Genomic DNA, 56533 nt, shown 5'->3' with positions numbered 1-56533 from the left:
CCTGGAACCGAAGTCGATCCAATGTGCTCGATGTCGACGTCCACTGCCGCCAACGCGTCAAGGATCCGACGCCGGTGATGCAGGTAGACCTCCGCCCACCGGGCGTCATAGGTGCCAAGGCCGACCTTGAGCGCTTCTGGACCACCGATGATCTCGACCGTCGTGACGTCAGGCCGACGAGGCTTGCTGCTGTTCATCACCAACACATCCTTTATGTCTTGCGCCGGTTCACCACCTCGCTCGACAGGTCTGCGGTTGGCGGCTTCGTTGAGCCTCGTTGTCGTCACGCGGGGCTCGGCGGATCGGGACCCGCGTCGCGCCGAGAGTGGCGACGCCTTCCTGCTCGACCTGGAAAGGGGTCGACTCTACCGTGCGGCGCGACACGATCGGCCCAGGCACAGTTGTCCTTGCTCAGCGGCATGGATTGCGGCGCGCGACCAACAGGATCCTGAGGCGGGCCCGCCGGGGCTAACGATGTCGGTGTCCCTGCTGTGAGTGCAGTACACAAGACCCGATCTGCGAGCGGACCCTGAGTCTGCCGCCACTATCCCGGGTCCTCACTCGGGCGGCTCTCGGCAGACAACGCTTGCAACGAAGTCCGGCCTGAGTTACGTTTTTGGGCTGACCATTTCAGCCCGGTCAGGCGGGCGAGGTACCCGGCAAAATGGGCAAGACCCGCCGCGTGTCAGCGGCGAAGCCCGCGCTGCGGGCTCTACGCAATCTGGGGCCAGGAATGACCGACACCGGCAGCGTCTCCGACGGGTTCCACACCTTCGACGAGCTGTACGAATTCAGGCTGCTCTACCACGCACACGCAGTCCGGGCGTGGCTGGCCGCCAGGTATCCCGTTGTCCGCTCATGGAAGCATCACGACGGTGCGCCATGCTTCGGGGGCGGCTGGTTCATAGTTGTGGCCCAGCTCCCCACGGGGCAGGTCAGCAATCACTACCGAGCCAGTAGCTGGTCGTTGTTCGGTGACGTGCCCGAGGTAGAGACGGCGCCCGTGTGGGACGGGCACAGCACCACCGACGTAGCTCGCCGGCTGCGCACCCTCCTCAAGGAGGATGGATCTACGAGCGTGGCGAGTCGCCCTCGACCGAGGGCGGCGCCGTCTTCGCCCACTTCGGGCACAGCGGAGCCCAGGAATCCGTCGGTGGCTGAGACGATCACGGCCCGGGGCTCGTCGGTCGCCCGGCCGGGCTCCGGGGTCTTGCGCAGCCGCGACACATAGGTGCGCAGCACGGGCACGATCGCCGTCGGAGAGTCCTCGCCCCATAAAGCAGTGCAGCCAGTACCACACGCTGCTGAGGCGAGCCGAGGGTCAGTTCCTCCTCGTCACGCCGTACCCGGAGCGGCCCCAGCTCGGCGAAGCGCAGGGAGACTTCGGTAGCTTTTCCACATCTTGAATATGGCGGCGCGAGCTCCGTTCCGGTTTGCCGTGTCTCCCTCAGGCGCTCGCGCCTCGTGCTTCCCCGCCGCCGCTGGGCCGAGCATCAGATGATGGTGGCCGGGGAGACTGAGGCCTCCGGGCTGCGGGTCCACGCGGATTTCCTTGCGCCGACCGCTGACCGCCGCGGCCAGGACGGCGGCTACGTCTCGTCCCGGTCGTGTCCGAGATGCTCGTCCAAGAAACGCTCCACGGCGCGGTACACGGCGATCAAGTTCTCCGGGTTCTCGATGGAGTGCCCTTCGTCCGCCATGAGTATGTACTCGACGGGGACCCCACGTGCCCGGAGAGCCTGGACCATGTTGTCGGATTCTGCCTGCGCTACCCGGGCGTCGTTGGCGCCCTGGGCGATGAGTAGCGGTGTACGGACCTGGTCGACCTGGCTGATCGGTGAGCGGGCCAGCATGTCGGCCTCCTGCTGCGGATCCGCGGGGTCGCCGACCCAGCGGAACCAGTTGGCGGCAAGGGCCGGACGGACGAATTCCGGCTGGTTGCGCAGGAAGTTGGCGAGGTCAGAGACCCCGAAGATGTCCACCGCGGCGGCGAAGACATCGGGCGTGAAGGTGACTCCGACCAGTGCCGCATAGCCACCGTAGGAGCCGCCCAAGATCGCCACCCGGTCCGGGTCCGCGTATCCCTGCTGGATGGCCCAGTTCACACCGTCGATCAGGTCGTCGTGCATTTTGCCGGCCAACTCCCCGATGCCGGCCTTCATGAACGACTTGCCGTACCCCGTGGAGCTGCGGAAGTTCACCTGAAGCACCGCGTAGCCCCGGTTGGCCAGCAGTTGGACGAGAGGGTTGAACCCCCAGCTGTCTCGGTCCCAGGGACCGCCGTGCACAAGCAGGACCAGCGGCAGCCGGTGCGGCTCTGTCCCGATTGGCAGTGTCAGGTGAGAGGGGAGCGCGAGACCGTCCCGAGCGGTGATCGTCACCGGTGTCATCGGTGCCAGCTGCTCGGGATCCAGGTGGCCAAGGGGCCGGAACAGTGCGCGACTCTCGCCCGAGGAGTGGTCGTAGAAGTATGTGGCCCCGGGATCGCGGTCATGGGTGAAGCTGACGACCCACCGCTGCTCGCTCTCGTCGGACGAGATGTGGGCCAGGTCGCCATCGGACAGATTCCTCAGGTTCTCCAAGACCTCGGCGAAGTGCGGGTCCAGTGCGTTGATCACCAGTCGTTCCCCGAGGTAGCGAACTCCGATGAGCTCGCCGGTACGTCGGCTGAAGATGAGCGGCGAGGGCAGTGCGGGAAAGACACGGGCTCGTGTGTCCAGGTCGTACTGCGGGTGGGAGTCGACCTCCGTCTCCTCGCCGGTTTCTGCATCCAACCGGGCCAGGCGGAGTCTGTCCGAGCCCCGGTTCGAACCGAAGAGAACGCCGGCGTCGGCGGTAACTTCCAGCGGATAGACGCCCAGCGGATAGTCCGCACCGTCGAACTGCGCGATGTGGCGCAACGTCTGCGTGGCCTCGTTCCAGCGCGAGAGGTTGAGGTCGCCCTGTTCGGTGACGTCGCTGGTGAAGGGGTCTCCGCTGCCGCCATAGAAAAAGGTGGTGGCAGCGCCTCCGGTGTTCTCCGCGAGGGTCCGCATGTCACCGGTGGCGATGTCCAGCTCGAAGAGGTCGAACGCGGCGGGGTTCCGGCTGTTCGAGGAGAACACCGCCTTCCCCGGCCGCGCGGCGGGCAGCTTCAGATCCACGATGCGTGCGCCGGGGAAAGGGGTCAGGTCAGTAGCCCCTGCGTCCGGGTCTTCGAGATCGACGCGGTACAGGTGCCGGTTCTCGTCGCCCCCCTGGTCCCGGGTATAGAGCAGCCACCTCGGATCGTCGGTCCAGTGATAGCTCAGCAGGTTGCGGTCCTCGGAGGTGACTCGCCGCGCGTCCCCGGGCGCGTCGACACTCTCGATCCACAGGTTCAGGTGGTTCCCCCAAGGAGCCAGGTACGCGATCTTGGTGCCGTCCGGCGAGAGGGAGGCCCTCGAACGGACAGGAGGGGCAAAGAACTCCTCGACGCTGATCGGCTTCGGCAGTGCCATGTGGGTCCTTCCTGTGGCTGTCCCCGGACAGCGAGTGATGAGGCCCTGATGATGGTCGGCAAGGGCTCTGGGTGGGTTCGCAGCCTGGAGCCGGTCACCATTCAGCGATCGAAGGCTGTCACTTAATGACGGTGTCACTAAGTGACAGTGATGGCAAGTGCGTCGCATGTCAGCCGCCGTGGACCGTCGATTACAGCCTCACCTCCCCTGGATGACCGCTCGACCAGCAGTGAACTCGTGGCGCAGGTCACATGCGCGAGGGGTGGGCAATGCTGTCACTAAGCGTCACTATTACAGTTAGTGACACAATGGTGGGTCACGCAAGATGGACTTCGGGAGAGTTGACAGCCATGAAGATCACGAGCTTCCTGCTGTGAGTCGGGGGACCGTGGTGCGGATTCATGGCGCCTTCGAGCGGCTGGAGTCCCGTCGAGTCAGGAAAAGCGCTACGCCGACAGGTCGACGGCCGGGGCCGGCGATCCCGATATGCCGTCAACGACCCTTGTAGATCGCGCCATGTAGTAGGAACTGGTCCTGTTGTCACGTATTCAAGGAGTTCACATGGATCTCACGCTTCCGCAGCAGATCTACCTGTGTGCCTACGCCTTCAAGAAGAACAAGTTTCCGGCTACTCTTCTGCAGTTCCGCGGGCAGCGGCTGCGCGCTGCCGCCCTGGTCGAGCTATTCCTTGCGGGACAGGCTGAGACCGACGGGCACCGGGTTCGCGTACTTGGGGACCATTCACCGGCGGATCCGTTTCTTGCCTCTGTGTGGGAAGAGCTGCACGCGAGGCCGAGAAAGTGGATGGCACTGGTGCACAACACCGCACACAAGGCGGAGAAACCGGTCGAAAACCAGCTGACGGCTGCTGGGATTATCGAAAAGAAGACCGGCCCCACCTTGAGCCTGCTTGGAGGGAGCAAAGTTGTCTTGCGGCGGGAAGAGGAGGCCCGAGCTGTGCAGCAAGCGTTGCGCACGCGCGTCACCACCACTCCCGACCCGTCCACTCTGCCCCTGGCGCAAGTGGCACTGCCGGTGATCGCCCTGGAGAGCGACGCGACCATGGGGGTCGTCCTGAATCGTTCCGAGCGCCGCAAACACAAGGATACGCTTGAGGAATTCGCCAGGAATTTTGATCGAAAAATACCGGGCCTGCGCAAAGCCCTGTCAAACTCGGTGCTTTCCAGTCGGTCTGTCGGCGGCGGATGGAGCTGAGCAGGACGAACCTAAGAATGCGCACGTCCGCAGGATGCGAGCCTAAGTAAAATCGAGCGACATCAAGGCCGGTGCTGGAGACTCTGGTTGCCGCGTTCGCCGCATGGTGGCTGATGGAGCCAAGTGCCGAGCTCACGTCCATCCCGTAGCTCCTGCTGATCACCGACGGCGTTACAGTCGTTGTGACGAGCGGCGACGGAGAAAAAACCGCGCCACGGCAAGGCAAACACCGCAAGGGAACGCCGCCGCACCTGGACAGCGTCCCGTACACCCCACAAATACCGTCCGCGACCGGTGAATTCGCCACCGGTGACCGGCAATCCATCACGCCGCAGCGAGCTTTCCTGGCCGTCTGGCCGACGTCACCGGAACCGCAACCGTCCATCTCGTACTCCCGGCGGGCCTTGCGCGCGGCGGTGGTGTGGCCCACTCGGCGTCGTCCAGCTCGGTCACGCGGAGGAACTCGGCGAACTTGCCCGGCGTATCGAGGGTGACGACTGCCGTGGCAGATGTGGCCTGGTGGTCGGCCGCGCTGTCGTCGGGCATGAGGTCGACCACAGCGGTGCGCACGGCGCCACGGCTGATGCCGTGCTCGCGGGCCTGGGTAGCCGTGGCCGGCCTTCGAGGTACGCGGCGCACGTCGGCGATGGTCCTGCCCGGACAGCCGATCGTGACCACCGCCGTTGCCCTTGGCCTCGGCGACCCGCAGCCCGTCGTAGGTCGCTTCCCACTGGAGACCGCCCTGCAGTTCGCAGGCGGCGGCGACGCCCTGCACCATGGACTTCACGTTTGGACAGACCCGCGCATCGAGCAGTCCTTGCTCACGGTGTTCAGCCGAGCGAGCGACCGGCTGGGGTGCCCCAGCCCCATCCGTTCAGGTGACGGCAGATCACCTACCAACCCCTACCGCCTTCTTGTGGCCCGTGGACTCTCTCGAGTGCGGTCGAGGTCTGCTGCCACGGCCTCAGCGTAGACACTCTGCTGTGACTCAGGTCACTCCATAGAGGATGGTCGTTGAAGTCACTAAATGCCAAACTGGCGCTCAGTGCCATTCCGCGCGGTGTGTCGATCAAGGCACGCTGCAAGCCGCAGAGGCACCGCGCACCGGATCTCGGGTGCTTTACCTAGGGACCGTGCAGCCAACAGAAGGAGAGTTCATGAAGTCGTGGCGTTCCCGCATCACCGTCGGCCTCGCCGTCGGCGCCGCAGCGATAGCAGTCCCGCTGACCGCCACCAGCGCAGTCGCCGTCCCCCCACCCGGCAGCGGCTGGCACGTGGCTGGCGGTATGACGTATGACTCGAAGGGGCAGTGCGAGGCTGAGGAGCTGCCGAACGCCCAGCACAACGGGTATGACGAGGTGTGGTGCGACGGTCCGGGTGGTCGCGCCGAGTACACCGTCTGGGTGCGCTGACCGCTTCGCATGGCGCAGAAGGGGCGGCCACCCTGGCGCGCTGCGCAGGGTGGCCGCTCCCCGTTGTCTCACCAACAGTCCGGTCCGTCTGCTGCCGTTCGGGCCGCAGGCTCTGGGCGGGGCCCGTTCGCCCGCCGGCCAGCACGGTCGCAACCGCGTCGGGCGCGGAGTCCCCGACATCCTGCTTCCGGCAGAGCTGCCCAACGGCAAGAAAGCGTCGGTCACTTCCAGAACCTCATGAGGGGCACCGACCTGTTCGACAAGGGCAGGGCTACGCCTTCGTAATGGTCTATACGCGCGGGTTCGGCCGTTCCACCGGCTGTCCCGACTTCGGCGAACCCGGCGAGCAGGCCGATGTGAAGGCCGCGATCAACTGGAGCGCGAAGCAGTCGTGGTCCCACAGGCGCAGTGGACATGAACGGCAAGCCGTTCGACGCGTACAAACATCCTCGTACCTCCAGCAGTAGCCGGATGGCGACAAGCGCTGCCGGGCCAGGCCGACCAGGAGAAGCGGCACACGGGGTGCCCGGCGCTCAACTCGTGGAACTGGACGAACAAGTCCGATGTGTTCAGTGATCGAATGCGACCAGCGACCGCGTGCTCGGGGCGCCGGTCTTGTGGTTGCGGCGGCCATGGCGCGGATGCGCTGGGCGACACGGACGGCGACGCCTTCGAAGGTCCGTCCGCCGTGCTGCTCCAGGTCCAACTGCCCCTTGAGGGTGGCGTTCACGGACTCGATCAGCTGCCGCACCGACTTGAGCAGGCCCTCGCCCCTGCGCTTCTTCTCCCGCTTGAACGAGGGCAGCAGCAGTCCGGCCCCACGCATGACCAGGTCATTCTCGAACTCCTTGGAAGCGAAGCCCTTGTCCGCGATGATCAGCAGTCCGGGCCAGTCGGCGACCAGGTCTTCATCGACGTCGAGCATGGCCTGGAGCACTTCGCGTTCGTTGAGTTTCGGGTTCCCCAGCGCCCACAGGATCGCTCCCGAGCCCACGCAAGCTGACGTCGAAGTCGTCGACGTCCTGGGGTCGTGCTGGACATCAAGCCCCGCAGCGGCCAGGCCGCATACGTGTCGGGCTGGACCAGAAGCTGTCAGACATCGTCAACGGCTTCCCGCCCGTACTCCCGGCTCGGGGTTAGCACCACCTCTTCCCAGGGACTTCCGCCCCCAAGCAATCACCCATGCTGGGCGGTCGGTAATTCCGGTCGCGCGGTGGCATCGATGGGATAACCTGTTCGGGATTTCGCGCGGCAGGTTCTCTGCCGCCCCGTTCGGCGCGCTCGGCGTCGACACGCACCGCGTGCCCTGCCCGGAAGGAGGCGAGAGACATGGACCGTGCTGAATGCGTTGCGGCCATAGTTGCCTCCGGCCGTGTGCCCTCCCTCCTCTGCGGCGCGCGGTAACTCTTCCCCCTTCTTGTTTCTTGTCTTCGGCATCTTCCTGAGATGCCGCGTCACGAGATGTCCTGGCCTGTGCGGTTCGTCGCCGCGCGGGCCGCGGGGGCGCGCGCCCGAAGACGGGCCCTTCTTCTGCTGGTCACCGTGATCTCGGCACTCTCGCCTCACGACCAGCAAGAGCGCCGGCGTAAGTGACACGCGGCTGGTGAGGCAGGCCCCGGGTGCTGTCCGCGGTTCCCGCTGCCCCACCGCCATGCCGTGTCCCCGTGCTGCGTACACCGGCCCGTCGTCACCACTGCGACCGTCCCTGGCCGGCTGTCTCGACAGCACTTCGACACGAAACGTGCGTGATCGCCATGAGCAAGAAACGTCCCGGAGGGGAATCCCTCCCGTCCGCCCCTTCCACGGCCGCCGACCGTTCCCCGGACCGCGAGGTTCCCGCCGCGACTCCGGCACTGGCACCTGATCCGAAGCGCTGGTGGGCGCTGGTCGTCATCTCCCTCGCCCAGCTGATGGTGATCCTTGACGGCACCATCGTGAACATCGCGCTGCCCTCCGCCCAGCATGCTCTCGGCATGTCGGACGCCGACCGGCAGTGGGTGATCACCGCCTACACGCTGGCCTTCGGAGGGCTGCTGCTGCTCGGCGGCCGGATCGCCGATCTGGTGGGCCGCAAGCGCACCTTCGTCATCGGCCTGGCCGGGTTCGCCGCAGCCTCCGCTCTGGGCGGCGCGGCGACCGGTCCCGGGATGCTGTTCGCGGCGCGGGCCCTGCAAGGAGCGTTCGCGGCGGTCCTGGCGCCCTCGGCCCTGTCACTGCTGACGACGACGTTCACCGACCCCAAGGAGCGGGCCAGGGCGTTCGGGGTCTACGGTGCGCTGGCCGGCGGCGGCAGCGCGGTCGGGCTGATCGTGGGCGGTCTGCTGACCGAGTACCTGAACTGGCGCTGGTCCCTGTATGTCAACGTGCCCATCGCGCTGGCAGCGCTGCTCGGCGCACCGGCCTTCCTGCGCGACCGCTCCGGCCGCCGGGGCGGACGCCTGGACGTGCCCGGCGCGCTGCTGGGCTGCGGCGGGCTCGTCGCCCTCGTGTACGGCTTCAGCGAGGCCGAACCCCGCGGCTGGACCAGCCCGTCGGTGCTCGCGCTACTCGTGGCCGGCGTGATCTTGCTCGCCGCCTTCGTGTGGTGGCAGAGCCGCGCGGCGAGCCCGCTGCTGCCGCTGCGCATCGTCAAGGACCGTGTCCGGGCCGGATCGCTCGCGACGATGGGCTTGGCCACCATCGGCATGTTCGGCGTCTTCCTGTTCCTGACGTACTACCTGCAGGTCGTCCTCGGCTACCCGCCGGTGCGGACAGGCCTGGCCTTCGTGCCGATTTCGGCCGGTATCGTCATCGGCGCGACCCAGATCGCGGCCCGCCTGCTGCCACGCACGGCGCCGCGCACCTTGATGTCGTCCGGCATGGTGCTGGCCGCCGCCGGCATGGTGCTGCTCAGCAGCCTGACCGTGCAAGCGCAATACGTCCCGCACGTGCTGCCCGCCCTGCTGCTGCTCGGTCTGGGCATGGGCCTGACCTTCATGCCGGTCTACGCGACGGCCACCGCCGGCGTGCCCGCGCAGGATGCCGGTGTGGCCTCGGCTGTCCTCAACACCGTTCAGCAGATGGGCGCTTCGCTGGGCACCGTAGTGCTCAACACCATCGCCACCGGCGCCACCAGCCGTTACGTCCACTCGCACTTGCATGATCCGGCCCACGGCGGCACGACCCTCAACGAAGGCATGGTGCACGGCTTCTCCGTCGCCTACTGGTGCTCGGCGGGCGTCCTGCTGCTCGCCGCCCTAGTAGCGGGCCTCACCGTACGGCACAAGACGCCGAAGCACGCCGGAAACGACGCACCCGCCTAGCGAGCCGGGGTCGTGTCCCGCCACCGTCCACTTCACCCCTCGAAGGACCCTGCATGAAACCCCTGACCGAGCACGACATCCGTACCTCGTTCGTCAACTGCTCGAAGGGCGAGGCCAAACGCCTCCCCCTGCCCAAGAACCTGACGGACCTCGACCACTGGGACGACCTGGACTTCCTGGGCTGGTTCGATCTGTCCGCGCCCGATCGCAGGTATCTCGTCGTCGAACGCGCCGATGAACTCGTCGGCCTGTCCCTGCGCTCCGCTTCCGGCAACCGTGGCTTCCTGCGCCGCAGCCTGTGCTCGCTGTGCCTGACCACCCATCCCGGCAGCGGCGTCTCCCTCATGACTTCCCCCAAGGCAGGCCCGGCCGGCCGCGCAGGCAACTCGGTGGGCCTCTACATCTGCGCCGACCTGGACTGCTCGTTGTACGTACGGGGCAGGAAGAAGGCGGCACCGGGCGGGCGCATGGAGGAGTCCCTCACTGTCGAGCAGCAGATCGAGCGCCTGCGCGGCAACCTCGATGCGTTCGTGGAGCGGGTCTTCGGCTGAGGCCGACAGGGGCTCGACGGCCATCGTCGCCGAGCCCCTGTCCACTCCTTGAACCGCCGTCTCCTCGCGGCTCCTCCGGTCTTGCCCGCCGGACGCACGCCGACCGGGATGCCGCTCCTGTGGGCGCTGGCGAACCCGAAACTCGACGAACGCGAAGTGCTCCGGGCCATGCTCGACATCGATGAAGACCTGGTCGCCGACCGGCCCGGACTGCTGATCATCGCGGACAAGGGCTTCGCCTCCAAGGAGTTCGAGCATGACCTGGTCATGCGTGGGGCCGAACTGCTGCGGCCCTCGTTCGAGCGGGAGAAGAAGCGCAGGGGCGAGGGCCTGCTCAAGTCGGTGCGGCAGCTGATCGAGTCCGTGAACGACACCCTCAAGGGGCAGTTGGACCTGGAGCAGCACGGCGGACGGACCTTCGAAGGCGTCGCCGTCCGTGTCGTCCAGCGCATCCTCGCCATGGCCGCCGGCATCTGGCGCAACCACAAGACCGGCCCACCCGAACACGCGGTCGCTGGTCGCATTCGATCGCTGAACACATCGGACTCATTCGTCTAGGGTGTGCCATCTCATGAGGCTGATGGCGTGGTGTCTGGTACCCCGGCGCACCCGACTCCGGCGCAGCGCAAAGCACTTGAGCTCGTCGGGGGTGCGCCCGAGGCACCGGAGGAAGAGCGCTTCGCGCAGGGGCCTCTCACCGTGGGAGGGTGGTGGTGACCATGAGCCCGCCATGTTCCCGGGGGGCCGCGGTCACGTCGCCGTCGTGGGAGCGCGCGATGGCTCGTACGATCGCCAGGCCGAGGCCCGAGCCCCGCTCGGAGTCGATGCGGTCCGCTCCCAGGCCGCGGAAAGGCTGGAACAACGCCTCGATGTCCTGGCGGGCGACCACGGGGCCGGTGTTCTCGACCGTGAGGGTTGCGGCGCCGTGCGGGGTGGTGCGGGTGGTGAGGCGGACCCAGCCCTTGGGTTCGTTGTAGCGGATGGCGTTCTCGAGCAGGTTGTGGATGATGCGCTCCAGCATCACGGCGTTGCCCGAGGTGGCGGCGGGCCTGGTGTCGAGCCGGAGGCCGATACCTGCTTCGGCTGCCTGTGACTGGTGCAACTCGGCGGTGTGACGGGCGAGTTCGGCGAGGTCGACGGGTGTCCGGTTGGCGGCCTCCGTCTCGCCCTTGGCCAGCGCGAGGAGGCCGTTGATCAGTCTTTCGTTGCGTTCGTTGACGGCGAGTAGTGAGGTGCCGAGGTGTTTGGTGTCTTCGGTTGCAGTCTTGCGGCGCAGGGCCACCTCGATGAGGGTCCGGTTGATGGCGAGGGGCGTGCGCAGTTCGTGGGAGGCGTCCGCGATGAAGCGCTGCTGGTCCTGGAAGGACTTCTCCAGGCGTCCCATCATCGAGTCGAAGGTGTCGGCGAGCTGGGTGACCTCGTCGCGGGGGCCGGTGAAGGCCAGCCGCTCACTGAGGTCGCCGCGGGAGGTGATGCGTCGCGCGGTCTGGGAGATGCGGTTGAGGGGACGCAGCACGCGGCCGGCCATCAGGTAGCCGAACAGCGTGGCGACGACGGTGAGCACGCCCAGGGCGAGGGCGCCTTGGCGGAGCAGGGACTGCAGGGTCGCGGCCCGGTAGCGGTCCTGGAGTTCGCGTAGCTCGGGACTGCCGGCCAGTCCGGCGGCGGGCTTTGACGGGAGGTTGTGGGTGGACGCTTCGGGTACCGGGGCGATCCCGCCCTCCTTGGTGATCTGCAGGGCCACGCCGTCGAACCGGTCGGTCAGTCCCGCGTCGAGCAGCAGATAGGTCACGCCGAGCAGGATCACGCCGCAGGCCATGAACAGGGCGCCGTACAGGAGCGTGAGCCGGACGCGGATGGGGAGACGCGGCAGCCGCAGGGTGAGCCTCATGGGATCTGGTACCCCGAGCCCGGGACGGTCTGGATGACCGGCGGCGGCCCGAGTTTCTTGCGCAGTTTCATCACGGTCACGCGGACGACGTTGGTGAACGGATCTATGTGCTCGTCCCAGGCCCGCTCCAGGAGTTCCTCGGCCGAGACGACCGCGCCGTCCGCCCGCAGTAGTTCCAGCAGGACGGCGAATTCCTTGCGCGCGAGGGATACGTAGTGGCCGTCGCGGTAGACCTCGCGGCGGGCCGTCTCCACCCGCAGGCCGGCCCGTTCGTAGGTGGGCGGGCCCGCGGGCTGGGCGCGGCGGGCCAGGGCGTGGACGCGGGCGACGAGCTCCTCGAAGGCGAAGGGTTTGGTGAGGTAGTCGTCGGCTCCGATGGCGAGGCCCTCGATGCGGGAGGGCACATCGGAGGCGGCGGTGACCATGAGGATGCGGGTGCGGCCGCCGGATTCGACGACGGCTCGGCACACCTCGTCGCCGTGTACGACGGGCAGATCGCGGTCCAGGAGGAGCACGTCGTAGTCGTTCACGGAAAGGCGTTCCAGAGCGGAATCCCCGTCGTGCACGACGTCGACGGCGAACGCCTCCTCACGCAGCCCCTCGGCGACGGCGTCGGCCAGCATCCGCTCGTCCTCGGCGATCAGCACTCTCATGATCCCCAGAGTGCCAGAGGCCGGGATAACCAGGACGTAACCGCCCGCGGTTACGGAGGGGATACCGGGCCCCGCCTCTACTGGTCCCCGACGCCGGGAGAGACCCGGCACAGAAGGGACTGCCGAGCGCATGCGTACCACTTCGCGCACCAACTGGGGGCTGCTGGCAGCCGTACCGCTGCTGAGTCTGAGCCTGGCCGCCTGCGGGGGCGGCAACGGCGGGAACGACGACGTCGCGTCGGCCGGCGGCGACAAGAAGGGGGTCGGGCAGCAGCTCACGCCCGCGGAGAAGACCAAGAAGTACAACGCCTGCCTGGCCGAGCGGGGCGTGGCGCCGGGGAGCGGGAAGGCCGGCGAGGACGCGCCCGAGCAGACCGCGTCGCCGGAGGAGGTGCAGGCCGCGCTCGCGGCGTGCAAGGAGTTCGCGCCCACCACGCAGGACATGCAGAAGGCACCGAAACCTGACGCAAAGCAGCTCGAGCAGGCGCGCGAATACGTCAAGTGCCTGCGGGCCAACGGCTATAACGCCCCAGATCCCGACCCGGAGACAGGCGGCCTGCCGCTCGACCAGGACGCGAACATGGACAAGCTGCAGGTGGCCGCCGAAAAGTGCCAGGCCGTCAACCCCGCCGCCCAGCGGTGACGGGCGAGACCGGCATGACGCACACACCCGAATCCACCGACGACGAGACGACCCGGATGCACCAGTTTCCCCCTCGGACAGACCCGGCAAAGGATCCGTCAGGGGCCTCGGCGGGCAGGTCACCAGACGGCCCGCAGTACGCCCCATCGCGTCGCCGCCGTGCCCGCACCACCGCCGCACTGATCGCCCTCGCGGTCGTCCTCGGCGGGGCCGGCGTGGCGGCGTACGGCTTCGGCGGCGGCAACGGCGAGAAGTCCGAAAAGGGCAGCGGTCTGCCTCCGGCGACCGCACTGGTGACCCGCTCCGACCTCGCCCAGCAGGACACCGTCACCGGCAGCCTCGGCTACGGCGACAAGCAGCCCCTGACCAGCGGCGCGTCGGGCACCGTGACCTGGCTGCCGAAGCCCGGTGCCACCATCAAGCAGAGCCAGAACGCGCTCAAGGCCGACGGGCGGCCCATCCCCCTCATCTACGGCGACACACCTCTCTACCGCGAACTGCGCGCCGGCACGAAAGGCCCCGACGTCGCCGAGGTGGAACGGGCCTTGGCCGCCCTCGGCTACACCGGCTTCACCGCCGACGAGGAGTACTCCGTCCTGACCGCGGCGGCCGTCAAGCGCTGGCAGAAGCACCTCGGAGTGCCACGGACGGGCACGGTCAAGCCCGCGGACCTGGTCGTTGCCGACGGTGAGATACGCGTCACCGGCCAGGAGGTGAAGAAGGGCCAGAAACTCCAGCCCGGCTCACCCGTGCTGACATACACCGGCACCAGCCAGCTTGTCGTCATCGACCTCGACGCGAAGAAGCAGAAACTCGTCCGTCGTGGCGACAAGGTCACCGTCGTCCTGCCCGACGGGGCAAACGCGGCCGGGACCATCACGTCCGTCGGCAAGGTCGCCAGCACTGAAGGCGGGGACGGCGCGCCGGGAGAGGGCGACGGCAAGACCGTCATCAAGGTCACGGTCCAGATCGACAAGAAGGACAGGGGCAAGCTCGGCAGCTACGACGGCGCGCCCGTCGATGTGGAGATCACCTCCGCGGAGAAGAAGAACGTGCTGACCGTGCCCATCTCCGCGCTCCTCGCGCTGTCGGAGGGCGGATACGGCGTCCAGGTCGTCAAGGGCTCCGTCAGCAGCACGGTCGCGGTGGAGACCGGCATGTTCGCGAACGGCCGGGTCGAGATCACCGGCGCCGGCCTGAAGGCGGGCGACAAGGTCGGGGTGCCGCGATGAACCACAACGTCGTACGCCTCGACCACATCACCCGCTCGTACGCCGGCGGCGTCACCGCCCTCGACGGCGTCTCGCTCGACATCCGCCGCGGCGAGCTGGTCGCCATCGTCGGCCCCTCCGGGTCGGGCAAGTCGACCCTGCTCAATATGATCGGCAGCCTGGACCGGCCCAGCAGCGGCATCGTCACCGTCGACGGCCACGACATCGCCGGCCTGGGCGACCGGGAGCTGTCCGCGCTGCGCGCGCTCAGCATCGGTTTCATCTTCCAGCATTTCCACCTCACCGCGGGCGTACGGGCCCTCGACAACGTCGCCGAGGGCCTGCTGTACGCGGGCATCCCGCTCGCGGAACGCCGCCGCGCGGCCCGCACCGCCCTGGAGCGGGTCGGCCTGGGCCACCGGGTGTACCACCGGCCGCACGAGCTGTCCGGCGGGGAGAAGCAGCGCGTCGCGATCGCCCGCGCCCTGGTCGGCGGGCCGAGCCTGCTCCTCGCGGACGAGCCGACCGGCGCCCTGGACTCCCACTCCGGCACCACCGTGATGAACCTGCTGCGCGCCCTGAACGCCGACGGCACCACCGTCGTGATCATCACCCACGACCGGGAGATCGCGGCCTCGCTGCCCCGCCAGGTCCACGTTCACGACGGGCGCATCGTGCACGACTCCGCCCAGAACGCCCAGGGCGACGTTCAGGCGGTGTCCGCGTGCTGAAGGTCTCCCGCATGAGCACCCGCGACGTCGTACGCGTCGGCGCCTCCGGGCTGCGCGCCCGCCCGCTGCGGGTCTTCCTCTCCGCGCTCGGCATCGCCATCGGCATCGCGGCGATGATCGGCGTGGTGGGCATCTCCACCTCCAGCCACGCCGAACTGCAGCGCACTCTCGACCGCCTGGGCACCAACCTCCTCACCGCGTCCCCCGGCCGGACCTTCACCGGCGGCGAGGCCAAACTCCCCGAGCGTTCCATCGACATGGCCGGCCGGATCGCCCCGGTCGAGGCCGCAACCGGCACCGGCAAGGTGACGGCGTACGTCTATCGCAACGACCACATCCCGGCCGCCGAGACCGGCAGCATCAACGTCAAGGCCGCCCGCCTCGACCTCCTGGACACCGTCGGCGGCTCTCTCGCCCGCGGCAATTGGCTCAACGCCGCTACCGCCAAGTACCCGGCCGTCGTACTCGGCAGCGGCGCCGCCGACCGCCTGGGTATCGGGGAAGTCGGCCCGGACATCCGGGTCTGGCTCGGCGGTCAGTGGTTCAGCGTGGTCGGCATCCTCGACGAGGCGCTCCTGGCACCCGAGCTGAACGACAGCGCGCTCGTAGGCTGGGACGCCGCCAAGCGGTACCTGGGATTCGACGGACACCCCACGACAATCTACGTCCGCACCGCAGACAGCGCGGTCACGTCCGTACGCGACGTCCTCGCCGCCACCGTCAACCCCGAGGCTCCCACCGAAGTGGCCATCAGCCGCCCCTCGGACGCCCTCGCCGCAAAGGGCGCCACCGACAAAGCCTTTACGGGCCTGATGCTCGGCCTCGGCGGTGTTGCGCTCCTTGTCGGCGGGGTCGGCGTGGCCAACACCATGGTCATCTCCGTCCTGGAACGGCGCGCCGAGATCGGCCTGCGCCGCGCCCTCGGCGCACGGCGAGGCGACATCCGCACCCAATTCCTCGCGGAATCCCAGCTGTTGGCAGGACTGGGCGGGATCGCCGGAGTCGTCATCGGGGTGGGCGTCACCACCGCGTACGCCGTCGCGCAGGGCTGGCCGGCAGTCGTCCCGGCCTGGGCGATGGCGGGCGGCCTGCTCGCCACCCTCGCCATCGGGGCCCTGGCCGGCCTGTACCCCGCCGTGCGGGCGTCCCGGCTGCCCCCGACAGAGGCGCTGTCCGGGGCCTGATCCCAAGCGGGCACGTCCAAGGTCTGGATGCCCGATCGCGTCGTGCCCGTCCCACTCCCGAGCTGGTCGATGATCCTGCTCGATACGACTGGAGGGCGTCTCCGGTTGTGGCTACGAGTCGACGCTGGACACCCCATCGCGCACATCGCGGCAGAAGCCGGGATCTCGCGTCGCTGCCTGGCGAAGTGGTATGCCTGATGGCGGACACACGGCGAGGAGTGGCCTGCTCGGCCACTCCTCCTGACCGTCTGCCAGCCCTATGCGCACCAGCGAGGGCATCGCCGACCTGGTGGAAGCGCTGCGGCGGCATATCAAGTACGGGCCTGCCCGGCTCGCCGCGGAACGTGAGTGGCTGCACGTCGTCACCGTGGCGCCGGCCACCGCATCCTCGTGTGTCGCAGCCTAAACGGGCTGCGCGACCTTGACCTGCGGGGCACACCCTTCTCGTCGAGGGCGTCGCGGGAGGGTGGGGATTGCGGCAGTCGAGATCGCTGTAGCGCAAGGTGCCACTGTGGTAGGGACAGTAAGTGAATGCAACCACTCCCCACCTCTCTCGGCGCCGTTCCCACCACCTACGGCCCCGGCCTCGCACAGCGCCTCACCGCTCTGGCTCCGCACTGCGTCGACCTGACACTCGACACTGAGGCTCCGGCTCGTGGTCGACCTCGTCGCGATCACGGGCGACCCGACGCGCGTCGCGACGGTCGCTGACCAAGCAGGCGGGTGGTGCCTAGGCACCCTCCACTGCCTTTGGTCGACGCCGCGGCGAGGTCGGCACGCGGTGTGTCGGTGGGGGTCGGGAGGGCGCGGCCGCCGGCGGCGAGGGCGCTCTCCTCGGCGAGTCGCTCCGTGCTGGTGGTCGTCTTGAGCGGCTTCTCCTTGATGAACAGGACGGCGATCAGCGCCAGCAGGGCGAACGGGGTGGCCCAGAGGAAGAGTTCTGCGGTGGCGATGCCATAGGCGTTCTCCACGAGCGCGCGCAAGGGGGCGGGCAGGGTCGTCGCGTCGGGGACACCGTGCCCGGCCCCACCTCCCGGCGTGGCACCTGCCGCCGCGCGGCCGGCGGCAAGTTCGGTGGCGACGCGGTGGGCGAGGACCGCCCCCAGGACGCTGGTGCCCACGGTCCCGCCCATGCTGCGCGAGAAGGACAGGACGGCGGTCGCGCTGCCCAGAGTGTCGGCGGGCACGTCGTTCTGCGCGGCGAGGACCAGGTTCTGCGTCAGCATGCCGACGCCGGTCCCCAGGACGGCCATGTAGACGCTCAGCAGAACGAAGGGCGTGTGGGATCCGATGGTGGACAGCAGGGCGAGGCCGGCGGTCATGAGGACGGTGCCTGCCACGAGGTACCGCTTCCACCTGCCGGTCGCACTGATCCGTTGTCCGGCGAACGTGGAGGCGGCGAGCGATCCCAGGATCAGCGGCAGACTCATCAGACCGGCGGTCGTGGGCGACTTGCCCATGGCCACCTGGAAGAACTGCGAGAGGAAGACGGTGCCGCCGAAGAGGCCGACACCGACCAGCAGGGAGGCCAGGCTGGTCAGCGCCACAGTGCGGTTACGGAAGATGCTCAGCGGGATGATCGGCTCGGCGGCCCGGAACTCGACCCGGACGGCCGTCGCCAGCAGCAGCGCGCCGCCACCGACCAAGGCGGCCGTCTGCCAGGAGAACCAGTCGAACGTTCCGCCCGCCATCGAGACCCAGATGAGCAGCGAGCTGACCCCGGCGACGATCAGGAAGGCACCGAGCCAGTCGATCTTCACCTCGCGGCGGACGTGCGGAAGGTGCAGTGTGCGCTGCAGCAGCGCGATGGCAAGGAGTGCGAAGGGCACGCCGATGAAGAAGCACCACCGCCAGCCAAGCCATGAGGTGTCCACCAGGAGGCCGCCGATCAGCGGGCCGGCCACGGTTGCGCCGGAGAAGACGGCACCGAAGACTCCGGAGTACCTGCCCAGCTCCCGCGGGGGGATGACGGCCGCCATCACGACCTGCGTCAGTGCCGTGAGTCCGCCGGCCCCCACGCCCTGCACCACCCTGCTGAAGATCAGCATGCCGACACCCTGGGAGAACCCGGCCACGAGCGAGCCGACCACGAACAGGCCCAGCGATGTCTGGAGGAGCAGCTTTTTGCTGTAGAGGTCGGACAGCTTGCCCCACAACGGAACGGTGGCCGTCATGGCCAGCAGCTCCGCGATGATCACCCAGGTGTACGAGGATTGGCTCGCCCTCAGCTCAGCGGTGATCCGGGGCAGCGCGTTGGCCACCACGGTTCCGGCGAGGATGGCGACGAACAAACCGGCCACCAGCCCGGAAACCGCCTGAAGCACCTGCCGGGGCGGCATCGTCACCGCTTCCGGCTTCGTCGTAGGGGAGTAGTCGGTAGTCACGGATTCTTCCAATCAAGGACAGCAGGTGGCGTACGCCCTGGGTATCGAGCGCCACCTGACAGGAATGCTTCGAGGGATCGGGAACGGGCGGCATCCGATCCGGTGCCGGTGGATCGACCTGCCACCCGGTCTGTGTCACACACGGCGAACAGCGCGGGCAGCCCGCTCAGGTGCATGCCGAACGGGACACTCAATGCCGGTGTTTGTGCGACCTGACGGGGTCGTCGCGTACGGATCTCAGGTCGTAGCCGCGTCCCCCACGGCGCCTCCCGTGGCACTGCGGATCGCCTGGGCCAGGAGCTGGTGCGCATGTGCGAACCGGCGCACGTCGGCACCGCCGAGCAGGGCATCGCCGATCTCCTCGTTGACGACCCGTAGGGCGCCCGAGGCGGCCGCCGCGTGCACCTGCACCCTGATGTCGTCGGCCGGCAGGCCAAGTCGGTCGGCGATGCTCCCGGCCAGCTCGCGCTCTACCTGGTCACAGGCCATGAGCCAGACCGTGCGGAGCGCGGGCTCCCTGCTGCTGAGCGCGATCATCTTCATCGCGAGCGTGTCGTCGGCGTGCTCCGCCCTGTCGGCGTCGCGGCCATGCCTGCTCATCTCATCGGCGAGATGGTCATCAAAGGAGAGTTCGGGTTTCCAGCGGCGCAGGGCGGCCATCTCCCACGCGACGCCATGCAAGATGATCGGTTCGGCGCAGCTCTCCTTGCTCAGGAAGTGCCGCCAGATGGTACGCGTCGACAGGCCCACTGCTTCGCCGATCTGGTCGCCACTGGTCGCGGCAACGCCCTGCTCCCAGAAGAGACGCGACGCCTCCCGAGAGATCTCCAACCGGATCCGGCAGCGCCGCTGCTCGCTCATCCCAGGTCCGACGCGATTGCTCACCTGCATGGGGTCACCTCGTCATTCAGCCGTGGGACAAGGACGTCGTTCAGCTGGGGCTTGCCGGCGAAGGGCCAGGAACAGCCCGGCGGCGGTGCGGAGGTCCGCAAACCCCATAAGAGACGACCCCCAAATCGGCCGTGGTCGCTCCGCGGTGCGGACGCGTGTGCCGGACGGGCTGTGGGGCCCGCCCGGCACGGACGGGGAGCGGGGAGGGCGTCGGTCAGCTGTGCTTGGCGGGCAGCAGCCCTACGGCCTTCAGTCGCTTGTCGGAAGCCCGGGCGGCCCAGGCGACGGCCAGGAAGCCGACGGCGAGGAGCGGGTAGCCCATGGCGATCTTGGCGAAGCCCAGCGAGCCGACCTCGTCGGCCTGGTAGAGGTACTGCTGGACTGCGAACCGAGCGCCGAAGATGGCGGCCAGCACCAGGGTGGCGATGTCGTAGTAGATCCGTGAGCGCTTGTCCGCCCGCCAGACGGTGCCCTTGCCGGTCGTCGAGTTCCAGATCAAGCCGGCCAGGGGCCAGCGCAGCACCACGGAGAGGATGAAGGCGACGGCGCCGGCCAGGCTCAGCCAGATGCCGATGAGGAAGAAGTCCTTGGCGGATCCCGTGTACCAGGAGATGCCGGCGGCGATGGCCACGCCGAACACGCCGCCGAGCGCGGGCTGGAGCGACTCCTTGCGCATCAGCCGCTCTACCGCGATGCCCAAGGCGACGAGCAGAGCGGCGAGGATGCCCACCTTGAGTCCACCGGCGTTGTTGGCGACGACGAACACCAGGGCGGGCAGCGCCGAGTAGATGACCCCCTTCGTGCCGCCCGCCTGTTCGAGCGCCGACTTCTTCTTCCGTTGATCTGCCGCCTGCATGTCGGTCGCCGCCTCCTGGGGACTGGTGGTCTGCATGGTGATCAGCTCTTCCGGGGTCGTCTTGGGGGCGAAATCGTTCGTCACTAAGTGACATCCTGGCATCAAGTGACGAATGAAGCCACCTCGCGCTATGTGACCTGAGTCACGCCTCGGCGAAACCTCCGCTCAGCGAGTCGCCCGTCATCACGTGGCGATCAGGGTCCGTACGACGGTGCGGCGATTGCTGTCGACCTGTCCCGCGCCGGCCGTCTCGCTCAGTTCGCCGCCGGCTTTCCGTAGAGGTCGCGGCCGTCGAGGTGGCGCGGGTGCGGGTCGTCGGACGCCGGTGTCCGAGCAACTGCGCGAGTACGTCGCAGACGACGTGAGGGCCAGACGCCAGGTCGGGGCCGGGAAGGCCAGACCGCGCGAAATGGCGCACGTCAGCCGCAGCCCACTGACGACGTCAACTTGCATAGCAAGGAGGCGGACGGGCCTACGCCGGCCCGGCAGCCGGACACCCCTTCTGCCTCCGGTCAGCCCGACCGTCACCGCGTGACCGCCTCCGGCGCTGCGCCCAGAACTCGGCGTGTGGGGTGATCCCGCTATCCATGAGCTTGAGTGTGCCGTCGCGGCACAGTGTTGACTCACGCCATGGCTGATCAACATCGCTACACAGCGTCTGACGCGGTCGTGACCGGCCGACCGGGACCTGCGCGAGGCCGTAGCCGGGACGCCGATGACCGGGGCGTTGATGGACATGCCTCGGACCGGGCCCCTTATCGCTCTGATGGGAGCACTCGTATGGGTATCACTTGGGATGAGTACCGGGAGCACGATGCCGTCGGGCTGGCCGAGCTGGTGAAGTCCGGGGCGGTGAGCCCGGTTGAACTGCTCGAGGCGGCGATTGCCCGTGCCGACGTCGTTGAGCCGACGATCAACGCGATCCGCCACCGACTCGACGACGATGCCCGTGCCCGCGCTCGCAGCCCGCTGTCCGGGCCATTCGCCGGCGTCCCGTTCCTGATCAAAGACTTGGGTCAGCACCTCGCCGGGCTTCCGACCGGCAGTGGGAATCGACCGCTGGCACGCTTCCCGCGCCCGGAGACGTCCACGGTGGTACAGCGTTGGCTCGACGCCGGTCTGGTCGTGTTCGGCCGGACCACGACCCCCGAATTCGGCGCCCGCGCGATAACCGAGCCGGTCGCGGGGGGCCCGACCCGCAACCCGTGGGATCCGTCGCGGACGCCCGGTGGCAGCTCCGGCGGGTCCGCGGCGGCCGTCGCGGCCGGAGTCGTGCCGGTCGCGGGCGGGAACGACGGCGGGGGCTCCATCCGGATTCCGGCTGCGGCCTGCGGGCTGTTCGGGCTCAAGCCGGGGCGGGGCGTCGTCCCGTCCGGGCCGGAGGTCGACGAGGTCTTCCATGGTGCCGCGGTGCAGGGTGTGCTGTCGCGCACGGTCCGTGACTCCGCCGCGATGCTCGACGTCCTGGCCGGCTCCGCACCGGAGGGCCCGTACCGGGTGGCTCCGGCGGAGCGTCCGTACGCCGACGCCGTCGTCGACGACCCACGCCCGCTGCGGATCGGGCTCACCACGGTGTCCCCGCTTGGCGGACCGGTTGATCCGCAGGCCGCCGCCGCGGCTCGGGACGCGGGGGAGTTGCTCACCGGGCTCGGACACGTCGTGGAGGAGTCCGCCCCGGACATCGACGGGCAGCGCCTGGCCACCGACTTCCTCACGGCCTGGTTCGCGATGGTCGCCGCCGAGGTCACGGCCGCACGGGAGTTCACCGGCTGCGCCGAGGGCGACTTCGAGATCGAGACCCGGATGATGGCTGCGATCGGCCGGAGCCTTTCGGCGCCCGAGTACCTGGCCACGCAGTCCCGCTGGCACCAGCACACCCGGGCGTTGGCCGCGTTCCACGAGCGCTACGACATGCTGCTCACCCCGACCATGGCCCGGCCGGCGTGGCCGATCGGCGAGTTCGATCTCGCCTTGCCGGTTCGGCTCGCCGCACGGGGGCTGCTGGCTGCCCGGATCGGCGGTGTGCTGGGGCGGATGAACCTTGTCGAGAAACTGGCTGTCGCGAACCTTGAGCCCGCGCCCTTCACCCAGCTGGCGAACGTGACCGGGCGCCCGGCGTCGTCGGTGCCGCTCTACCGGACGTCCAGTGGGCTGCCGCTCGGTATCCAGTTCGTCGGGCGCCCGGGTTCGGAGCCCGAGCTGCTGGCACTGGCCGCGCAGTTGGAGCGGGCGCAGCCGTGGGCGCATCTCTGGCCGTCGTTGCCCGATTCGCCGTCCGCGACCTGACGTCTCTGAGGACAATTTCACGTATGACTACTGTGTTCTCGCGCATTATCGCTGGCGAGCTGCCCGGACGCTTCGTCTGGCAGGATCCGGAAATCGTCGCTTTTCTGTCCATCGCTCCGTTGCGGCCCGGTCACACTCTTGTTGTGCCGCGGCGTGAGGTCGACCGGTGGACGGACGCTGACGGGACCCTTCTGACGCGTTGCTTCGAGGTAGCCCAGGCCGTGGGGCAAGGGGTGCAGCGGGCTTGGAACGCTCCGCGTGCCGGCCTCGTCATCGCAGGCTTTGAGGTACCGCATTTGCATATACATGTCGCGCCGGTCTGGGACATGTCCGACTTTGATTTCAGCAAGGCCAAGCAGGAGGAGAATCAGTCAGCTTTGGCTGAAGCAGCAGCAAAGCTCCGTGCCGCCCTGCTGGAGCTCGGGTTTGAACACGCACGGGACTTTGACCCCGGAGTGTGAACCGGAACTCGCGCGATCGCGCACTGCCCAGCTGCCGCGAGCCGGAAGCCGAACAGCACCAACCCGGTCCCGATCGCGATGCCGATCGTGAGAGCCAGAGCCAGAGCCCGGACTTGACTGTGCCGTAGCGGCACCGTGTTGGCTGAGAACCATGAGCTGGAGTACCCGGGAGATCGCCGAGCTTGCCGGCACCAGCCTGCGGGCGGTACGGCACTACCACGAGGTCGGGCTGCTGGCGGAGCCCGAGCGCCGCGCCAACGGCTACAAGCAGTACGGCGTGCCGCACCTGGTCCGCCTGCTGCGGGTCAAGCGTCTGGTCGATCTCGGGTTCTCGCTGAACCAGATCGCGGAGACGGTGGACGAGGGTGAGCACCCCGGGCAGGCACTGCGCACGCTCGACGCGGAGCTGGCCGCGACCATCGAACGGCTGCAGCGGGCCCGGCTCGAGCTCGCGACACTGATCGAGCAGCGCGCCCCGGCCGACCTGCCTGCGGAACTCACGCCCGGCGAAGCAACGGTCCTGTCCGAGACCGACCGCTCGCTCCTGCTGGTCATGACCCGGTTGATGAACGGGGAGCAGCTGCAAGCCTATGGTGCACTGGTGCGCAATCTGCCTGCTCACCCGATCAACCGGGAGTTCGACGAACTGCCCGCCGATGCAGGCGAGCCCATCCGTCAAGACCTCGTGGAGCGGATGGTGCCCTACCTGCGCCGGCTGCGGCAGGACCACCCGGACCTGCCCGACCTGTACACGGACGGCCCGAGGGGGGAGAAATTCGTTCGAGAGACCATGGAGACGGTCCTGCGTGAGCTGTACAACCCGGCGCAGCTCGACGTTTTGCACCGGACCCACGTGATCGTGGACGAGCCCACCCAGCTTCGACCGGGGCGGAACGCTACCGAACGTCGTTGACCGCGCTGGTCTCCGGCTCCATGCCGTCGCCGTCGACGGCCGCACCCGTGAGCGACACACAGGAGTGACAATGCAGTCCCATGTCCATGCAGATGCCCGCGACGCAGTCAGCACTGCCTTGCTGGCTGAGCTGCGGTCCAGAATCCCTGCGGGTCGTGTGCTCACCAACGAGCCGGAGTACGCAAAAGCAGTGGCGTTGTTCAACGCAGCGGTCGATGTCCGTCCTGCTGTCGTCGTGCGGTGCGCGACCACCGCTGACGTGCAGGCCGCGATACGTGCGTCTCGCAACCATGGGGTGCCGATCTCGGTACGCAGCGGGGGTCATGACTTCTGGGGACGGGCGTTCCGTCCCGGTGGACTGGTTCTCGATCTGACTGACATGCGGGGAGTTCAGGTCGACATCGGCCGCCGTTTCGCGACGGTAGGTGGCGGGGCGCTCTCGTCCGACGTCGTATCCGCTGCCGAGCGGGTCGGCCTGACGGCGGTCACCGGAACGGCGGGCGCCGTCGGCATGGTCGGCCTCACGCTCGGCGGCGGATACGGCCCCCTGATCGGGCAGTTCGGGCTCGCGGCCGACAACCTGCTCGGCGCCGAAGTCGTCCTGGCCGACGGTTCACGAGTGTGCACCGACGCCGACCATCATCCGGACCTCTTCTGGGCGTTGCGGGGCGGCGGCGGCAACTTCGGTGTCGTGACCTCGGCGCGGATCCGTCTGCACCCTGTGCCGACAGTCGTGTCGGGCACCATCTTGTACCCGATCGTCCAGAGCGCCGACATTCTCGCCGACCTCGGTGGGATCCTTCAGGACTGTCCGGATGAGCTGACGGTGGACGTGGGGTTCCTTCCCGGCCCGGACGGGAAGCCGACGGTGTACGTCGCGCCGACCTGGTCGGGGGACATCGAGGTGGGGAACGCCGAGAACGGGCCGGTGCGTGCCCTGGCCGGACTCGGTACACCCGTGCTGGCCGAGATTGGACCGGTCGCCCGTTCCGCGGCGTTGGCCGCGACGGACACCATGTTCCCACCCGGGCGGATGGGCGCGATTCGCACGCGCACCGTCCAGAGCATCTCCGGCTCCATCGCGACCGTCCTGGACCGGGCTGCCCAGGAGTTCACCTCACCGTTCTCCGCGATCGTGTGGCATCAGTTCCATGGTGCCGCCGCCCGTCTGCCCCTCGGCTCGACGGCTTTCGGCCGACGCGAACCGCACCTGATGGTCGAGCTGATCTCATTGTGGGAGGACGGCGAAAGCCAGGACGACGCAGGAGGCGGCGACGGTAGGTCCCCGCACCTGCGCTGGCTGGAACAGCTGCACGCGGCGCTTGAGCCGTTCTCGTTGCCGGGCGGCTACGTGAACTTCCTGGGGCCGGAGACTCCCGACCAGATCGCGGAGTCCTACGGGCCGAACACCGAGCGTTTGCTAGCCGTGAAGTCTGCGGTCGACCCGGACTCCGTCTTCGCCGCCACGCCGCTCCCCAGCGGGAATGCCGACGCCGGTTCCAGGCCCGTGTCAGGCGTGGAACCGGAGCATCGGGGGGTGCCGGCGGTCCCGCCGGAGAACGGCATCGGGTCGTCGGACATCGGCCACGTTGGCCTCGGGCTTTCACCAAAGGGGCCGTCCGACGGGTGACCATACAGCCGGGGAGCGCCTCTGAACTGGGACGGTAGGGCTTGTCGAAGGTCCTGTTCGTCGCCCGGGGAGAAGCGCTCCCCGGGGCCCAGGACGCCGGGCAGGGTCAGGCGCCTCCGGCCGCTGTATCCGGGATGGAGAGCCGTCGTCTTCGTCGGATGGCCGAAACAGCGCCCTGGGCCACAGAGTTCATACGGGCGCTACGGCGTTGTCGTGCCCTGGGAGATCGGCGGTTGAGCGGCGCACACAGTACTTGTAGCTGCGGCCGTGTCCCCTCCTGCCTCCGTGGATAAGCCGATCGGAGTGTGCCGCTCAGGGGGCACCGCTTACTCCTGTCGATCGGCGGCGCCCTCGTCCGGCGCGGCGGGCGCCTCGTCGAGCTGGACCGGGTCGCCCACGGCGCCCCCGGTGGCCGTGCGGACAGCGTCCGCAATGAAAGCGAAACTCTCGTCACCGAGCTCCCGCGGATCGGTGCCGTCCAGAAGGCCGGCTCCGACGTACTCGTTGATGACTCGCAGGGCGGCCGCGGCGGCCGCGGCGTGCAGACGTACCTGTAGGGCGTCGGGCTTGAGTCCGAGGCGAGTCGCGATGACCGCTGCCAGTTCGTGTTCCACCTGGTCGCAGGCCATCAGCCAGGCCGTGCGCAGGGCCGGTTCGGTCTCGGCCAATCGAATCATCTTGACGCCCAGCCCGGCATCGGCCTGCTCCGAAGGGCTGATCTCGCTGACCAACCGCTTCGCCTCCGTGGCGAAGTGCTCCTCCAAAGAGCGGTGCAGCGGCCAACTGCGCAGAGTGGCCAGTTCCCACTCCACGCTCTGCGCAACGATCGGCTCCGCGCAGCTCTCCTTGCTACGGAAATGACGCCAGATGGTGCGGGTCGACAGGCCCACCGCCTCGGCGATCTGGTCACCGCTCGTGCCGTCGACGCCCTGCGCCCAGAACAGGCGTGCCGCCTCCCGCGAGATCTCCAGACGTACACGACGGCGGCGCTGCTCACTCATCCCGCCACGGCTGCGTTCGGTCGATACCACGTGGTCGGCCATCTTTTCGCCACCCTTTCACCATCGCGCTCACTCAGTGCCATATTGACATTTAGTGACGCCGCACGCCAGCTAGTGCGCACACCTCGATCCGAACCCAAGGGCATCCACTTGCAATATCTGTCACTTAGTGACAGTGTCACTAAGTGACAGAGGGATCCCCTTCCGAGCCCACCCGTACCCCAGCTCCGGAGTACCGCATGAGGAAACGACCAGCCGCCACCGCCGCAGCCCTGCTCACGGCCTGCGCTCTGACCTGCGGCCTCATAGGGGCAGCCGTCGCCGCGCCGGACCAGGCAACCGGCCGCGGCCGAACCGGGAAGACGACCGTCGCCACTGCTACCGATTCGGTCACGCACGAGGAGAACGAGCGGGTGCCGGAGGGGGCGCGCTGGACTCAGCACTACTTCTCCTCCTCGGACGGCTCCAAGACCGAGCTGCACGCCGACGTTCTGCTTCCTGAGAAGCTCCCCGAGGGCGCGAAGGTGCCCGTCATCATGTCGGCCGGTGCGTACTTCGGTCACTCGGGGGAGATGGAGGTCGAGGAGGAGCACGCCGGCCCCTCGGAGCGCTTTCAGGACCTCCTGGAGGGGACCGACCTGTTCGACAAGGGGTACGCCTTCGTCCTGGTGGACACGCGCGGCTTCGGCGGCTCCACCGGATGTCTCGACCTCGGCGGGCCCGGAGACCAGGCCGATGTCAAGGCCGCGATCGACTGGAGCGCGAAACAGCCCTGGTCCACAGGCGCGGTGGGAATGTACGGAAAATCCTTCGACGCCTACACCGGTCTCCTCGGCAACAACGTCAAACACGACGCACTGAAAGCCGTCGTCGCCCAGGAGCCTATCTGGGATCTGTATCAGCAGCTCCACTCCAACGGGGTGCCCCGCCCGAACAGCGTCCAGTTGCCCACCAGCTACAACCGCATTGCCGGTCTGGCCCAGTTGCCGGACGAGGACAAGCGGTACCGGACCAATGCCGCGTACGAGAAGAAGCACCCCGAGTGCCTGGTGCTCAACTCCTTCGGCCCCTCCATCGGCGACCCGGACGACCCGTACTGGAAGGACCGCAGCCCCGCCAGGAACGCTAAGGACACCGCCACTCCGCTTCTCTTCACCCAAGGCACCGCCGAGACCAACACCCTGCCCGTGGGGATGGAGGAGTTCCTCGACAATCACCGCGGCCCCCAGCGGGCCTGGATCGGCCCCTGGGACCACGTACGCGGCAATGAGCGCACACAGGATGGGAAGCTCGCGATGGGCCGCGCGAACTGGTTCAAGGAGACCCTGTCCTTCTTCGACGAACACCTCAAGGGCATCGACCCGAAGATCCAGTACCCGAACTACGCCGTCCAGGACAACCTGGGCAACTGGCGCGCGGAGAAGTCCTGGCCCACCGCGAACCGCTCCGCGAACCTCCGTCTCGGCAACGGCTCGTACGTGGACAGCGGAGCGGGTTCGCAGTCGGCGGCCCAGGAAGAAGAGGCCGGTCGTGACACCGGGAGCTTCCTTGTCTGGTCCGGGCCTCTCGAGACGGCCACCCGGGTCACCGGCACGCCCCGAATCACCATGACGGCCAAGGGCGAGGGCAACGTCATGGTCAAGCTGTACGACGTGGACGAGGACGGCAACGCTGTCGCATTCGACGAGCGAGTCTCCCGGCTGGACCGGGACCGGCTGGACATCGGCCTGAAGTCGACCGACTGGACCCTGCGGGCCGGCCATCGCCTCGCCGTGGAGATCGGCTCGGTGCGGACCGGCGATTGGCTCGACACCCCCTCCAAGCAAAAGATCCGGATCAGTGACGCCCGTCTCCAGCTGCCCCTGGACAACCCGGCTGAAGACATCGCGACTGGTGGCGACCGGGCGCCGTGGCTCGACACCTTCACGCAGATCAACGCGGCGCAGCTGAAGCCCGGCCCGGCCACGTTCACGGTGCCCCCGGCCCGTGCGCGACGTTGAGGAACGCCACACCGCTGGACATCCTCGTCGCGTTGGCTCACGGGGCGCAGGATCGCCACCGACAACCCACCGACCAGCGCGAACGACAGGTCGGAAACTGTTCAGTTCATCGAATCGAGGGGATACCCGTGCCCATCGGCCTTCCGCCTCTCTTTCACGTCGGCATCATCGTGGAAGACTTCGACCGCGCCGTCGCCGATTACGAGATCGAACTGATCCAGTCGCTCGATGGCCGCTCGCCGTACACGGAGTTCCTCGACCTCCACGGTGAAGGCGTCCACCACCTCGCCTGCGTGGTGGAAGCACCGACCAGCGCCTCGAATCGCTGCGAGCGACGGGAGAGGCAGATCGTGTCACCTTCCAGGCAGCCATCGCAGGGCAGACACGCTTCGTGTACCTGGACGGTCTGGCCCATGGGTCGGCCATCGAGCTGATCGAAACCGCCAGCGAAGACGCCTGACCGCGACACGGTTCCGGACGGACGCGACACCGCAGCGGGCTCTCACACCTTGCGGTCGCGTTCGCCAAGGTTCACGAACAGTCGCCGTCTTCCCCGCTCGGGCGCGCCAACGGTCCGTGCGCCAAGCCGCGACCGGCGACCGGCGGGCATCCGATAAGCCCGCCGTGCTCCGAAGCGCCTTCGCGTCCACGTCAAGGAGGGCTGCAAGACGAGCGGCACGATGCAGCTTTCGGCCCTACGCCCGAGTTCGAGCCCAGCCCGTGCCCATAGCGCCGGTCGTCAGAGGGTGGCTGCGATGCCGGCCCGGAGGATGTCGAGGTAGTTGTCGATCGCGTCCCCCTGCCGCTCCGCCGGGTGCTCGCTGACGGCGTGGATCAGGCCGCACAGGAGCTTGAGCAGGTTTTCGCCGGTGAGGGCTGGGGCAGGGCGGATGCGTGCGAGCAGGTGGGAGGTGACTTCGACCAGCTCTCCCTTGGCCCGGTGCAGAGAGTCCGTCTCGTCGGACCCGGTGATCAGAACGTCGGTGAGGCCCGGTTGCGCCAGGGCTGTTAGGAGCGCAGTGCGGAGGAAGTCAACGAGCGCCTTGGCGGGATCGGGGTGTCCGCCTGCTGCGGCCGCCGCATCGATGAGCTCTCGGACCGCCTCTTCCATGACGGACTCCAGCATGGCCCGCTGCGTGGGGAAGACCCGGTAGACCGTCCCGACCCCCACGCCCGCCCTGCGCGCGAGCTCGTTGAGGGGGAGCGCGATCTCCCCGCCGATGACGGCGCCGCGGGCCTCATCGAAGATCCTCTGCCTGTTGCGTGCGGCATCCGACCTCATGATCCCTCCTTCGCATACCGATGTGGATAACCTATCAGGTTGGTGTTACGGTCAAGTCGATAACTAATCCACTTCGCATCGTCGGGAGCGGTCACCACCGTTGTGTTCATCCATGGAGTACCGGAGACGCCCTCCGTCTGGAACGACCTCCGGGGGCGGATCGACCGCCCCACCACGGCCCTGCGGCTGCCCGGATTCGGCAGCCCTCGCCCGGCTCACCTGGACGGCAAGGAGGCGTACGCCGTCTGGCTGGCGAACGAACTGCGCGCCTTTGGCGAGCCCGTCGACCTCGTGGGCCACGACTGGGGTGCACACCTGGTGATGCGGATCGTCTCTGCCTACGACGTTCCGGTACGCAGCTGGGTGTCCGACGTCGCACACGGCTGGCACCCGGACTATCAGTGGCACGAGGCGGCCACCCTCTTCCAGAAGACCCCGGAGGGCGAGGAGTTGCTTGCGTCGTTGCGCACCCAGACCCCCGGCAGCCCCAGCTTCGGGGACTTCCTCCGCCCCCGGGGGATGAGCGCCGAACTGGCGACGGAAGTCGACACCGTCCACGACGAGGAGATGAGCACGGCCATCCTGACGCTCTACCGCTCGGCCTGGCCCAACTTCTACACCGACTGGGGCAAGGACTTCGACCGCCCCGCTCAGGTGCCGGGTCTCGTCCTGATCCCGACCGGCGATCCGATGGCACAGCCCGCGATGGACCTGGATATGGCCACGCGAATCGGGGCACAGGCAGTGGAACTGGCCAACCTCACCCACTACTGGATGCTCCAGGATCCTGATCGGGGCGCGGAGGTACTCAACCGATTCTGGGACTCCCGGCCCGCATGACATCCGGTACCGGTGGGCGGACGTCCTCGCGGTGATGAGGTTCGCTTGCGCGTGAGAGCGTGGCCATGACGGCGCTGACTCGCAATCGCAGTGAGAGGAAGGCCGCCGCTTTTGCTTACACCGGCGCCATCACCGAAACCATCCGTGGACAACAGGACTGGTGGCACCGCAAGAACGAAAACCCAGAAGGCCCCGAACATCGAGCAGCACGGACTGACGTGCCTCCGGTTCCGTGGGCGGTCAGAAGGCGGTGTGGCGAACGCCTAACGGCACCCGATCGAGCAGGATTGAGCAGGGTGCAGCCGAACGGAAACGGATAGATATGTCCGTTCCCTCAGCAATATCGCAGGTGAGACGCGTCACCAACTTAGGTTCGAGTCCCACCCGCCCCAACAAGCTCGCCGCCGACGCCTCCTTCTCACTGACGGCTACGGATGTGTACGCGTTGGGTTGCGTGCGGTACGAACTACTCACCGGCCGCGCGCCGTTCACCGGCGCGCGCCCCTGGTTTGTGGTCCAGCAGCACGGCGGCGCCGTGCCCGTCCCGCCCGCCCGACTGTGCCCCGAGATTCTCGGGCCGCTCGACGACTTTGCGCGGGACCCGGCGCACGCCCCACCGCCGACCATACCGCCGCCTGACTGACGAACCCTCGGTCGCGCTGGAGGCACCTCTCGGAATCGGAATTGGTGCCACAGGGGTGCCGTTTGGTCCGTGGCTGGTCCGGGACCGCCTCAGTCGGAGCTTGAATGGTGACGCGAAGTGACTTGTCGATCGCTTACAGTGTCCAGGGTATTTGGTTGCCTGGGGCGCAACGACGCCTCCAGGCAACCGACTTCAGACTCTAGAAGAACCCAAGTTTCTTTGGGCTGTATGAAACCAAAACGTTCTTCGTCTGCTGGTAGTGCTCCAGCATCATCTTGTGCGTCTCACGCCCGATCCCCGACCCCTTGTAGCCGCCGAACGCCGCGTGTGCGGGGTAGGCGTGGTAGCAGTTCGTCCATACCCGGCCCGCCTGGATCGCGCGGCCCGCGCGGTACGCGGTGTTGATGTCCCGCGTCCACACGCCCGCCCCGAGGCCGTACAGCGTGTCGTTGGCGATCTTGATGGCGTCGTCGAAGTCGTCGAAGGACGTCACGGAGACGACCGGACCGAAGATCTCCTCCTGGAAGATCCGCATGCGGTTGTCGCCCTCGAAGACGGTCGGCTGGACGTAGTAGCCGCCCTTCAACTCGCCGTCGTGGTCGATGCGTTCGCCGCCGGTGAGGACGCGGGCACCTTCCTGCCGGCCGATGTCGAGGTAGGAGAGGATCTTCTCCAACTGGTCGTTGGAGGCCTGCGCGCCGATCATCGTGTCCGTGTCGAGCGGGTTGCCGGTCTTGATCTGCTCGGTGCGGGCTACGGCCGCCTCCATGAACTCGGCGTACCTGCCCCGCTGCACCAGCGCCCTCGACGGGCAGGTGCACACCTCGCCCTGATTGAGCGCGAACATCGTGAAGCCCTCGAGCGCCTTGTCCCGGAAGTCGTCGTTCGCCGCCCAGACATCGTCGAAGAAGATGTTCGGGGACTTGCCGCCGAGCTCGAGGGTGACCGGGGTGATGTTCTCGGAGGCGTACTGCATGATCAACCGGCCCGTCGTGGTCTCACCGGTGAACGCCACTTTGGCCACCCTGGGGCTGGACGCGAGCGGCTTGCCCGCCTCCACGCCGAAGCCGTTCACGATGTTGAGCACGCCGGGCGGGATGAGATCGGCGACCAGACTCAGCCAGTAGTGGATCGACGCCGGGGTCTGCTCGGCCGGCTTGAGCACGACGGCGTTGCCCGCGGCCAGCGCCGGCGCCAGCTTCCATGTCGCCATGAGAATCGGGAAGTTCCACGGGATGATCTGCGCGACCACCCCCAACGGCTCGTGGAAGTGGTACGCCACCGTGTCGTCGTCGACCTCGCCGAGCGAACCCTCCTGCGCCCTGATCGTCCCCGCGAAGTAGCGGAAGTGGTCGATGGCCAGCGGAATGTCGGCCGCCAGGGTCTCCCGTACCGGCTTGCCGTTCTCCCAGCTCTCGGCGACGGCCAGCTTCTCCAGGTTCGCCTCCATCCGGTCGGCGATCTTCAGCAGGATGCCGGCCCGTTCGGTCACTGATGTCCGGCCCCACGCCGGCGCGGCCGCGTGCGCCGCGTCCAGCGCCCGCTCCACGTCCTCGGCCGTGCCTCGCGCGATCTCGGTGAAGGGCTGCCCGTTCACCGGCGTCGGGTTCTCGAAGTACTGCCCCCGGACCGGCGGTACATACTCACCGCCGATGAAGTGGTCGTAGCGCGCCTGGTAGGAGACGATCGCACCCTCGGTGCCGGGCGCCGCGTAACGGGTCATACTGCTCTGCCTCCCGAAGAAGCGCTGCCCGCCGTTGGGCAGCTGTGGGCGCGAGGCTAGGGACGGCGAGGTTGCAAGTACGTTGCGCGGGTGGGGGCTTCCATGGGCGCCGGGCGCTCGATCAATGCTTTCGGGCAGGGGGTGCCGCGAGTTCGGACTCCAGCGCCGCCAGCCGCGACCGCACCGCCGCCGTGGGACGCACCGTGGCGAGCGCGCGCCATACGTCGAGGTCGTCCTCACCCCATGGCGCGTGCGCCCAGTCGGCCAGCAGATCGGGATCGCGACGGGCGATCAGCGCCGTGCGGAGCCCGTCGGCGAGGAGACGCCTGAGCCGTACGACCGCCGGGGCCTGGGAGCCCGGCAGCAGCGGGCCCGCATACGCCGTGGCCGCCGCAGTGACCGCACCCGTCTCCAGCCGGCGTTCGACCACCGCCACGTCCGACTCGACCGGCACGGTGAGCCGGTAGGGCCGCGAGCCGAGCAGACCGGGGCCGAGGAGCCTGCGCAGACGCGCCAGTTCGGCCCGCAGGGTCACCGGAGTCACCGACTCGTCCTCGTACAGCGCGCACAGCAACTCGTCGCCGGTCAGTCCCTCCGGGTGACGCGCCAGCAGCACCAGGATCTCGCTGTGCCGACGGCTGAGCCGGACCCGGCTGCCGCCGATGACCAGCTGTGCCTCGTCGCGGCCCAGTGCGGACAGCTCGGGCACGTCGGCGGCGGGCGTCTGCGGGGTGAGCAGCGCCAGATGGGACTCCGCGGCACGCGCCACCGCCTGCACGAACCCCAGGCTGTGCGGATGCGCAAGCCCGTCCCCACCGGTGATGTCCACCGCGCCGAGCACCCGCCCCGTCCGGGGATCGTGCACCGGCGCCGCCGCACACGTCCACGGCTGCACCCGGCGGATGAAGTGCTCGGCCGCGAACACCTGCACCGGCCGGTCCACCGCCACCGCCGTACCCGGCGCATTCGTCCCGACCGCGCTCTCCGCCCACCGCGCACCCGGCACGAAGTTCATCCCTCCCGCCCGGCGCCGCGTCGTCGGATGGCCCTCGACCCACAGCAGCCTGCCGTGCGCATCGCACACCGCGAGCAGATGCTCGCCGTCCGAGGCGAACGTGCCCAGCAACTCCCGGAACAGCGGCATCACCGGCGCCAGCGGATGCTCCGCGCGGTAGCTGCCCAGGTCACCGTCCGCCAGCTCCACGCACGCCGTCCCGTCCGGACCGACACCGGCCCGCGCGGAACGCCGCCACGAGTCCGCCACCACGGCACGCACCGGCGTCGGCACGGTGCCCCCTTCGGTGAACGTCTCGTGCGCACGACGCAGCACCCGTACGCGCTCGGCGGGGTCGGCCCCCGGTTCCAGAGCCACCCACGGATCGGTCAATTCGGGCCTCCCCGGAAAGCGATGCGGCTGGGGACATCGTCACTCCGGGTACGCGCGCGGACAACCTTTTCGACGGGGCGACCCGAACGACGGACACACCTGCACAGATGTACGAGCCCTCAGACGGCGTTCACCAACCGTATGTAACGCGTCCAGTCCCAGTGCGGACCGGGATCGGTGTGGTCGGTGCCCGGCACCTCGTAGTGCCCGATGATGTGCGCCCGGTCCTTCGGTATGCCGTACCTGGCGCAGATCGCCGCCGTGAGCCGGGCCGACGTCTCGTACATGACGTCGGTGAAGTAGAAGGGCTCATCCACCCAGCCCTCGTGCTCTATGCCGATACTGCGCAGGTTGTGGTCCCAGTCCCCGGCGTGCCAGGCGATGTCCGCCTCACGAACGCACTGGGAGGTGTGTCCGTCCGCCGACCGGACGACGTAGTGCGCGGACACCTGCTTCTTGGGGTTCTTGAAGACGAAGACGGAGTTGGGGTAGGTGGCCTGTGTCACGTGGATGATCACCTGGTCGACGGGATGGGACGTAGGGCGGTTCGCCACCGTGTAGTTGGCGGCGTTGGCGGGCTGCCACTCGGCGAGCGCGTAGTCCGGGCCCGGAACATGCGCTCCGGTCGGCCGCTCGGGGAGCAGGGCGTACGGGACGACGGCGAGAGCGGTGCCTTGGAGGATCCGCCGTCGGCTGAGACGGGGTCGTGCGTGTTCCAACGGGAGGCGTGCCTTTCGGTGTTGAGACGGCCGCGGCTTGAGACCGGCTTGTAGGTCGGCTCCGTGCCGGCGTCGTCCGCAGGCCGGTGTGGAGGTTCGGCGTGCGCTCAGTGCAGCGTCGCCGCCGTCTCCCGCAGTCGTGCGTGCACGCCACGGTGCGTTTCGCGCTCCGGCAGCCACTGTTTGCGGATCTTGGCGACGCATGTGTAGTTGGTGTCGCACACGTTGGCCAGCGGCGACTCGACGGCCTGGGTCGCGAACTGGTACGCGTCCAGCTCACTGAACCCGTAGTCGCGCACCAGCCACTGCACCAGATCGAGCTGGGATATCCGGAACGCGTCCTCCAGCGGCCGGGCCGAGCCCGTCGAGATGATGTGCGTGTCCGACTCGATACGGGGCCAGGGCGTGGCGATCCCCTTGAGCAGCTCGACGATCACCACGGTGTTCATCGCGCACTCGACCGCGACCCCGCAGGTCTCGCCCTCACCCTGCCGGGCGTGCCCGTCGCCGAGGCTGAGCAGCGCGCCTTGGACGTTGACGCCGAGGTAGCAGGTGACACCTGCCCGCATCTCCGGTGTGTCCATGTTGCCGCCGTGCGCGTCGGGCACCAGGGCCGAGCGCACCTCCAGATTGGCGGGGGCCACCCCGACGGTGCCGTGCATCGGGTCCATGGGCAGCTCGACCTCGATGTCACTGTCGTGGGCCCGGAACAACGCCGTCCGGCGGGTCCGGTCCAACTGCCAGATCCAGACGGTCTCCGGCAGGGGCGGTTGCAGCGTGGCCGTGGTGTGCGTCGAGGTGAGCGCGCCGAACAGCGGGACCGTGGTCGACGCGGCCCAGTCCCGGGCCGGTTCGATCGACACGAAGTGCACGGCGACCGTGTCACCCGGCTCAGCGCCCTCGATGTGGAAGGGACCCGTCTGAGGGTTGAGGTAAGGGAACTCGGACACTTCGGACACCAGGTCCTTCTCCGAGCGAACCCGTCCGGCGAAGCAGTCCTCCGTGTAGAGATCGAGGACCGTACCGGGCGCGATGCGCGCCACGGGCGGTGCGCCGCCGAACGTCCAGGCGTATTCGCCCGGCTCGGGTCGCACCGTGAGGATCCGGGGGTCGCTCATCGCTGTACAGCTCCGTTCGGCGTAGGGCTGGTGGGGGAGGGGTCGTCGAGGTGGACACGGGCGGTGTCGGCTATGCGCTCGGGGTGGCGCCGCATCAGCACGACCAGCACCACGACCCCGGTCGCCATCCACACCCCGACCACCGATCCCGCGTACGACACGGGCGCGCTCAGCTCGGAGACGAAGTCGAAGACGGGCAGTCCCGCTGCCGTCAGCAGGGCGGGCACGAACGCGATGATGCCCAGGAGGGGCAGGAGCAGATGGCGCACCGGCTTGAGCGCCTCGCGCCTGCGGCGCAGGAAGTAGCCGGCACAGGCCAGGTTCACGACGATGTACACGCCGATCACGACCGTGACGATCACCGTGGCCAGCAGCAGGAACGCCGTCACCGGGTCGTAGGCGAAGCCCAGCCCCAGCACGGCCCCGACCGCGATGACGGTCTGTACGGCGATACCGGCTACGGGCGAGCGGTACTTGGGGTGCAGCACCGCCAGGAAGCGGGGCAGGACGCGGATGCGGGCGAGGGCGAAGGCGGTCCGGGTGGAGACGGTGGCACACGCGTTGGCGTTGGCGATGGCCGAGTTGACCACGGCCAGGAACACCAGCACCCAGAACAGCCCGAACGACGCCCGGGCGACACCCTCCCAGGACGCGGCACCGGAGGCCCCGAACTCCCCGAAGCGGTCCGGCCCGTAGTACACGGCCATGGCGTAGGTGGTGAGCACGTAGAACAGACCAATGGCGAGAGCCGAACCCAGTACCGCGCGGTGCATGGTCCGGCGCGGGTTCCGTGTCTCCTCGGCCAGCGGCGCCGCAGCCTCGAATCCGGCGAAGGCGAGCACGGTGTAGACCGACCCGGCGAACACCCCGGAGAGCCCTTCATAGCCCTCGGCGGTGTGCGACGTCCCGAACACGGACAGCGTGTTGTCCCCGCCCGCCCTACCGATCAGCCAGATGGCGAACACCAGAAGGACAAGCACCTCGAATACACCGAGGACCGTGCCGAACCGGGCCGAGGCACGCACCCCCAGATACCCGGAGAGCGCTATGACCGCGGCGCCCGCCAGTGCCCACGGCCACCACAGGTCCGCCGGATATGACGCCCACTCCTGGTGCAGCGTGCCCGCGGTGGTGAAGCCCAACTGGAGCAGCAGCAGGGGCGGAACCAGCGATTCGACGAACACATAGCCCCAGCCGACGAGGAATCCGACGGCGGGATGCAGCCCCTGAGCCACATACGTCGACATCGACCCCGCGGCCGGCAACTCCCTCGCCAGCTCGGCGACGCACGACGCCGTGAACAGACACGCCACCAGCGCGATCAGTACCGACAGCGGCAGACTTCCGCCCGCGAACGCCGCGCCCGACGGAATGGACGCCGCGACCGCGGCGGCCGGAGCCATGGCCGTGATGCTCTGGAACAGGACCTCACGCAACCCGATCGCGTCGCGCCGCAGCCCCGTGGCCGCGGGCCCGGCCGATTCCCTCGCAGTTTCCCCCGACATGTGAATCCCCTCGTTCACGCCGATGCGTCCGCGCCGCCTTTCCCATGACGGCTGCGCCTCGCGTGAATCACGGTACGTCGCTGGCAGGTTGGGCAGAAGAACGCGCAGGGATTCCGTGGACAGCCGCGTGATTGTGGATAACTCGCTCACCCACACGACTGAACTCGGCCTGAGAACAGGTGGAAAGTCAGCCGATGGTCACGTGAACTCGGCCTGCGATCAGGCCCGTTCCGCGACCGCCACCGGATCGTCCAGCACAGCTCGCACGACGGAGTGCGCGGCCCCCAGCAACGGCCCCTCGGGGCCCAGCCGCGACACGGACACCGGGCAGGCGGGACCGGCGGTGCGCCGGTCCAGTTCGGCCTCCAACGACGGCAGCAGCCAGGGTGCGAGTCCGGCCAGCGCACCGCCCAGGACCACACTCTCGGGGTCCAGCAGATTGACCGCGCCCGTCAGCGCGATGCCGAAGGCCGTTCCCGCGTCCCGCAGAGCCCGCCGTACGGCCTCGTCACCGTCGGCGGCGCGTCCGGCGAGCAGCCCGACACGATCCTCCCCGGGCTCCAGCCCGGCCGCACGCAACACCGCCTCCTCACCGGCGTACTGCTCCAGACACCCACGTCCCCCGCAAGGGCACTCCGGCCCGTCCGGCTGGACGGGCACATGGCCCAACTCGCCCGCGAAACCGCGCGTTCCACGCAGCAGCCCCCCGTCCACCACCACCGCCGCACCGATGCCGATCTCCGCCGACACATGCAGGAAGTCACGTGGGGTGCCGTGGCCGAGCCAGAGTTCGGCGAGGGCGCCGAAGTCGGCCTCGTTTCCCACGGTCAGGGAGAAGTCCGTGGGGAGCAGATCGGCCAGGTCGGTGTCGCGCCAGTCGAGGTTGGGGGCGCGGACGACGGTGCGGGCGTCGCGCGCCACCAGACCCGGGACGGCGACCGCGAGTCCGGCGGGCCACAGCCCCTCGCTTTCGGCCTCGGCGACGACCCGGCGTACCAGCTGGTGGAGTTCCGCGACGACCGGCTCGGGCGCCCGGCCCCGGTTCGCGCCGTGCCGTATCGCCCGGGACCGCACCTCGCCGCGCAGATCGACGGCGCACACCGCGAGATGGTCGACGCCGATCTCCGCGCCTATCCCGGCCGGACCGCGCCCGCTGACGGCGAGTGCCGACCCGGGGCGGCCGACCCGGCCGGGCCGCTCAGGACCCAGCTCCTCCAGCAGCCCCGAGCGGATCAGCTCGTCGACCAGCGTGGACACCGCCGCACGCGTCAGCCCGATACGGGAGGCCACGGCGGCACGGGAGAGCGGCCCCTCGGCGCTGACGGTGTGCATCACCCGGGCGAGATTGCGGCGCCGCATGCCCTGCTGGGTGTTGGGCAGCGCCCGCCCGGCGCCGGTCGGGTGGGCCTCGTGCAGCGGTGCGGTCATTCCTCCGTCAGTCCTCAGTGCGCCTCGGGGGCCCGCTCCAGCAGCGGGGCCGCGTCGGAGAGTACCCCGCTGATCCTGGTCAGCGTCTCCTCGTCCCGTTCCACGGCGTCGAGCACCGGCCCGCGCGCGGTGTTCCAGCGCCGGGCGACCGCGGCCGGATCCTCGCCGGTCAGCAGGCCGGCGGCCTGGGCGGCGGCGCCGAGCGCGACCAGTTCCTTCGCCTCGGGAACCTGCACCGGGCGTCCTGACAACCGCCGTACGGTCTGCTGCCAGGCCGTGCCCCGGGCGCCGCCGCCGATCAGCAGCAGCGGGGCCGAGCGGTCCGCGTCGTCGTCCAGGACGAGATCCAGGGCGCCGAGCAGGGCGTGGACGGCGCCGTCGTAGGCGGCCTGAAGAAGCTGACCCGCGGTCGTGTCGTGGCGCAGGCCGTGCAGGAGCCCGGAGGCGTTCGGCAGGTTCGGCGTGCGTTCGCCGTCCAGGTAGGGCAGCAGGGTGAGGCCGGTCGTGGGTTCCACGGCCTCGCGGTCGAGGCCGAGGAGGGCCGCGAGACGGTCGACGGCGAGCGTGCAGTTCAGGGTGCAGGCCAGCGGTAGCCAGTCGCCGTGCGCGTCGGCGAAGCCCGCCACCGTGCCGGTCGGATCGGCCGGGCGCCGCTTCGACACGGCGTACACCGTGCCCGAGGTGCCGAGGCTCAGCACGGGCGCGCCGGGACGTACGCCGAGGCCCAGCGCGGCGGCGGCATTGTCGCCGGTGCCGGGCGCGACGAGGGTGCCCTTGGAGAACGGCAGGTCATGGCTGTCGCGCACGGTGCCCGCGATCTCGCCGGGCCGGACCACACGGGGCAGCAGCGCCGGGTCGAGCCCCACGTGCGCGAGGATCTCGTCGTCGTACGACTCCGTGCCGGACGCCCACCAGCCCGTACCGGAGGCGTCGCCGCGGTCGGTGGTGCCCTGCCCCGTGAGACGTTCGGTGAGGTAGTCGTGCGGGAGGCGTACGGCCTTGGTGGCCCGGACCGACTCCGGCTCGTTCTCGGCCAGCCAGGCCCACTTCGTGACCGTGAAGGAGGCGGCCGGTACGGAGCCGGTGCGCTCGGCCCAGAACTTCGCGCCGCCGAGTTCCTCGGTGAGACGGCGTGCCTGCGGCGCGGAGCGCACGTCGTTCCACAGCAGTGCCGGGCGTACCGGCTCGCCCCGGTCGTCCAGCGTGACCAGGCCGTGCTGCTGCCCGCCGATCGACACCGCGGCGGCCTCGTGGGCGGCGTCGCCGCACTGGCGCAGCGCCTCGCACAGGGCGTCCCACCACTGCCGGGGGTCGCTCTCGCGGCCGGCCCCGGCGGACACCGTGTGCGACGCCTGGCCGCTCGCGACGACCTGCCCGGTCGACGCGTCGACGACCAGCGCTTTTGTGGACTGGGTGGACGTGTCCACGCCGACGACGAGCGGACCCTCGGCTGCTGACATCGGGCTCTCCCTTTTTTCCGCGGCTCTGCGGGACGAAGACATCGGGGGACGGGTTCATCGGGTGACAAACACATCTTGTCTCTTCCCAGAGGTGCGAGCGCATACTAATTTGTAAACGGCCATGACGAAATAGTCGTACCGAGCAAGGAGCCGCGGCATGAGCTACCAGCCCACCCCCGATGACAGGTTCACCTTCGGCCTGTGGACCGTCGGCTGGCAGGGACGGGACCCCTTCGGCGACGCCACCCGCCGAGCCCTCGACCCGGTCGAGACGGTGCAGCGCCTGGCCGAGCTCGGCGCCCACGGCGTCACCTTCCACGACGACGACCTGATCCCCTTCGGGTCCTCCGACACCGAGCGAGAGGCGCACATCAAGCGCTTCCGCGAGGCTCTCGACGCGACCGGCATGGCCGTGCCGATGGCCACGACCAACCTCTTCACCCACCCCGTCTTCAAGGACGGCGCCTTCACGGCCAATGACCGCGACGTCCGCCGCTACGCCCTGCGCAAGACGATCCGCAACATCGACCTCGCGGCCGAGCTGGGCGCGAAGACGTACGTCGCCTGGGGCGGCCGCGAGGGCGCCGAGTCCGGCGCCGCCAAGGACGTGCGTGCCGCCCTGGACCGTATGAAGGAGGCCTTCGACCTCCTCGGCGAGTACGTCATCTCCCAGGGCTACGACCTGCGCTTCGCGATCGAGCCCAAGCCGAACGAGCCCCGCGGCGACATCCTGCTGCCCACCGTCGGCCACGCCCTGGCGTTCATCGAGCGCCTGGAGCGCCCCGAGCTGTACGGCGTCAACCCCGAGGTCGGCCACGAGCAGATGGCCGGACTCAACTTCCCGCACGGCATCGCGCAGGCGCTGTGGGCGGGCAAGCTCTTCCACATCGACCTCAACGGCCAGTCCGGCATCAAGTACGACCAGGACCTGCGCTTCGGCGCCGGCGACCTGCGTGCCGCCTTCTGGCTGGTCGACCTCCTGGAGAGCGCCGGTTACGCCGGCCCCCGCCACTTCGACTTCAAGCCGCCGCGGACCGAGGACCTCGATGGCGTGTGGGCGTCGGCTGCGGGCTGCATGCGCAACTACCTCATCCTGAAGGAGCGTTCGGCCGCCTTCCGCGCGGACCCGGAGGTCCAGGAGGCCCTGCGTGCCTCGCGTCTGGACGAGCTGGCACAGCCGACGGCCGCGGACGGCCTCAAGGCGCTGCTCGCGGACCGTGCCGCCTTCGAGGAGTTCGATGTCGAGGCGACCGCCGCGCGCGGGATGGCCTTCGAGCGCCTCGACCAGCTGGCGATGGACCACCTGCTCGGCGCGCGCGGCTGAGCCCACGCGCGTGTGCCGCACCGTGGGTGACCGCAGGCCGATGGCCGCGGTCACCCACGGTGTGCCTCGCCGATCGGCCTCCAATGACCGGTCTTTGCGCGGAATGTTCCGGAATCATGCGATCCCGGACATGGGTCAGTATCAACTCATGTGTGGGGGTCGCGCCCCGATCCCCGCACGGCGACTCTTGACGGTATGGCCATGCCGCCCGTACCCCCTCAGCCGCCAGGACCGCCGGGTGACACGCCGCCTCCGGGCGGCGGCTTCGGACCGCCTCCCGAGGGCTACGGCCCCCCTCCGGGGAACGGCGGTCCGCCCACGTACGGTGGCCCGCCCACCTACGGTGGCTGGTCGCCGCAGGAGCCGCCCGACGGAGGCGGTGGACCGAGGCGACGGCTGAATCCGCTGGTCGTCCTGCTCGCCGTGATCGTGGCCGCGGGAGCCGTGGTGGCGGTGGTCCTGATGGCCTCGGGCAGCGACGACTCGCCCAAGGAGAATCCAACGTCCCACAGCAGCACGAGCGGCTCGCGCAAGCCGTCGTTCAGCATCCCCACGGAGCTCCCCAGCAAGCTGCCGAGTGAACTGCCGACCTCGCTGCCGTCCGGGTTCCCGACCGAGCTGCCCAGCGACCTGGAGTCGCTGATCCCGTCCTTCGCGGACGAACTGCCGTAGAGCACGAGTGGGGGAGCGGCACGCACGCGTACCGCTCCCCGACGGCCACGCGAGCGTGGCCGGGCGCTGTGCGACAGGCGTCAGATGCCGTGCGGCAGCCGCACGTAGATCACGGACGTCTCGACGTCGCTGTCGACCAGCCGTCCCTCGGCGTCGAACGCCTCCGCGCCGTCCGTCATCCCGAAGTCGTTGTCGTTGATCAGGGCGAGCGCGTCGTGGTCCACGCGCGCGATGCCCTCGATCTTCCCCGGCACACCGGCGACCTTGCCGAGGTCGACGAGCAGCCGCTTGGACAGCACCGGAACGCCCGAGGCCGCCGGGTCGTCGAGCTGCTCCAGCGACGGAGCCGTGGTGTCGTCGTCCCACCGGCTGCCCAGGATGTTCGCCGAACGGTCCAGTCGCACCAGGTGCAGACGCGCCGCCTTGTCGGTGCGCTCCTCCACCAGCAGCCGGTTCCCGCCCACGGCCACGACGGACGAGATCTTCAGCTCGGAGGTGTCGTCCTCGCTCGGGTCCACGACGTTCACCGGGTCGAAGCGGTACGCGTACTCCGCGGTGACGGCCTTCTTCTTCGGCGAGAAGCGCAGCAGCCGCGTGGTGCGCGAAGCCTCCCCGGCATCCGTGTCGGGCAGCGACAGCGGGCTCTGCACGGCCAACACGAGATCGCCGCCCGGCAGCTGAGCCAGCCCTTCGAAACCACGGTTGATCTTCCGGTGCAGCAGGACCGAAGGCAGCGCCTCCACCACGCGGTAGTCCGTCCCGGTCAGACCGAGGCCCTCGGGCACGTAGCGGGTGAGGACCTTCCCGCGCGCGGAGACATGCACCAGGGAGGGCCCGTACTCGTCGACGAGCCAGAAACTCCCGTCGGCGGCCCGCACGATGCCCTCCGTGTCCAGCCCGTTCGGATTGAAGGCCAGAGGGGTCCGCGCGTCATAGGTGTACGGCGCCTCGTCGCGCCCCTCCTGGTTCGACAGCCCCGTGACGGGCTTCCCGGACGCCGTGGTGATCGGGATCGCGTCCAGCACCTTCACCGAGCTGCCCGTCACCCGGATCTTCACGATCGCCGGGTCGAAGCCCGGCACGGGGAACGTTCGGCGCTTCTTGCCGTCCACCTTGATCTGGCCGTTGGGCCCGCGGTCGGTGACCGTCCAGAACTCGCCCTTGCGGCCCGCCGGGTAGATGTCGCTCCCTATGCCGCCCAGGTCCACCCCCCGGTCGTCGGCGACGCTGCCCGGCAGCAGCGCGTTGCTGAAGGCGCCGAGCGGGATGTCACCAAGGGTGGCCGTACGCACAACGCGCGCGTCTGTGCCGTGCGTGCCGTCCTTGCCACCGACACCGGCACCGACACCGGCACCGGCACCGGCACCGGCACCGGTTGCGGGCCCGGCGGCCACGAGCGCCGCGATCACGGCGAGGGGCACGCCCCCGGCGACGAGACGGTGAGCGCGGCGCCGGCCTGTGGCGAGCGGTGACATTCGGGCCTCCTGAGGACCAAGTTCGCTGACAGTGGCCAGATTTGGAGCCCGCGCGGAACACCGGAATACCGTGGGATGAACACGGGACGACGGGCACTCATCGAGCCGAAGTCACGATGAGTGCCGAACTGGCCTAGCGGCCGGGCGGGTTCGCCCGCAGGAAGCTCCCGCCGGATCTGCTACGGCCGCTCCTCCTCGGCCGCCTGCAACGCGGCGGCCAGCGCTGTCGCCGGGTCCCGCGTGGGAGCGCCGGCCGGCACCCAGCGGCCCCGCTCCTCCCGATACGGCCACCAGCGTCCGTCCCGCCCCAGGCGCAGTTGGCCCGGCGCACCGACCACCGTCCACCGGTTGCCCTGCTCCCGCAGCGACGGCCGCTCCTCCTCGTCCCAGGCCGATTCCAGAGCGGCACACGCGCGTGCGTGTGTCTCGCCCTGGACGGTCCACTCCTCGTCGAGGACGACCAGTGCGGCGACGCCCCCGAGGTGCCAGGCGCGTACGGCCGTCGCCAGCCCTTCCCGGCCGCGCCCCGAGCCGTCGGCCAACCGCTCGGCCACGTCGTCAGCCGGGGAGCCCGCCGCGAGGCGCACCGCGTCCTGGCCCGGCGTCAACTCGGCTTCGGCGACGTGCTCTTCGGGACCGGTACGCAGAGCCTGCGCGAGCAGGCGGTGCGCCTCCGTCGCGGTTCGGGCGGCGAGGAACTCCAGGGCGGCAGGCTCGACGCCGGACGCCGCGGATGTCTCAGTGTCGAGGGACGGCGGCACCCCCGGCTCGGCGGGCAGCTCGGGCAGAGCGGGCAGCGGCGGCAGGATGTCGCCCGTCGCATACGCCTCAGCGGCGTCCACACCCTCGCGCCGGGCCGGCTCGGGCCCGCCGGCGGTGGGGGCGGCGCTACGGGCCTGGAGAGCGTTCAGGAGGTCGTCCTCGCCGCGTCCGCGCATCAGCAGCAGGACGAAGGGGTCCTGGTCCAGCAGCCTGGCCACCTGGTAGCACAGGGCCGCCGTGTGCCCGCAGTGGTCCCAGGCATCGCAGCCGCACTCCGGCTCCAGGTCGCCCATGCCCGGCAGCAGTTCGATGCCGGTGGCGGCCGCGTCCTCCACAAGGTGCGGCGGCATCTTCCGGTCCAGCAGCGCGGCGACGTGCCCGGCCCGTTCCACCGCCATGTCGAGGAAGCGGTCCCACTGCTCCGCGGTCAGCTCCTCCAACAGCACATCGGCCCGGTGCGCCGCACGGTCGGCGTCCTGCACCACGGCCGTGATGCGCCCCGGGCGCACCGACACCGCACCGACTGCCCCCGCGCGGGCGAGCCTGCGACCGGCCTTGAGCTGCCCCGAGTCCAGCGCCGTCTCCTCCAGCGCCTTCAGCCAGGCCTGGCCCCACCAGGTCTGCGCGAACCCCCGCCCGTGCGCCGGCGGCAGCGCCGCGAACGTGCGCTCCAGGTCACCTTCATGGCGAGTCATCGCGTGCCCCCTCGCAGCTCCACCAGATCGGCCAGCTCCGCGTCCGTCAGTTCCGTGAGTGCCGCCTCGCCCGCGCCGAGCACCGCGTCGGCGAGCTCCCGCTTGCGGCTCAGCATGTCGGCGATGCGGTCCTCGATGGTCCCCTCGGCGATCAGCCGGTGCACCTGCACCGGCCGGGTCTGGCCGATGCGGTACGCGCGGTCGGTCGCCTGCGCCTCGACGGCAGGGTTCCACCAGCGGTCGTAGTGCACGACATGCTCCGCGCGGGTGAGGTTCAGTCCGGTGCCCGCGGCCTTCAACGACAGCAGGAACACAGGCACTTCACCGTCCTGGAAGCGCCGCACGAGGGTCTCGCGCTCGGCGACGGACGTTCCGCCGTGCAGGAACTGGGAGGGCACGCCGCGTGCCGCCAGGTGCTCCTGGATGAGCCGCCCCATCCGCACGTACTGCGTGAAGACCAGCACGCCCGCCTCCTCGGAGAGGATGGTGTCGAGCAACTCGTCCAGCAACTCCAGCTTCCCCGAGCGGCCGGTGATCCTCGGCCGCTCCTCCTTGAGGTACTGCGCCGGGTGGTTGCAGATCTGCTTCAGGCCCGTCAGGAGCTTCACGATCAGGCCGCGCCGCGCCATGCTGTCGGCCTCGGCGATCTCCATGAGCGTCTCGCGGACCACGGCCTCGTACAGGCCCGCCTGCTCCGCGGTGAGGGACACCGCGCGATCGGTCTCCGTCTTCGGCGGGAGCTCCGGCGCGATCCCCGGATCGGACTTGCGCCGACGCAGCAGGAACGGGCGGACGAGCCGGGCGAGCCGTTCCGCGGCGGCAGGGTCCTGGCCGCCTTCGATCACCTGGGCGTACCGCGCGCGGAAGGTGCCCAGACGGCCCAGCAGACCCGGAGTCGTCCAGTCGAGGATCGCCCACAGCTCCGACAGGTTGTTCTCGACCGGCGTGCCGGTGAGCGCCACGCGTGCGCGTGCCCCGATGGACCGCAGCTCCCGTGCCGTCGCCGAGTACGGGTTCTTCACATGCTGGGCTTCGTCCGCGACGACCATGCCCCAGGTCACCTCGGCGAGACGGCCCGCGTCCAGACGCATCGTGCCGTAGGTGGTGAGCACGAACTCTCCGTCCGCCACGGAGCCGAGGTCGCGCCGCGAACCGTGGAATCGGCGCACGCGCGTGCCGGGCGCGAACTTCTCGATCTCGCGCTGCCAGTTGCCCATGAGGGACGTCGGACACACCACCAGCGTCGGGCCGGCGGACGAGGCGTCCGACTGCCGGTGGAGATGCAGCGCGATCAGCGTGATCGTCTTGCCGAGGCCCATGTCGTCCGCCAGACAGCAGCCGAGGCCCAGGGACGTCATGTGCGCCAGCCAGCTCAGCCCCCGCCGCTGGTAGTCCCGCAGCGTGGCCGTGAGCGCGGCCGGCTGGCCCACCGGCTCCTGCCCCTCCGGGTCCGCGAGGCGTTCGCGTAGTGCCGCCAGCCAGCCTGTGGACCGCACCTCGACCTGACGGCCGTCGACCTCGGTGGAGCCCGTCAGCGCGGCCCCGAGCGCGTCGATGGGCGTCACCTTGTGGTCCTGCTGCGCGCGGGCGCTGCGCACCTCCTGAGGGTCGACGAGGACCCACTGGTCGCGCAGCCGCACCACGGGGCGATTCGCCTCCGCCAGGCGGTCCAGCTCCTCGCGCGTGAGCCGCTGGTTGCCCAGCGCGAACGACCAGTTGAAGGCGAGCAGCGCGTCCGCGGACAGGAACGACGGCGTGTCCGACGTGAGCCTGGTGGGCGCGGACTCGTCGTCCGGCGGACCAATCACCGCGCGTGCGGTCAGTTCGCGGGCCAGGTGCTTGGGCCAGTGCACGTCGACGCCGGCTCCGGCCAGGACCCGAGCGCCCTCCCTGAGAAGGTCGGTCACCTCGTCGTCGGCGAGTTCCGCCGAGTCCGGCACGGCGGCCGAGAGCAGCCGTGTGAGCGGCGCCCAGGCCCTTGCCGCGCGGCGCAGTGCCAGCAGGGCGTCCATCCGCGCGCCCGGGCCGAAGGCATCCGACCCCGTCCACACATCGGCGGCATCCGCGACCAGCGTCGGATCACTGACGCTGTGCACCTGGAGCACTGCCCGGAACGACAACGCCCCGGCGTCCTGATCCGCCTCGTCGAGGCCGGACACTTCGAGGCGCAGGGAGAGACGTACGCCCGCGTCGTGACCGGCGGCGACATCAGCGGCCCACGCGCGCAGTGCGGGTACGTGCTGCGGCTCCTGTGCCGCGTAGGCGGGCCCGCCCGTCACAAGCGCCGCGGCGGGGGAGCGTGGCAGGGCGTCGGCGACGGCGTCCAGGAACGCCCGCAGCAGCCGCTCCGGGTCCGGCAGCCTCGGCGGCACCATGCCGTTCAGTGGCACGGCGTGCGCCTCGGGCGGCATCGCGGCGGCGAGGGCGCGGATCCTGTCGATGTCCTCCGGCCGCAGCGGACCGGCGCGCCAGGCATCGTGGTCGTCTGCCGACAGACCGGGCAATAGCAGTCCCCGTGCCACGCACTGCAGGGCCAGCACGGCGGCCGCGCCCCAGAAAGCGCCCGCTCGGGGCGCCCGCGCGGAGGTACGCGCACGCGTGAGCACGGGCAGGGCGGCCCGCACCGGCAGGAGAACGGCCGGTACGGTCACCAGCTCGACACCGTCGTCGCCGGGCAGGACGACGTCCAGCTCCTCGACGGATCCGGCGGCGACGGGTGGCACGGCGGAGCCGTCGGCTCGCCAGAAGGCGACCCGACCGGTGCGCGCCGGGTCTGAGGGCACGAAAACGGCCCGACAGTCGATCAGTTCGGAAATCTCGGACGGTGTTGCCTCGGGCAGCCTCGGCACAGCTCTGCAACACTCCTCAAATTTGACTACTCGACTTCGAGTGGTCGAGGGTACAGCACTCGATGGTCTATCCGGCATGCTGGTGTCGTGACCTGGGTCACTCAGGCTTGGCGTGGGTATCTGCCCCTTGCGGAGCCCGGCTCCTCGACCGATCGGACCGCGCATCGGCCGTCTCCGGGCCCCGCGACCAGTAGGGGCCGCACCTCAGGGTCGTCTCAGGGTCGCGGTTCGGAACTGCCGGGAGCGCGGGCCCGTTTTCAGGACAGAGAGCGGCAGTGGCCGCGAAGGAGGCGACGCACATGTCGAAGAACGCGAAGATCGCCGCGGGGGGTGTGGCGGCCGGCCTCATCCTGCTGATATGGCTGCCGTGGTGGGCCGCGCTCCTGATAGTTCTGGGAGTCCCGGCCGCCGCGTACCTCACGCTCGACCCGTCACAGCGGCGCAGGCTGCGCCGTGCCACGCGCAAGGAGCTCGGTCGCTGACCGTCACCCCGCCGGCGTGCCAGGGGCGGACATCGCGCAGGAGTTGAGCACATCACCGCTCGCAGGCTGGCCGACGGTCCGGTCCGCGGGCGGTGGGGTGCCCCGCTCCACCCATGAGACCAGCGCGTCGAAGGCCGACCGGTAGCAGGGCAGGATCGGACGGAGCCGGTCCGGATAGGTGTCGTACAGCCCGTCGACATGTGTGCCGCCGGCGATCGTGTAGTAGCGGTGCAGCATGCCCCGCCCGCTCGCATCGACCATGCGCGCGTACACGTCCGAGTCGGCCGCCTTCGGCAGCAGTGCGTCCAGATCGCCGTGCAGGGTGATCAGCGGTTTGCCGATACGCCCGGTGAGGGCCACGCGGGCCACGGCATGACGGACGGACGCGGGCCGCGATGCGTAGTCGTACCTGGCATCGGTGGGGCATGGCGCCAGGATCTGCTCCGGCGTGGTTCCGGCGGACGGGCCGGGGCAACCGGGGTCGTACGCCGGGTCGAACTCGGCGCGGTAGATCTTCTGGGTGACTCCCCAGTAGGCCTGCTCGTGGTACGGCCACAGAAACTCCGAGCCTCGCGCGAATCCGGCCGCGTACATGTCCTCGTCCCGCGCCGAGCCGAGCATGCGCGCTACTGCCGTGGGCAAGGAGGTGAGGAGGTTCGGTCCGCGCGCGGTCCACAGGGCGCCCTCCCAGTCGACGCCGCCGTCGTACAGCTCGGGATGGTTCTCAAGCTGCCAGCGCGTCAGATACCCGCCGTTGGAGATCCCCGTCATGTACGTACGACGGGGTGCGTGCCCATAGCGCCGGGTCACCGCCGTGCGCGCCGCTCGGGTGAGCTGCGTGGTCCGAGCGTTCCACTCGGCGACCGCGTCACCGGGACGCTCGCCGTCCCGGTAGAAGTCGGCACCGCTGTTCCCCTTGTCGGTCGCCGCGTAGGCGTAGCCCAGCGCGAGCACCTGGTCGGAGATCGCCTTGTCCGTCGCGTACTGCTTGCGGGTGCCCGGAGCGCCGGTGACGACCAGTCCACCGTTCCAACGGTCCGGCAGCCGGATCACGAACTGGGCGTCGTGCCGCCAGCCGTGCGTGGCGTTGAAGTGAGAGGAGTCGGGGAAGTAGCCGTCGATCTGGAGGCCGGGAACACCGGCCGGTGTCCGAGTGCCTCGTGCGGTCAGGCCGGCTTGGTCGGCGGTGTCGGTATAGGGCGTGCCGATGAGCCCCGTCGTGGTCAGATCCGGCAGACAGGCGCTCTGCTGGAACGCCGCGCCCGGTACCAGCACCAGGTCCTGGCGAGCGCAGTGCCGCTCACCGACCGCCGTGGCCGCTGCGGGAGCCGACCCGCCGAGGCCTGCGGCCAGCACGCTCGCGACGAGAAACGGAACAGCCCGGGACAGGCGCATGGAGGCCTCCTGGCAGAGGGGAGACGGGGCATGGAGAAGCGGAAACGCGAAGCTGCCTCATGGTGCGGGGCCGACTCCCGGCCATCCATGGGTTGGGCCCACATGGAGCGCCGCCGTGAGATGGGGCCGCGCTACACGGCCAACGGAGGGAGCGGCCAGCCGCGCCGAGTGTCGATCCGTTTCCCGCGGGGTCGTTCCTGCCTGTCTCCCGCCCTACGCGCCGCTCAGATCGGGCGCACGGCCATCTTGTCGAGCGCCTCCAGCAGCCCGGGCAGCTGCGGTCCTCGGCCCACCGGCAGGACCTCGCCGGGTTCGTCGTCCAAGAGCACGAACGCGATGTCGTCGGTCCTGGCGACGAGCGACCAGCCGGGGCCGTCCGCGCGCAGGGTCCGCGCGTCGCCCGATGCGAAGGAGGAGCGGACACGGCCGAGGGGCGGCGGGGACTCCACGTACGCGCGTGCCTCGGCGAGAACCCGCCGGATACCGCTGTGGCCACCCCGGTTCTCGCCCTGCTCGCCCGGCTCGGTGTCCGCTGCCTTCGGAGCCCCGTCCTTGTCGCCGTCCGAGCCTGCGTCCTCGTCGCCGTCCGCGTCCTCGGCGGCGTCCGCCGCACCGCCGGGCTGCACGAACTTGCTGTCGTCGATCTGCTCCCGCCAGATCGCCCATTGCAGCGCGATCTCGTCGGCGCCCAAGCGCCGTTGAGCCGGACCCCACACGCTCGTGTCCGGCGGGGCCAGCACCGGACCGTCCTCGTCCTCGAGGTCGGGGTCGTGCGGCGCGGGCACATTGGGCGCGGCGACGGCGACCGCCAGGGGCCATCCTGGCAGCGCGGCCACGACCGTGCGTTCGTCGGGTGACAGGTCGTACTCCATGCCGCAGTCCCAGGAGGCGATGGCGACGGCGACCAGAGAGACGTCGTCGATGACGACGGTCCAACGGGCACCGTCGCCGTCCTGGCCGAGCACCAGACCGTAGCCGTCGGCGAGCGGCGCGAGGCCGAGCGCGGCGCAGGCCTCCGGGTAGTCGTCGCCCAGCACGCTCGGGAACTTCGCCGGCGTCAGCAGCACCGCCGTGAGCACATACAGCGCATCGTCCGCGGCGGCGACGGCCTCCTCGTCCGTCCCGGCCATCCCAGCCTCCCCATCGGTTCGTCCATCGGCGCGCACCCTAGTGCGACAGGAAGCCGCTTGTCACGACTCCCAGGCACACCCGGAGCTGCAGTTTTCCGACCGGACGGGGCGAATCGGCCGTGATTTTGCCCATGCTGTCAGGACGCCGGGAGCCCGAGGAGGGACCGGGCCACGGTTTGCGGTGATTCGTCCCGCTCCCTGGCGAGCGCGATGACGGCGCGGCACGCCAGCTCATTCACCCCGAACGACAGCGCCTCCGGCGACACCCAGCCTGAGGCCTCGTCGATCTGATCCTGGTCGTCCTCCGCGCAGGCAGACACATAGACGGCGGCGGCCTCGAACAGGTTGTGCGGCCGCCTGTCCCTGTCCTTGGTCCTGACCATGTCCCTGTCGATGTCCGGGTCCGTCCGAAAGGCCTGCCGCAGTCTCGCACCCGCCTTGCGCACCCTGCCCCACATGGTGACCACCTTCCCCCTCTGTGGCTCAACTGGTTGATCGTTCATCTCCTCCTAATCAACGTAGAGTTGGAGCCTCGACGGCAGAAGAGGGACGACGGGGTGAAGGGCTCTCGACGGCCCGAATGACCTCACGGATCAGTCGTCGAGTGAGGCGATCGTCTCGCGCAGCCAGGTGAGCTCGGCCCTGGACGTGGCCCGCGCGATGGTCAGGATGCCGCGCCGGAACGGATCGTCCAGTTCCTCTGCGCGCAGGGGCCGGTCGCCGTCGTAGAAGAAGCTCGCCGGCTCCTCGAGGAAGGCCAGCCGACGCCGCAGTACGGCTGACTGGGCGGCGGTGTCGTCCAGGTGCCGCAGGAACGCGAGCAGCGTGAACCACCGGTTCTCGTCGCTGATGTCACGCGGGTCCGGTTCGGCGAGGCGGCGGCGCAGTTCCCGTCTGCCCTGCTCGGTGAGAGTCAGGACGTGACGTGGAGCGGCCACGGATCCGGGTTCGGTGGTCCGGGCCAGCAGGTCGGCCTTCTCCAGCCTTTTGATCGCGGGGTACAGCGTGCTCTCGGCGACGGGTTTCACGTGCCCGGTCAGTGCCGCGATGCGTTTGCGCAGCTCGTAGCCGTGGAGCGGGGTGTCGTAGAGGAATCCGAGGATGGCGAGCTCAAGCATGGCCACATTGTTGCGCGGATCCGCTGTACATCGTGAGGTGGATACATCGGATGCTTGATACATCTGTTGCGATGTATATAGTGCGGGTGCTGGTCATGATTCCGAGGGGGCTCGATGAAGCAGGCCGAATTCGACGGCAAGGGCAGCTGCATCCGATGGACGGAGGCGCCGGGGGAGGGGCCCGCGCGCGTGTATGTGCACGGACTGGGGTCGGTCTCCTCCGTGTACCACGCCCATGTCGCGGCCCGGCCCGAACTCGCGGGTCGGCGGACCCTGTTCGTCGACCTTCCGGGGCATGGCATCAGCGACCGGCCCGAGAGCTTCGGCTACACCTTGGAGGAGCACGCGGACGCCCTGGCCGTGGCCCTGGACGCGGCGGGGCTCGGTGGCGCCGAACTGATCGCGCACAGCATGGGCGGCTCCGTGGCCATCGTGCTCGTTCATCGGCGGCCCGACCTCGTCTCCCGGCTGGTCCTCACCGAGGCCAACCTCGACGCTTCGCCCCCGCCCGCCGCGGGCAGCGCATGGATCACGGCATACGAGGAGGAGGACTACGTCGCAGGCGCCCACGCGAGTGTGCTGGAAGCCGTCGGGCCCGTGTGGGCGGCGACCATGCGGCTGGCCGACCCGCGGGCCCTGCACCGCAGTGCCGTGGCGCTGCGGCGCGGTTCCGTGCCGATCATGCGGGACATCCTCGAAGGACTGTCGGTCGACCGCGTGTTCCTTCAGGGCGAGTCGAGCGGTGAACTCCTCGGGAGGCGAGCCCTGGAGGCAGCGGGTGTGCGTGTGGTGACCGTGCCCGGAGCCGGCCACAACGTCATGTTCGACAATCCCGACGCCTTCGTCGCGGTCGTCGTCGGGCGGGGGTGAGCCGTCAGGAATCCCGCGAGGCCAACGCCAGGAAGCGGTCGTCCTCGTCGACGTACGACGTCATACGCCATCCGGAGCCGGCCAGCAGCGGACGCAGGTTGGGCTCGGCCCGTAGGTCTTCCGGGGTGATCTGCCGGCCCTGGCGTGCCGCGAGCGCCGCTCGTCCGATCGGATGGAACAGCGCCAGCGTGCCGCCGGGGCGCACCACCCGGGCCAACTCCCGCAGGTTCTCGGCGGGATGGGGCAGGTGCGCGATCAGGCCGGCCGCGAACACCGCGTCGAGCGAATCCGCCCGCAACGGAAGCGCGGCCACGTCGGCGAGCAGCAACTGCCCGTCCGCGTCCCGTCCTGCCCGTACGGCGGCCTCCAGCATGGCCGGGGTCAGATCGGCACCCAGGACCACTCCGGAGGGCCCCACGGCGGCACGCAGCGGCGGCAGGGCACGCCCGGTGCCGCAGCCCGCGTCGAGGACGCGAGCGCCCTCGCGCAGCCCGAGCTCGGCGACCGCGGCCGCGTAGACGGGCCCGTCGTCGGGGAATTTGCTGTCCCAGTCGGCGGCGCGGGCCGTGAAGAACTCCTGCACGTGTGTGTGGTCGTCGCTCATGCTCCGCATGATCCCTCACCGGCACGGATGACGCCGCTGTGCGCATGTTCGAGCGTGACGCGGTCGTTCCGATGCATCACGACGTCATATTCCAACAGCTTTCGAAATGCGCCCCCTTCGTGCGCCCCTGCCCCGGCTAGCGTCCCGTGGCCATGGGACACCTGGACCACGCCGCCCTCGGCTGGCTGACCCCCGTGCTGTCGTACGTCATGGCCTGCACCGGTGCCGCGCTCGGCCTGCGCTGCACCGTCCGCGCGCTCGGTGCCACCGGCCGGTCGCGCCGCAACTGGCTCGTCACCGCCGCCTCGGCGATCGGCACCGGCATCTGGACCATGCACTTCGTGGCCATGCTGGGCTTCAGCGTCGGTGGCACCGACATCCGCTACGACGTGCCGCTCACCATCCTGAGCCTCCTCGTCGCCATGGCCGTCGTATGCGCCGGCGTCTTCGCCGTCGGATACGGCCGTGACCGCGCCCGCGCGCTCTTCGTGGGCGGTCTCACCACCGGTCTCGGCGTCGCGAGCATGCACTACTTGGGCATGGCCGCCGTACGACTGCACGGCGACGTCACCTACGACCCCCTGCTGGTCGGCCTCTCCGTACTGATCGCCGTGGTCGCGGCGACCGCGGCGCTGTGGGCCGCGCTCAACATCAAGTCGCCCGTCGCCGTCACCATCGCCTCGTTGATCATGGGCGCGGCGGTCAGCAGCATGCACTACACCGGCATGTTCGCGGTCGGCGTGGAGGTCACACCCTCCGACGAGGTCCTGCCCGGGGCCACGGCGATGCAGTTCATCTTCCCCCTCGCCGTCGGCCTCGGGTCGTACCTCTTCCTCACCTCCGCCTTCGTCGCGCTGTCGCCCACCACGGGGGAGCGCGAGGCGTCCGCGTCGGCCCAGAGATCGGTCGAAGGCGTCGCGGGCTAGCGCGACCGGACCGCACCCGCGAGGCCTGACGGCATGCCCCGAACCACTTCCGAGCGAGGAGGCCATGCGCCCACCCCGTAGGACCACCGCAGCCGACGCCGACACGTCGGCACCGCCTCCGGCGCGCGGCCGCCGCGCCCACGCCGGACCACCGGCCGACGAAGGACCGGACGAGCCCCCGGGCGGGACGCCGCCCCCGCGCGCGGAGCACTGGCCCATACGTCCGCGCACCGTCCGCGCCAAGATCATCTGTCTGCTGATGGTGCCCGTCGTCTCGCTGCTGGCCCTGTGGGCCTACGCCACGGTCACCACCGCGCAGGACGTCTCCAGGCTGCGTCAGTTGCAGCATGTCGACTCGGAGATCAGGACCCCCGTCACCGCGGCCGTGACCGCCCTCCAGGCCGAACGCGCGGCCGCCGTGCGCTACGCCACCGACCCGTCAACGGGACGCGGCGATGACTTGAGGAAGCGCGCTCAGGACACCGACAAGGCCGTGGCGCGGCTCCGGCTGGGCGACCGCAACACCGTCGCCGACGGAGGAGATCTCCCCGCCGGAGTCGCCGGACGACTCCAGGCCTTCGTCAGCGGCGCCGAGCAATTGAGCGCCCTGCGGAGTGCCGTTCTCGACCGCCGCTCGGGCTGGGACGAGGCCTACGGGCGCTACACGATCACCATCGCGACCGCCTTCTCGGTGGGCGGCGCCCTCACGGGCATCCAGGACGCCGAGCTCGGCTCCGATGCGCGCGTGCTGCTCGAATTCGCCCGCGCGGGAGAGGCGTTGGCCCAGGAGGACGTGGTGCTGGGCAGCGCACGCCTGGCCGGACACCTCGACGGAGAGCGGCTGCGGCTGTTCACCGGAGCCGTCGACACCCGCCGTACCCTCACCGCGTCCGCCGTGGCCGACCTCCGCGGATCCGAAGGCGCGGCCTGGCAGAGCCTCGCCGACGGCAGTGACTACGCGACCGTGACGGCCGTCGAGGACAAGGTCCTCGCCATGTCACCCCGCGCGGGCTCGATCGACGCGGCGCCAGAAGGCGTCTGGAGCAAGGCACACGCACGCGTGCAGGGCGCCATGCGGGCCATCGAGCAGGACGCGGGGCGCGATGTCGCGGAGCGCGCCGACCCCTTCGCCCGTGGTCTGCTCACCGCGGCCGGCGCCGCGGTCCTGCTCGGCCTCGTCGCTGTGATCGCCTCGCTCGTGATCTCCGTCCGCATCGGCCGCGGCCTGGTGGTCGAGCTGGTCAGCCTGCGCAACAGCGCCCTGGAGATCGCCCGGCGCAAACTGCCCGAGGCCATGCGGAAGCTGCGCGCCGGAGAGGAGATCGACATCCGGGCCGAGGCACCCACAGGGCCGCCCGCCGAGGACGAGACCGGCCAGGTCGGCGAGGCCCTGGGCACCGTCCACCGCGCCGCCCTCAGAGCTGCCGTGGAG

Annotated in this window: 50 protein-coding genes and 3 pseudogenes (2 of these 53 running past the window's edge); 26 read left to right on the top strand and 27 right to left on the bottom strand. The window is 69.5% G+C overall.

What is annotated here, in order from left to right:
• Window positions 1–200, bottom strand: the 5' portion of a protein-coding gene (locus tag IE325_RS24460) for a GrpB family protein (protein WP_190072173.1). It extends 364 nt beyond the left edge of the window; the window shows 200 of its 564 coding nt (coding positions 1–200); it begins with the start codon at window positions 198–200; its stop codon lies beyond the left edge, outside the window.
• A gap of 464 nt (window positions 201–664) precedes the next feature.
• On the opposite strand from IE325_RS24460, the gene IE325_RS47240 reads away from it, so the two are divergent.
• Complete coding sequence (locus IE325_RS47240; RefSeq protein ID WP_444546209.1) at window positions 665–1231, top strand: WDGH domain-containing protein; 567 nt, start codon at window positions 665–667, stop codon at window positions 1229–1231.
• 358 nt (window positions 1232–1589) lie between these two features.
• On the opposite strand, the gene IE325_RS24455 is transcribed toward IE325_RS47240, so the two are convergent.
• Window positions 1590–3479 (bottom strand): S9 family peptidase, encoded by a 1890-nt coding sequence (locus IE325_RS24455; protein ID WP_190072172.1) that lies wholly within the window; start codon window positions 3477–3479, stop codon window positions 1590–1592.
• 561 nt (window positions 3480–4040) lie between these two features.
• On the opposite strand from IE325_RS24455, the gene IE325_RS24450 reads away from it, so the two are divergent.
• Window positions 4041–4694 (top strand): GOLPH3/VPS74 family protein, encoded by a 654-nt coding sequence (locus IE325_RS24450; protein ID WP_190072171.1) that lies wholly within the window; start codon window positions 4041–4043, stop codon window positions 4692–4694.
• Window positions 4695–5018: 324 nt separating this feature from the next.
• Here IE325_RS24450 and IE325_RS24445 read toward each other — a convergent pair whose 3' ends face one another.
• On the bottom strand, window positions 5019–5333 hold the full coding sequence (locus IE325_RS24445; RefSeq protein WP_190072170.1) for a hypothetical protein: 315 nt from the start codon (window positions 5331–5333) through the stop codon (window positions 5019–5021).
• 518 nt (window positions 5334–5851) lie between these two features.
• Between IE325_RS24445 and IE325_RS24440 the strand changes: the two genes are divergently transcribed.
• Together IE325_RS24440 and IE325_RS47085 are read left to right on the top strand one after the other, a co-directional pair.
• Window positions 5852–6106 (top strand): hypothetical protein, encoded by a 255-nt coding sequence (locus tag IE325_RS24440; RefSeq protein ID WP_190072169.1) that lies wholly within the window; start codon window positions 5852–5854, stop codon window positions 6104–6106.
• The gene (locus tag IE325_RS47085) at window positions 6055–6573 is read left to right on the top strand and encodes a CocE/NonD family hydrolase (RefSeq protein WP_350895519.1); all 519 of its coding nucleotides are present in this window, start codon (window positions 6055–6057) and stop codon (window positions 6571–6573) included. The genes IE325_RS24440 and IE325_RS47085 overlap by 52 nt, the downstream gene beginning before the upstream one ends.
• Window positions 6574–6675: 102 nt before the next feature.
• On the opposite strand, the pseudogene IE325_RS47235 reads toward IE325_RS47085, so the two are convergent.
• Window positions 6676–7091: pseudogene (locus IE325_RS47235) on the bottom strand (IS982 family transposase); the annotation flags it as partial.
• A 769-nt stretch (window positions 7092–7860) separates the two neighbouring features.
• Between IE325_RS47235 and IE325_RS24425 the strand changes: the two are divergent.
• The 3 genes and pseudogenes from IE325_RS24425 to IE325_RS24415 form a co-directional block, all read left to right on the top strand.
• Window positions 7861–9408, top strand: a complete 1548-nt coding sequence (locus IE325_RS24425; protein ID WP_190072167.1) for an MFS transporter — start codon at window positions 7861–7863, stop codon at window positions 9406–9408.
• Between the two features lie 53 nt (window positions 9409–9461).
• A complete protein-coding gene (locus tag IE325_RS24420) occupies window positions 9462–9959 on the top strand; it encodes an FBP domain-containing protein (RefSeq protein WP_190072166.1) in 498 nt (165 codons plus the stop codon).
• A 96-nt stretch (window positions 9960–10055) separates the two neighbouring features.
• A pseudogene (locus IE325_RS24415) lies at window positions 10056–10494 on the top strand (transposase family protein); the annotation flags it as partial.
• Between the two features lie 159 nt (window positions 10495–10653).
• Here the strand turns inward: IE325_RS24415 and IE325_RS24410 are convergent.
• Window positions 10654–11850, bottom strand: a complete 1197-nt coding sequence (locus IE325_RS24410; protein ID WP_190072164.1) for a sensor histidine kinase — start codon at window positions 11848–11850, stop codon at window positions 10654–10656.
• Complete coding sequence (locus IE325_RS24405; RefSeq protein ID WP_190072163.1) at window positions 11847–12503, bottom strand: response regulator transcription factor; 657 nt, start codon at window positions 12501–12503, stop codon at window positions 11847–11849. Before IE325_RS24405 ends, IE325_RS24410 begins: the two co-directional genes overlap by 4 nt.
• A 130-nt stretch (window positions 12504–12633) precedes the next feature.
• Here IE325_RS24405 and IE325_RS24400 point away from each other — a divergent pair, with 130 nt between their 5' ends.
• The 6 genes and pseudogenes from IE325_RS24400 to IE325_RS47080 form a co-directional block, all read left to right on the top strand.
• On the top strand, window positions 12634–13146 hold the full coding sequence (locus tag IE325_RS24400) for a hypothetical protein (protein ID WP_190072162.1): 513 nt from the start codon (window positions 12634–12636) through the stop codon (window positions 13144–13146).
• Between the two features lie 14 nt (window positions 13147–13160).
• Window positions 13161–14378 (top strand): efflux RND transporter periplasmic adaptor subunit, encoded by a 1218-nt coding sequence (locus IE325_RS24395; protein ID WP_190072161.1) that lies wholly within the window; start codon window positions 13161–13163, stop codon window positions 14376–14378.
• Window positions 14375–15088 (top strand): ABC transporter ATP-binding protein, encoded by a 714-nt coding sequence (locus IE325_RS24390; RefSeq protein WP_190072160.1) that lies wholly within the window; start codon window positions 14375–14377, stop codon window positions 15086–15088. Before IE325_RS24395 ends, IE325_RS24390 begins: the two co-directional genes overlap by 4 nt.
• Window positions 15089–15099: 11 nt before the next feature.
• On the top strand, window positions 15100–16272 hold the full coding sequence (locus IE325_RS24385) for an ABC transporter permease (RefSeq protein WP_190072159.1): 1173 nt from the start codon (window positions 15100–15102) through the stop codon (window positions 16270–16272).
• 259 nt (window positions 16273–16531) lie between these two features.
• Complete coding sequence (locus IE325_RS24380; protein ID WP_190072158.1) at window positions 16532–16678, top strand: hypothetical protein; 147 nt, start codon at window positions 16532–16534, stop codon at window positions 16676–16678.
• A gap of 25 nt (window positions 16679–16703) precedes the next feature.
• Window positions 16704–17008 (top strand): annotated as a pseudogene (locus tag IE325_RS47080) (NADP-dependent oxidoreductase); the annotation flags it as partial.
• Here IE325_RS47080 and IE325_RS24375 read toward each other — a convergent pair.
• From IE325_RS24375 to IE325_RS24365, 3 genes are all read right to left on the bottom strand, one after another.
• Window positions 16947–18611 carry an MDR family MFS transporter gene (locus IE325_RS24375; protein WP_190072327.1) on the bottom strand — a complete coding sequence of 555 codons (1665 nt, stop codon included), beginning with the start codon at window positions 18609–18611 and terminating at the stop codon, window positions 16947–16949. The pseudogene IE325_RS47080 and the gene IE325_RS24375 sit on opposite strands and share 62 nt — an antisense overlap.
• A gap of 282 nt (window positions 18612–18893) precedes the next feature.
• Window positions 18894–19517, bottom strand: a complete 624-nt coding sequence (locus tag IE325_RS24370) for a TetR/AcrR family transcriptional regulator (RefSeq protein ID WP_190072157.1) — start codon at window positions 19515–19517, stop codon at window positions 18894–18896.
• Window positions 19518–19761: 244 nt separating this feature from the next.
• Window positions 19762–20439 (bottom strand): DUF3159 domain-containing protein, encoded by a 678-nt coding sequence (locus IE325_RS24365; RefSeq protein ID WP_190072326.1) that lies wholly within the window; start codon window positions 20437–20439, stop codon window positions 19762–19764.
• Window positions 20440–21183: 744 nt separating this feature from the next.
• Between IE325_RS24365 and IE325_RS24360 the strand changes: the two genes are divergently transcribed.
• The 4 genes from IE325_RS24360 to IE325_RS24345 all read left to right on the top strand — a co-directional run bounded on the left by IE325_RS24360 (window position 21184) and on the right by IE325_RS24345 (window position 25693).
• Window positions 21184–22689 (top strand): amidase, encoded by a 1506-nt coding sequence (locus IE325_RS24360; RefSeq protein ID WP_229911979.1) that lies wholly within the window; start codon window positions 21184–21186, stop codon window positions 22687–22689.
• Between the two features lie 23 nt (window positions 22690–22712).
• Window positions 22713–23150: an HIT family protein gene (locus IE325_RS24355; protein WP_190072156.1), complete on the top strand. Its 438-nt coding sequence runs from the start codon at window positions 22713–22715 to the stop codon at window positions 23148–23150.
• A gap of 151 nt (window positions 23151–23301) precedes the next feature.
• On the top strand, window positions 23302–24063 hold the full coding sequence (locus tag IE325_RS24350; RefSeq protein WP_190072155.1) for a MerR family transcriptional regulator: 762 nt from the start codon (window positions 23302–23304) through the stop codon (window positions 24061–24063).
• Between the two features lie 70 nt (window positions 24064–24133).
• Window positions 24134–25693, top strand: coding sequence for an FAD-binding oxidoreductase (locus IE325_RS24345; RefSeq protein WP_190072154.1), 1560 nt, complete (start codon window positions 24134–24136; stop codon window positions 25691–25693).
• Between the two features lie 326 nt (window positions 25694–26019).
• On the opposite strand, the gene IE325_RS24340 is transcribed toward IE325_RS24345, so the two are convergent.
• On the bottom strand, window positions 26020–26736 hold the full coding sequence (locus IE325_RS24340; protein ID WP_190072153.1) for a TetR/AcrR family transcriptional regulator: 717 nt from the start codon (window positions 26734–26736) through the stop codon (window positions 26020–26022).
• 197 nt (window positions 26737–26933) lie between these two features.
• Here IE325_RS24340 and IE325_RS24335 point away from each other — a divergent pair, with 197 nt between their 5' ends.
• Entirely contained in the window at window positions 26934–28694 is a 1761-nt protein-coding gene (locus IE325_RS24335; RefSeq protein WP_190072152.1) for a CocE/NonD family hydrolase, read from the top strand.
• A 101-nt stretch (window positions 28695–28795) separates the two neighbouring features.
• Here IE325_RS24335 and IE325_RS46190 read toward each other — a convergent pair whose 3' ends face one another.
• Window positions 28796–28975 carry a hypothetical protein gene (locus IE325_RS46190; RefSeq protein ID WP_229911970.1) on the bottom strand — a complete coding sequence of 60 codons (180 nt, stop codon included), beginning with the start codon at window positions 28973–28975 and terminating at the stop codon, window positions 28796–28798.
• Between the two features lie 458 nt (window positions 28976–29433).
• Window positions 29434–29976: a TetR/AcrR family transcriptional regulator gene (locus tag IE325_RS24325; protein ID WP_190072150.1), complete on the bottom strand. Its 543-nt coding sequence runs from the start codon at window positions 29974–29976 to the stop codon at window positions 29434–29436.
• Between the two features lie 102 nt (window positions 29977–30078).
• Between IE325_RS24325 and IE325_RS24320 the strand changes: the two genes are divergently transcribed.
• Together IE325_RS24320 and kilB are read left to right on the top strand one after the other, a co-directional pair.
• Window positions 30079–30816, top strand: a complete 738-nt coding sequence (locus IE325_RS24320; protein ID WP_229911968.1) for an alpha/beta fold hydrolase — start codon at window positions 30079–30081, stop codon at window positions 30814–30816.
• Window positions 30817–30881: 65 nt separating this feature from the next.
• Window positions 30882–31136, top strand: a complete 255-nt coding sequence (gene kilB / locus IE325_RS47280; RefSeq protein ID WP_491590970.1) for a plasmid transfer protein KilB — start codon at window positions 30882–30884, stop codon at window positions 31134–31136.
• Between the two features lie 522 nt (window positions 31137–31658).
• Here the strand turns inward: kilB and adh are convergent.
• The 7 genes from adh to xylB form a co-directional block, all read right to left on the bottom strand.
• Window positions 31659–33182, bottom strand: a complete 1524-nt coding sequence (gene adh / locus IE325_RS24315; protein ID WP_190072149.1) for an aldehyde dehydrogenase — start codon at window positions 33180–33182, stop codon at window positions 31659–31661.
• Between the two features lie 121 nt (window positions 33183–33303).
• Window positions 33304–34569: a GAF domain-containing protein gene (locus tag IE325_RS24310; RefSeq protein WP_190072148.1), complete on the bottom strand. Its 1266-nt coding sequence runs from the start codon at window positions 34567–34569 to the stop codon at window positions 33304–33306.
• A 119-nt stretch (window positions 34570–34688) separates the two neighbouring features.
• Window positions 34689–35288, bottom strand: a complete 600-nt coding sequence (locus IE325_RS24305) for an N-acetylmuramoyl-L-alanine amidase (RefSeq protein WP_229911966.1) — start codon at window positions 35286–35288, stop codon at window positions 34689–34691.
• A 107-nt stretch (window positions 35289–35395) separates the two neighbouring features.
• Window positions 35396–36406 (bottom strand): acetamidase/formamidase family protein, encoded by a 1011-nt coding sequence (locus IE325_RS24300; protein ID WP_190072146.1) that lies wholly within the window; start codon window positions 36404–36406, stop codon window positions 35396–35398.
• A complete protein-coding gene (locus tag IE325_RS24295) occupies window positions 36403–37911 on the bottom strand; it encodes an APC family permease (RefSeq protein ID WP_190072145.1) in 1509 nt (502 codons plus the stop codon). The genes IE325_RS24300 and IE325_RS24295 overlap by 4 nt, the downstream gene beginning before the upstream one ends.
• Window positions 37912–38130: 219 nt before the next feature.
• Complete coding sequence (locus tag IE325_RS24290; RefSeq protein ID WP_190072144.1) at window positions 38131–39339, bottom strand: ROK family transcriptional regulator; 1209 nt, start codon at window positions 39337–39339, stop codon at window positions 38131–38133.
• A gap of 14 nt (window positions 39340–39353) precedes the next feature.
• Window positions 39354–40799 (bottom strand): xylulokinase, encoded by a 1446-nt coding sequence (gene xylB / locus IE325_RS24285; RefSeq protein ID WP_190072143.1) that lies wholly within the window; start codon window positions 40797–40799, stop codon window positions 39354–39356.
• Window positions 40800–40956: 157 nt separating this feature from the next.
• Here xylB and xylA point away from each other — a divergent pair, with 157 nt between their 5' ends.
• Complete coding sequence (gene xylA, locus IE325_RS24280; protein WP_190072142.1) at window positions 40957–42123, top strand: xylose isomerase; 1167 nt, start codon at window positions 40957–40959, stop codon at window positions 42121–42123.
• Window positions 42124–42324: 201 nt separating this feature from the next.
• A complete protein-coding gene (locus tag IE325_RS46185) occupies window positions 42325–42795 on the top strand; it encodes a hypothetical protein (protein WP_229911964.1) in 471 nt (156 codons plus the stop codon).
• An 80-nt stretch (window positions 42796–42875) separates the two neighbouring features.
• Here the strand turns inward: IE325_RS46185 and IE325_RS24270 are convergent, their stop codons facing one another.
• From IE325_RS24270 to IE325_RS24260, 3 genes are all read right to left on the bottom strand, one after another.
• Window positions 42876–44270: an esterase-like activity of phytase family protein gene (locus IE325_RS24270; protein ID WP_190072141.1), complete on the bottom strand. Its 1395-nt coding sequence runs from the start codon at window positions 44268–44270 to the stop codon at window positions 42876–42878.
• A 179-nt stretch (window positions 44271–44449) separates the two neighbouring features.
• Window positions 44450–45727 (bottom strand): SWF or SNF family helicase, encoded by a 1278-nt coding sequence (locus IE325_RS24265; RefSeq protein WP_190072140.1) that lies wholly within the window; start codon window positions 45725–45727, stop codon window positions 44450–44452.
• Window positions 45724–48576 carry an SCO1167/SCO6262 family helicase gene (locus IE325_RS24260; RefSeq protein WP_190072139.1) on the bottom strand — a complete coding sequence of 951 codons (2853 nt, stop codon included), beginning with the start codon at window positions 48574–48576 and terminating at the stop codon, window positions 45724–45726. The genes IE325_RS24265 and IE325_RS24260 overlap by 4 nt, the downstream gene beginning before the upstream one ends.
• Before the next feature lie 299 nt (window positions 48577–48875).
• On the opposite strand from IE325_RS24260, the gene IE325_RS24255 reads away from it, so the two are divergent.
• Window positions 48876–49058: a tail-anchor membrane protein gene (locus tag IE325_RS24255; RefSeq protein ID WP_062704261.1), complete on the top strand. Its 183-nt coding sequence runs from the start codon at window positions 48876–48878 to the stop codon at window positions 49056–49058.
• Window positions 49059–49061: 3 nt separating this feature from the next.
• Here IE325_RS24255 and IE325_RS24250 read toward each other — a convergent pair whose 3' ends face one another.
• The 4 genes from IE325_RS24250 to IE325_RS24235 all read right to left on the bottom strand — a co-directional run bounded on the left by IE325_RS24250 (window position 49062) and on the right by IE325_RS24235 (window position 52701).
• On the bottom strand, window positions 49062–50453 hold the full coding sequence (locus IE325_RS24250; protein ID WP_190072138.1) for a tannase/feruloyl esterase family alpha/beta hydrolase: 1392 nt from the start codon (window positions 50451–50453) through the stop codon (window positions 49062–49064).
• Between the two features lie 224 nt (window positions 50454–50677).
• Window positions 50678–51583 (bottom strand): hypothetical protein, encoded by a 906-nt coding sequence (locus IE325_RS24245; RefSeq protein ID WP_190072137.1) that lies wholly within the window; start codon window positions 51581–51583, stop codon window positions 50678–50680.
• A 137-nt stretch (window positions 51584–51720) separates the two neighbouring features.
• Window positions 51721–52041 carry a hypothetical protein gene (locus IE325_RS24240; RefSeq protein WP_190072136.1) on the bottom strand — a complete coding sequence of 107 codons (321 nt, stop codon included), beginning with the start codon at window positions 52039–52041 and terminating at the stop codon, window positions 51721–51723.
• 135 nt (window positions 52042–52176) lie between these two features.
• Window positions 52177–52701, bottom strand: coding sequence for a PadR family transcriptional regulator (locus IE325_RS24235; RefSeq protein ID WP_190072135.1), 525 nt, complete (start codon window positions 52699–52701; stop codon window positions 52177–52179).
• A gap of 114 nt (window positions 52702–52815) precedes the next feature.
• On the opposite strand from IE325_RS24235, the gene IE325_RS24230 reads away from it, so the two are divergent.
• Window positions 52816–53571, top strand: coding sequence for an alpha/beta fold hydrolase (locus tag IE325_RS24230; RefSeq protein WP_190072134.1), 756 nt, complete (start codon window positions 52816–52818; stop codon window positions 53569–53571).
• Window positions 53572–53575: 4 nt separating this feature from the next.
• Here the strand turns inward: IE325_RS24230 and IE325_RS24225 are convergent, their stop codons facing one another.
• Window positions 53576–54175, bottom strand: a complete 600-nt coding sequence (locus IE325_RS24225; RefSeq protein ID WP_190072133.1) for a class I SAM-dependent methyltransferase — start codon at window positions 54173–54175, stop codon at window positions 53576–53578.
• A 152-nt stretch (window positions 54176–54327) separates the two neighbouring features.
• Here IE325_RS24225 and IE325_RS24220 point away from each other — a divergent pair, with 152 nt between their 5' ends.
• Together IE325_RS24220 and IE325_RS24215 are read left to right on the top strand one after the other, a co-directional pair.
• Window positions 54328–55101, top strand: a complete 774-nt coding sequence (locus IE325_RS24220) for an MHYT domain-containing protein (RefSeq protein ID WP_190072132.1) — start codon at window positions 54328–54330, stop codon at window positions 55099–55101.
• A gap of 64 nt (window positions 55102–55165) precedes the next feature.
• A protein-coding gene (locus IE325_RS24215) for a sensor histidine kinase (RefSeq protein WP_190072131.1) crosses the window boundary here: on the top strand, window positions 55166–56533 show its 5' portion. The gene runs 1146 nt beyond the window's last position; the window shows 1368 of its 2514 coding nt (coding positions 1–1368); its start codon is at window positions 55166–55168; its stop codon lies off the right edge, out of view.

This window comes from Streptomyces lanatus, from assembly GCF_014655715.1.
GTDB lineage: Bacteria > Actinomycetota > Actinomycetes > Streptomycetales > Streptomycetaceae > Streptomyces > Streptomyces lanatus.
The sequence above is the reverse complement of the archived record's forward strand: the minus strand, read 5'-3'. Positions and strand labels throughout refer to the sequence as shown.

Excerpts from the sequence above, each read along its gene's own strand:
- IE325_RS24265 (WP_190072140.1), bottom strand. The coding sequence starts at position 45,727 with ATGACTCGCCATGAAGGTGACCTGGAGCGCACGTTCGCGGCGCTGCCG.
- IE325_RS24360 (WP_229911979.1), top strand. The coding sequence starts at position 21,184 with ATGGGTATCACTTGGGATGAGTACCGGGAGCACGATGCCGTCGGGCTG.
- IE325_RS24405 (WP_190072163.1), bottom strand. The coding sequence starts at position 12,503 with ATGAGAGTGCTGATCGCCGAGGACGAGCGGATGCTGGCCGACGCCGTC.
- IE325_RS24400 (WP_190072162.1), top strand. The coding sequence starts at position 12,634 with ATGCGTACCACTTCGCGCACCAACTGGGGGCTGCTGGCAGCCGTACCG.
- IE325_RS24295 (WP_190072145.1), bottom strand. The coding sequence starts at position 37,911 with ATGTCGGGGGAAACTGCGAGGGAATCGGCCGGGCCCGCGGCCACGGGG.
- IE325_RS24390 (WP_190072160.1), top strand. The coding sequence starts at position 14,375 with ATGAACCACAACGTCGTACGCCTCGACCACATCACCCGCTCGTACGCC.
- adh (WP_190072149.1), bottom strand. The coding sequence starts at position 33,182 with ATGACCCGTTACGCGGCGCCCGGCACCGAGGGTGCGATCGTCTCCTAC.
- IE325_RS24240 (WP_190072136.1), bottom strand. The coding sequence starts at position 52,041 with ATGTGGGGCAGGGTGCGCAAGGCGGGTGCGAGACTGCGGCAGGCCTTT.
- kilB (WP_491590970.1), top strand. The coding sequence starts at position 30,882 with ATGACGGCGCTGACTCGCAATCGCAGTGAGAGGAAGGCCGCCGCTTTT.
- IE325_RS46185 (WP_229911964.1), top strand. The coding sequence starts at position 42,325 with ATGCCGCCCGTACCCCCTCAGCCGCCAGGACCGCCGGGTGACACGCCG.
- IE325_RS24425 (WP_190072167.1), top strand. The coding sequence starts at position 7,861 with ATGAGCAAGAAACGTCCCGGAGGGGAATCCCTCCCGTCCGCCCCTTCC.
- IE325_RS24255 (WP_062704261.1), top strand. The coding sequence starts at position 48,876 with ATGTCGAAGAACGCGAAGATCGCCGCGGGGGGTGTGGCGGCCGGCCTC.
- IE325_RS24385 (WP_190072159.1), top strand. The coding sequence starts at position 15,100 with ATGAGCACCCGCGACGTCGTACGCGTCGGCGCCTCCGGGCTGCGCGCC.
- IE325_RS24380 (WP_190072158.1), top strand. The coding sequence starts at position 16,532 with ATGCGCACCAGCGAGGGCATCGCCGACCTGGTGGAAGCGCTGCGGCGG.
- IE325_RS24270 (WP_190072141.1), bottom strand. The coding sequence starts at position 44,270 with ATGTCACCGCTCGCCACAGGCCGGCGCCGCGCTCACCGTCTCGTCGCC.
- IE325_RS24420 (WP_190072166.1), top strand. The coding sequence starts at position 9,462 with ATGAAACCCCTGACCGAGCACGACATCCGTACCTCGTTCGTCAACTGC.
- IE325_RS24350 (WP_190072155.1), top strand. The coding sequence starts at position 23,302 with ATGAGCTGGAGTACCCGGGAGATCGCCGAGCTTGCCGGCACCAGCCTG.
- IE325_RS24345 (WP_190072154.1), top strand. The coding sequence starts at position 24,134 with ATGCAGTCCCATGTCCATGCAGATGCCCGCGACGCAGTCAGCACTGCC.
- IE325_RS24340 (WP_190072153.1), bottom strand. The coding sequence starts at position 26,736 with ATGGCCGACCACGTGGTATCGACCGAACGCAGCCGTGGCGGGATGAGT.
- IE325_RS24440 (WP_190072169.1), top strand. The coding sequence starts at position 5,852 with ATGAAGTCGTGGCGTTCCCGCATCACCGTCGGCCTCGCCGTCGGCGCC.
- xylA (WP_190072142.1), top strand. The coding sequence starts at position 40,957 with ATGAGCTACCAGCCCACCCCCGATGACAGGTTCACCTTCGGCCTGTGG.
- xylB (WP_190072143.1), bottom strand. The coding sequence starts at position 40,799 with ATGTCAGCAGCCGAGGGTCCGCTCGTCGTCGGCGTGGACACGTCCACC.
- IE325_RS24450 (WP_190072171.1), top strand. The coding sequence starts at position 4,041 with ATGGATCTCACGCTTCCGCAGCAGATCTACCTGTGTGCCTACGCCTTC.
- IE325_RS24410 (WP_190072164.1), bottom strand. The coding sequence starts at position 11,850 with ATGAGGCTCACCCTGCGGCTGCCGCGTCTCCCCATCCGCGTCCGGCTC.
- IE325_RS47240 (WP_444546209.1), top strand. The coding sequence starts at position 665 with ATGGGCAAGACCCGCCGCGTGTCAGCGGCGAAGCCCGCGCTGCGGGCT.
- IE325_RS24225 (WP_190072133.1), bottom strand. The coding sequence starts at position 54,175 with ATGAGCGACGACCACACACACGTGCAGGAGTTCTTCACGGCCCGCGCC.
- IE325_RS24375 (WP_190072327.1), bottom strand. The coding sequence starts at position 18,611 with ATGCCGCCCCGGCAGGTGCTTCAGGCGGTTTCCGGGCTGGTGGCCGGT.
- IE325_RS24455 (WP_190072172.1), bottom strand. The coding sequence starts at position 3,479 with ATGGCACTGCCGAAGCCGATCAGCGTCGAGGAGTTCTTTGCCCCTCCT.
- IE325_RS24300 (WP_190072146.1), bottom strand. The coding sequence starts at position 36,406 with ATGAGCGACCCCCGGATCCTCACGGTGCGACCCGAGCCGGGCGAATAC.
- IE325_RS24290 (WP_190072144.1), bottom strand. The coding sequence starts at position 39,339 with ATGACCGCACCGCTGCACGAGGCCCACCCGACCGGCGCCGGGCGGGCG.
- IE325_RS24395 (WP_190072161.1), top strand. The coding sequence starts at position 13,161 with ATGACGCACACACCCGAATCCACCGACGACGAGACGACCCGGATGCAC.
- IE325_RS24235 (WP_190072135.1), bottom strand. The coding sequence starts at position 52,701 with ATGCTTGAGCTCGCCATCCTCGGATTCCTCTACGACACCCCGCTCCAC.
- IE325_RS24365 (WP_190072326.1), bottom strand. The coding sequence starts at position 20,439 with ATGCAGACCACCAGTCCCCAGGAGGCGGCGACCGACATGCAGGCGGCA.
- IE325_RS24220 (WP_190072132.1), top strand. The coding sequence starts at position 54,328 with ATGGGACACCTGGACCACGCCGCCCTCGGCTGGCTGACCCCCGTGCTG.
- IE325_RS24245 (WP_190072137.1), bottom strand. The coding sequence starts at position 51,583 with ATGGCCGGGACGGACGAGGAGGCCGTCGCCGCCGCGGACGATGCGCTG.
- IE325_RS24335 (WP_190072152.1), top strand. The coding sequence starts at position 26,934 with ATGAGGAAACGACCAGCCGCCACCGCCGCAGCCCTGCTCACGGCCTGC.
- IE325_RS24355 (WP_190072156.1), top strand. The coding sequence starts at position 22,713 with ATGACTACTGTGTTCTCGCGCATTATCGCTGGCGAGCTGCCCGGACGC.
- IE325_RS24370 (WP_190072157.1), bottom strand. The coding sequence starts at position 19,517 with ATGAGCGAGCAGCGGCGCTGCCGGATCCGGTTGGAGATCTCTCGGGAG.
- IE325_RS24230 (WP_190072134.1), top strand. The coding sequence starts at position 52,816 with ATGAAGCAGGCCGAATTCGACGGCAAGGGCAGCTGCATCCGATGGACG.
- IE325_RS24250 (WP_190072138.1), bottom strand. The coding sequence starts at position 50,453 with ATGCGCCTGTCCCGGGCTGTTCCGTTTCTCGTCGCGAGCGTGCTGGCC.
- IE325_RS24325 (WP_190072150.1), bottom strand. The coding sequence starts at position 29,976 with ATGAGGTCGGATGCCGCACGCAACAGGCAGAGGATCTTCGATGAGGCC.